49 protein-coding genes, 2 tRNA genes and 1 riboswitch (1 of these 52 running past the window's edge) are annotated in these 56,987 nt (G+C 62.6%); of the genes, 25 read left to right on the forward strand and 26 right to left on the reverse strand.

Annotated features, from left to right (window positions below; genetic code table 11):
• The first annotated feature begins 173 nt into the window (after positions 1–173).
• A complete protein-coding gene (locus tag IQ26_RS01490; protein WP_162457839.1) occupies positions 174–1,340 on the forward strand; it encodes an IS110 family RNA-guided transposase in 1,167 nt (388 codons plus the stop codon).
• A gap of 1,097 nt (positions 1,341–2,437) precedes the next feature.
• Here the strand turns inward: IQ26_RS01490 and IQ26_RS01495 are convergent.
• The gene (locus IQ26_RS01495; protein WP_145711669.1) at positions 2,438–2,662 is read right to left on the reverse strand and encodes a hypothetical protein; all 225 of its coding nucleotides are present in this window, start codon (positions 2,660–2,662) and stop codon (positions 2,438–2,440) included.
• A 513-nt stretch (positions 2,663–3,175) separates the two neighbouring features.
• On the opposite strand from IQ26_RS01495, the gene IQ26_RS01500 reads away from it, so the two are divergent.
• Positions 3,176–3,253, forward strand: a tRNA-OTHER gene (locus tag IQ26_RS01500).
• A 95-nt stretch (positions 3,254–3,348) separates the two neighbouring features.
• Here IQ26_RS01500 and IQ26_RS01505 read toward each other — a convergent pair.
• From IQ26_RS01505 to phaC, 3 genes are all read right to left on the reverse strand, one after another.
• Positions 3,349–3,423, reverse strand: a tRNA-Glu gene (locus tag IQ26_RS01505).
• A 188-nt stretch (positions 3,424–3,611) separates the two neighbouring features.
• Positions 3,612–4,751, reverse strand: coding sequence for a YcbK family protein (locus IQ26_RS01510; RefSeq protein WP_240546969.1), 1,140 nt, complete (start codon positions 4,749–4,751; stop codon positions 3,612–3,614).
• Positions 4,752–5,077: 326 nt separating this feature from the next.
• Entirely contained in the window at positions 5,078–6,913 is a 1,836-nt protein-coding gene (gene phaC / locus IQ26_RS01515) for a class I poly(R)-hydroxyalkanoic acid synthase (protein WP_145711677.1), read from the reverse strand.
• A 98-nt stretch (positions 6,914–7,011) separates the two neighbouring features.
• Here phaC and IQ26_RS01520 point away from each other — a divergent pair, with 98 nt between their 5' ends.
• The 5 genes from IQ26_RS01520 to recJ all read left to right on the forward strand — a co-directional run bounded on the left by IQ26_RS01520 (position 7,012) and on the right by recJ (position 12,993).
• Positions 7,012–7,407, forward strand: a complete 396-nt coding sequence (locus tag IQ26_RS01520; RefSeq protein ID WP_145711681.1) for a hypothetical protein — start codon at positions 7,012–7,014, stop codon at positions 7,405–7,407.
• Positions 7,408–7,443: 36 nt separating this feature from the next.
• A complete protein-coding gene (locus IQ26_RS01525; protein WP_145711686.1) occupies positions 7,444–8,661 on the forward strand; it encodes an LL-diaminopimelate aminotransferase in 1,218 nt (405 codons plus the stop codon).
• A 47-nt stretch (positions 8,662–8,708) separates the two neighbouring features.
• Positions 8,709–10,022 (forward strand): homoserine dehydrogenase, encoded by a 1,314-nt coding sequence (locus tag IQ26_RS01530; protein ID WP_145711691.1) that lies wholly within the window; start codon positions 8,709–8,711, stop codon positions 10,020–10,022.
• 141 nt (positions 10,023–10,163) lie between these two features.
• A complete protein-coding gene (gene glpX, locus IQ26_RS01535; protein WP_145711695.1) occupies positions 10,164–11,147 on the forward strand; it encodes a class II fructose-bisphosphatase in 984 nt (327 codons plus the stop codon).
• 34 nt (positions 11,148–11,181) lie between these two features.
• Positions 11,182–12,993 (forward strand): single-stranded-DNA-specific exonuclease RecJ, encoded by a 1,812-nt coding sequence (gene recJ / locus IQ26_RS01540; protein WP_145711698.1) that lies wholly within the window; start codon positions 11,182–11,184, stop codon positions 12,991–12,993.
• A 22-nt stretch (positions 12,994–13,015) separates the two neighbouring features.
• Here recJ and IQ26_RS01545 read toward each other — a convergent pair whose 3' ends face one another.
• The 3 genes from IQ26_RS01545 to folE all read right to left on the reverse strand — a co-directional run bounded on the left by IQ26_RS01545 (position 13,016) and on the right by folE (position 15,363).
• The gene (locus IQ26_RS01545) at positions 13,016–13,987 is read right to left on the reverse strand and encodes a patatin family protein (RefSeq protein ID WP_126041630.1); all 972 of its coding nucleotides are present in this window, start codon (positions 13,985–13,987) and stop codon (positions 13,016–13,018) included.
• A 113-nt stretch (positions 13,988–14,100) separates the two neighbouring features.
• Positions 14,101–14,571: a phosphoribosyl-AMP cyclohydrolase gene (gene hisI / locus IQ26_RS01550; RefSeq protein WP_145711702.1), complete on the reverse strand. Its 471-nt coding sequence runs from the start codon at positions 14,569–14,571 to the stop codon at positions 14,101–14,103.
• A 156-nt stretch (positions 14,572–14,727) separates the two neighbouring features.
• Positions 14,728–15,363 carry a GTP cyclohydrolase I FolE gene (gene folE, locus IQ26_RS01555; RefSeq protein WP_145711707.1) on the reverse strand — a complete coding sequence of 212 codons (636 nt, stop codon included), beginning with the start codon at positions 15,361–15,363 and terminating at the stop codon, positions 14,728–14,730.
• Positions 15,364–15,602: 239 nt separating this feature from the next.
• On the opposite strand from folE, the gene IQ26_RS01560 reads away from it, so the two are divergent.
• Positions 15,603–16,049 (forward strand): iron-sulfur cluster assembly scaffold protein, encoded by a 447-nt coding sequence (locus IQ26_RS01560; RefSeq protein WP_145711712.1) that lies wholly within the window; start codon positions 15,603–15,605, stop codon positions 16,047–16,049.
• On the opposite strand, the gene IQ26_RS01565 is transcribed toward IQ26_RS01560, so the two are convergent.
• Complete coding sequence (locus IQ26_RS01565) at positions 16,046–16,960, reverse strand: LysR substrate-binding domain-containing protein (RefSeq protein WP_145711715.1); 915 nt, start codon at positions 16,958–16,960, stop codon at positions 16,046–16,048. The genes IQ26_RS01560 and IQ26_RS01565 overlap by 4 nt on opposite strands.
• 340 nt (positions 16,961–17,300) lie before the next feature.
• Between IQ26_RS01565 and yidD the strand changes: the two genes are divergently transcribed.
• The 4 genes from yidD (at position 17,301) to IQ26_RS01585 (ending at position 21,784) form a co-directional block, all read left to right on the forward strand.
• Positions 17,301–17,675: a membrane protein insertion efficiency factor YidD gene (yidD, locus tag IQ26_RS01570; protein WP_145711719.1), complete on the forward strand. Its 375-nt coding sequence runs from the start codon at positions 17,301–17,303 to the stop codon at positions 17,673–17,675.
• Positions 17,676–17,815: 140 nt separating this feature from the next.
• Positions 17,816–18,637, forward strand: a complete 822-nt coding sequence (gene blaOXA, locus IQ26_RS01575; protein WP_145711722.1) for a class D beta-lactamase — start codon at positions 17,816–17,818, stop codon at positions 18,635–18,637.
• Positions 18,638–18,755: 118 nt separating this feature from the next.
• On the forward strand, positions 18,756–20,726 hold the full coding sequence (gene thrS / locus IQ26_RS01580; RefSeq protein ID WP_145711725.1) for a threonine--tRNA ligase: 1,971 nt from the start codon (positions 18,756–18,758) through the stop codon (positions 20,724–20,726).
• Between the two features lie 140 nt (positions 20,727–20,866).
• A complete protein-coding gene (locus IQ26_RS01585; protein ID WP_145711728.1) occupies positions 20,867–21,784 on the forward strand; it encodes a lysophospholipid acyltransferase family protein in 918 nt (305 codons plus the stop codon).
• Between the two features lie 72 nt (positions 21,785–21,856).
• On the opposite strand, the gene IQ26_RS01590 is transcribed toward IQ26_RS01585, so the two are convergent.
• Positions 21,857–22,822 carry a hypothetical protein gene (locus tag IQ26_RS01590; protein ID WP_145711732.1) on the reverse strand — a complete coding sequence of 322 codons (966 nt, stop codon included), beginning with the start codon at positions 22,820–22,822 and terminating at the stop codon, positions 21,857–21,859.
• A 157-nt stretch (positions 22,823–22,979) separates the two neighbouring features.
• On the opposite strand from IQ26_RS01590, the gene IQ26_RS01595 reads away from it, so the two are divergent.
• Complete coding sequence (locus IQ26_RS01595) at positions 22,980–23,564, forward strand: nitroreductase family protein (RefSeq protein WP_145711736.1); 585 nt, start codon at positions 22,980–22,982, stop codon at positions 23,562–23,564.
• Positions 23,565–24,173 (forward strand): flavin reductase family protein, encoded by a 609-nt coding sequence (locus IQ26_RS01600; protein WP_145711739.1) that lies wholly within the window; start codon positions 23,565–23,567, stop codon positions 24,171–24,173.
• Between the two features lie 12 nt (positions 24,174–24,185).
• Here the strand turns inward: IQ26_RS01600 and IQ26_RS01605 are convergent, their stop codons facing one another.
• Positions 24,186–25,067 carry an HpcH/HpaI aldolase/citrate lyase family protein gene (locus tag IQ26_RS01605; protein ID WP_145711743.1) on the reverse strand — a complete coding sequence of 294 codons (882 nt, stop codon included), beginning with the start codon at positions 25,065–25,067 and terminating at the stop codon, positions 24,186–24,188.
• A gap of 3 nt (positions 25,068–25,070) precedes the next feature.
• Entirely contained in the window at positions 25,071–25,547 is a 477-nt protein-coding gene (locus IQ26_RS01610; protein ID WP_456086301.1) for a MaoC family dehydratase, read from the reverse strand.
• 226 nt (positions 25,548–25,773) lie between these two features.
• Between IQ26_RS01610 and IQ26_RS01615 the strand changes: the two genes are divergently transcribed.
• Entirely contained in the window at positions 25,774–26,895 is a 1,122-nt protein-coding gene (locus tag IQ26_RS01615; protein ID WP_145711753.1) for a DUF2336 domain-containing protein, read from the forward strand.
• Positions 26,896–27,153: 258 nt separating this feature from the next.
• The gene (locus tag IQ26_RS01620) at positions 27,154–27,891 is read left to right on the forward strand and encodes an outer membrane protein (protein ID WP_145711757.1); all 738 of its coding nucleotides are present in this window, start codon (positions 27,154–27,156) and stop codon (positions 27,889–27,891) included.
• A 498-nt stretch (positions 27,892–28,389) separates the two neighbouring features.
• Here the strand turns inward: IQ26_RS01620 and parE are convergent, their stop codons facing one another.
• The 8 genes from parE to IQ26_RS01660 form a co-directional block, all read right to left on the reverse strand.
• On the reverse strand, positions 28,390–30,441 hold the full coding sequence (parE, locus tag IQ26_RS01625) for a DNA topoisomerase IV subunit B (protein WP_145711761.1): 2,052 nt from the start codon (positions 30,439–30,441) through the stop codon (positions 28,390–28,392).
• A gap of 233 nt (positions 30,442–30,674) precedes the next feature.
• Entirely contained in the window at positions 30,675–33,485 is a 2,811-nt protein-coding gene (gene gcvP / locus IQ26_RS01630) for an aminomethyl-transferring glycine dehydrogenase (RefSeq protein ID WP_145711772.1), read from the reverse strand.
• Between the two features lie 16 nt (positions 33,486–33,501).
• Entirely contained in the window at positions 33,502–33,870 is a 369-nt protein-coding gene (gcvH, locus tag IQ26_RS01635) for a glycine cleavage system protein GcvH (RefSeq protein ID WP_145711787.1), read from the reverse strand.
• Between the two features lie 6 nt (positions 33,871–33,876).
• A complete protein-coding gene (gene gcvT / locus IQ26_RS01640) occupies positions 33,877–34,977 on the reverse strand; it encodes a glycine cleavage system aminomethyltransferase GcvT (protein ID WP_145711804.1) in 1,101 nt (366 codons plus the stop codon).
• 148 nt (positions 34,978–35,125) lie between these two features.
• A riboswitch (glycine riboswitch) is annotated at positions 35,126–35,212 on the reverse strand.
• A 218-nt stretch (positions 35,213–35,430) separates the two neighbouring features.
• Positions 35,431–36,219, reverse strand: coding sequence for a molybdopterin-binding protein (locus IQ26_RS01645; protein WP_145711820.1), 789 nt, complete (start codon positions 36,217–36,219; stop codon positions 35,431–35,433).
• A 1-nt stretch (position 36,220) separates the two neighbouring features.
• Entirely contained in the window at positions 36,221–37,102 is an 882-nt protein-coding gene (locus IQ26_RS01650) for a cytochrome b/b6 domain-containing protein (RefSeq protein ID WP_145711833.1), read from the reverse strand.
• 115 nt (positions 37,103–37,217) lie between these two features.
• The gene (locus IQ26_RS01655; protein ID WP_145711848.1) at positions 37,218–37,901 is read right to left on the reverse strand and encodes a DUF1345 domain-containing protein; all 684 of its coding nucleotides are present in this window, start codon (positions 37,899–37,901) and stop codon (positions 37,218–37,220) included.
• A gap of 245 nt (positions 37,902–38,146) precedes the next feature.
• Positions 38,147–39,586, reverse strand: coding sequence for a caspase family protein (locus IQ26_RS01660; RefSeq protein WP_145711860.1), 1,440 nt, complete (start codon positions 39,584–39,586; stop codon positions 38,147–38,149).
• A gap of 423 nt (positions 39,587–40,009) precedes the next feature.
• Between IQ26_RS01660 and IQ26_RS01665 the strand changes: the two genes are divergently transcribed.
• Positions 40,010–41,086, forward strand: coding sequence for an autotransporter outer membrane beta-barrel domain-containing protein (locus tag IQ26_RS01665; RefSeq protein ID WP_145711874.1), 1,077 nt, complete (start codon positions 40,010–40,012; stop codon positions 41,084–41,086).
• Here the strand turns inward: IQ26_RS01665 and IQ26_RS01670 are convergent.
• The 3 genes from IQ26_RS01670 to IQ26_RS01680 all read right to left on the reverse strand — a co-directional run bounded on the left by IQ26_RS01670 (position 41,083) and on the right by IQ26_RS01680 (position 42,967).
• Positions 41,083–41,571: a YaiI/YqxD family protein gene (locus IQ26_RS01670; protein ID WP_145711877.1), complete on the reverse strand. Its 489-nt coding sequence runs from the start codon at positions 41,569–41,571 to the stop codon at positions 41,083–41,085. The genes IQ26_RS01665 and IQ26_RS01670 overlap by 4 nt on opposite strands.
• Positions 41,568–41,750: a hypothetical protein gene (locus IQ26_RS01675; protein WP_145711891.1), complete on the reverse strand. Its 183-nt coding sequence runs from the start codon at positions 41,748–41,750 to the stop codon at positions 41,568–41,570. The genes IQ26_RS01670 and IQ26_RS01675 overlap by 4 nt, the downstream gene beginning before the upstream one ends.
• Before the next feature lie 89 nt (positions 41,751–41,839).
• Positions 41,840–42,967 (reverse strand): S-(hydroxymethyl)glutathione dehydrogenase/class III alcohol dehydrogenase, encoded by a 1,128-nt coding sequence (locus tag IQ26_RS01680; RefSeq protein ID WP_145711907.1) that lies wholly within the window; start codon positions 42,965–42,967, stop codon positions 41,840–41,842.
• A 199-nt stretch (positions 42,968–43,166) separates the two neighbouring features.
• On the opposite strand from IQ26_RS01680, the gene IQ26_RS01685 reads away from it, so the two are divergent.
• The 3 genes from IQ26_RS01685 to IQ26_RS01695 all read left to right on the forward strand — a co-directional run bounded on the left by IQ26_RS01685 (position 43,167) and on the right by IQ26_RS01695 (position 49,839).
• Positions 43,167–45,179 (forward strand): acetyl-CoA carboxylase biotin carboxylase subunit, encoded by a 2,013-nt coding sequence (locus tag IQ26_RS01685; protein WP_145711922.1) that lies wholly within the window; start codon positions 43,167–43,169, stop codon positions 45,177–45,179.
• A 223-nt stretch (positions 45,180–45,402) separates the two neighbouring features.
• Positions 45,403–48,930: a DNA polymerase III subunit alpha gene (gene dnaE, locus IQ26_RS01690; protein WP_145711942.1), complete on the forward strand. Its 3,528-nt coding sequence runs from the start codon at positions 45,403–45,405 to the stop codon at positions 48,928–48,930.
• A gap of 105 nt (positions 48,931–49,035) precedes the next feature.
• The gene (locus tag IQ26_RS01695; protein WP_145711971.1) at positions 49,036–49,839 is read left to right on the forward strand and encodes a potassium channel family protein; all 804 of its coding nucleotides are present in this window, start codon (positions 49,036–49,038) and stop codon (positions 49,837–49,839) included.
• A gap of 14 nt (positions 49,840–49,853) precedes the next feature.
• On the opposite strand, the gene IQ26_RS01700 is transcribed toward IQ26_RS01695, so the two are convergent.
• Positions 49,854–50,729, reverse strand: a complete 876-nt coding sequence (locus IQ26_RS01700; protein WP_145711995.1) for a DMT family transporter — start codon at positions 50,727–50,729, stop codon at positions 49,854–49,856.
• A 186-nt stretch (positions 50,730–50,915) separates the two neighbouring features.
• On the opposite strand from IQ26_RS01700, the gene IQ26_RS01705 reads away from it, so the two are divergent.
• Complete coding sequence (locus IQ26_RS01705) at positions 50,916–51,422, forward strand: hypothetical protein (protein ID WP_145712022.1); 507 nt, start codon at positions 50,916–50,918, stop codon at positions 51,420–51,422.
• A 161-nt stretch (positions 51,423–51,583) separates the two neighbouring features.
• On the opposite strand, the gene IQ26_RS01710 is transcribed toward IQ26_RS01705, so the two are convergent.
• The gene (locus tag IQ26_RS01710; RefSeq protein WP_145712046.1) at positions 51,584–52,912 is read right to left on the reverse strand and encodes a DNA polymerase IV; all 1,329 of its coding nucleotides are present in this window, start codon (positions 52,910–52,912) and stop codon (positions 51,584–51,586) included.
• A 67-nt stretch (positions 52,913–52,979) separates the two neighbouring features.
• Between IQ26_RS01710 and IQ26_RS01715 the strand changes: the two genes are divergently transcribed.
• The 3 genes from IQ26_RS01715 to IQ26_RS39055 all read left to right on the forward strand — a co-directional run bounded on the left by IQ26_RS01715 (position 52,980) and on the right by IQ26_RS39055 (position 54,858).
• Positions 52,980–53,555: a GNAT family N-acetyltransferase gene (locus IQ26_RS01715; RefSeq protein WP_145712069.1), complete on the forward strand. Its 576-nt coding sequence runs from the start codon at positions 52,980–52,982 to the stop codon at positions 53,553–53,555.
• A gap of 71 nt (positions 53,556–53,626) precedes the next feature.
• Positions 53,627–54,337 (forward strand): DUF6065 family protein, encoded by a 711-nt coding sequence (locus IQ26_RS01720; RefSeq protein ID WP_145712094.1) that lies wholly within the window; start codon positions 53,627–53,629, stop codon positions 54,335–54,337.
• A gap of 116 nt (positions 54,338–54,453) precedes the next feature.
• Complete coding sequence (locus IQ26_RS39055) at positions 54,454–54,858, forward strand: hypothetical protein (protein WP_156090916.1); 405 nt, start codon at positions 54,454–54,456, stop codon at positions 54,856–54,858.
• A gap of 51 nt (positions 54,859–54,909) precedes the next feature.
• Here IQ26_RS39055 and IQ26_RS01730 read toward each other — a convergent pair whose 3' ends face one another.
• The gene (locus IQ26_RS01730; protein WP_145712137.1) at positions 54,910–55,701 is read right to left on the reverse strand and encodes an anti-sigma factor family protein; all 792 of its coding nucleotides are present in this window, start codon (positions 55,699–55,701) and stop codon (positions 54,910–54,912) included.
• Positions 55,698–56,240: an RNA polymerase sigma factor gene (locus IQ26_RS01735; protein ID WP_145712161.1), complete on the reverse strand. Its 543-nt coding sequence runs from the start codon at positions 56,238–56,240 to the stop codon at positions 55,698–55,700. The genes IQ26_RS01730 and IQ26_RS01735 overlap by 4 nt, the downstream gene beginning before the upstream one ends.
• Before the next feature lie 455 nt (positions 56,241–56,695).
• Between IQ26_RS01735 and IQ26_RS01740 the strand changes: the two genes are divergently transcribed.
• Positions 56,696–56,987: the beginning of a S8 family serine peptidase gene (locus IQ26_RS01740; RefSeq protein ID WP_240546964.1), read on the forward strand. 788 nt of this gene lie beyond the right edge of the window; the window shows 292 of its 1,080 coding nt (coding positions 1–292); the start codon lies at positions 56,696–56,698; the stop codon falls past the right edge of the window.

The following is a 56,987-nucleotide window of genomic DNA, read 5'->3' on the forward strand; positions in this document are numbered from 1 at the left end:
AGAATGTCTTTGACGGCGGCGCTGGCGGTCTTACTTTCAGTCTTGGTCATGGTGGCGTTCCTTCGCGGGAATCAGGTGACGTTGAACATCACCAGATCCCATGGGGACGGATGGATAGCGGCGAGTGCTCTGGCAGAGTGACGCTGCTAACAAACACCCCGTGGAGGAATACCATGCATGTAGTGGCCGACCGATCCGAAACTCTGACTGCTATCCGGACTGATCTGGGCGCAATCTTTGTGTCGCTGGAGCTCAGCCGTTCAACCTGGCTGATCACGTCGTTGTCGCCAGGTGGCGGCGAGAAGTTGTCGAAACACAGTGTCCCCAGTGGTGATTTATCCGCCTTGTTCCGTCGCTTCGATAGCGTGCGAGAGAAGGCAAGAGCACGCATGGGGCGAGACTTCCCCGTCGTCACTATCCAGGAAGCCGGGCTCGATGGCTTCTGGATCCATCGGGTTCTGAGCAGGGCGGGGATCGAGAGCTACGTCGTTGATCCCGCTTCTATCGCAGTGTCTCGTCGCAGTCGCCGAGCCAAGACCGACAAGATCGATGGTGAAACACTCGTTCGCTCTCTTCTTGCCTTCAAGCGAGGCGAACCGCGCATATGTGCAATGGTCAAAGAGCCAACACCGGAGCAGGAGGACCGCCGGCGTATCTGTCGCGAACGCAAGGTACTTACAACCGAACGGGTATGTCACGTCAACCGGATAAAGGGGCTGCTCTTCGCACAGGGGATCACGGATTACGAACCGCTCAATCGAGATCGCAGGGATCGACTTGAGGAACTCGTAACCGGAGATGGGAGATCGCTGCCGCCTCATCTTAAAGCCCAGATCAGCCGCGAGCTCGACCGCCTCGAGCTATTGCTCGCACAGGTTAAAGAGATAGAGATCGAGCGTGACAAACTTCTGCATGCGGAAGAAAAGGTAATCCACAGTCCCGCCAAGCTCCTAATAGACATCAAAGGGATTGGCCCGGAGTTTGCTGCTGTCCTCTGTCATGAAGGCCTCTTTCGACATTTTGACAATCGCAGGCAGGTGGCCGCCTACGCAGGCCTAGCGCCAACGCCGTGGCAAAGTGGCCAAGTCGACCGCGAACAAGGTGTGTCCAAAGCTGGCAATCCACGGTTGCGAACCACCATGGTCCAGCTCGCTTGGCTTTGGATACGCCACCAGCCGCGGTCGAACCTTACACTGTGGTTCCAATCCAGGCTGAGACGTAACGGAGGTCGCTTGAAGAAGACCACAATCGTCGCGCTCGCGCGAAAGCTCCTGATTGCTCTCTGGAAATACGCGACATCCGGCGTCATCATCGAGGGCGCCTTGATGAAAGCCGCATAACAAGCTGTCTCATTCCCCAGGGCCTGATCAGTCCTGACGGATGCAGGTGGACGAACCGCATGGCAGGCTGGCCTAAAACGCCGCTCACTCAGAATGGTCTCGTCGCCTGAGCCCAGCCGCCGTAAGCGGGATATTGGTGCAGCCGTGAAAGAGCGGCGACCGAATGTGAGGTTGATCTGCTCGGTTAACGAGCGAGTCATGCAAGTCGGGCTCAACCTGGATCCCATAATTTGAAAGGGCATCGATATGACAAGCTAATCCCACTTGACCGGCGCTTCCCCATGTGAGCCTGCCATGACCGCCCTCGTTCAGCGAATTTGCAGAACTCTCAGCACACTACCTCTTTCGACTCCCGCAGATCATCACCGTCCCTGTCTAGGACTCGTGAGAAGGCCAAGGGACGATTTAGCTTGCACCATACCAACCCGACGCCATGCACGGTGAGGCAGTCATCCCAAATTCTGATGCGGAGTCGCGAGCTAAGGCCGCGCCATCCGTAGAAGGAGTTCAGGCGGCCCAGCAGCTCCCCATTGGGGTGACCAACAGCCGGCCGCCGGGCCTGACCGGCTGGCGGTACGGGGTGTCCGGCTGGCGCGAACTATAGCCCCGTCATGTATCATCGCTAATTTAGTAAAATGGTCATGTTCCGTTCGACTGGCCGTCAAATCGGATGAGCCTGGAGCCGAATCCATGCCTAAACGAGTGAGTACCGGGGGGCCGGCCAGCAGATGGAGGCATTGGGGGTTTCCATGAAACGCAAGCCCAGCAAAACCGGATTCAACAAACTTCTCGCCGCCGACGCCGCGGTACCATCGGCCGATCCGCTGATCGGACTCTCAAACTGGAGGCAAACAGCGGCATGACTGGGCTGGCCATGAATGGAACCTTGATGACGCGCCAACATTTGCCGTCGAGCGTTCGCAAGAAGGGCGCGCCTACCCAGATCTGCAATCGAAGATGGCCGGCACCAACAGTTGGCGGGGGGCCTGATGGGGCACCGGCCAGGCGGTTTGGGGTCCGCTGCCGTTGGATAATACCGAGCTTGGCGATCAAAGTAATTCCGTGATCGCGGAATGTCGGGAGGCGGTCGACGACGCTCAGTCCTTTGCATCGTCACCGTCTTGCACGGAGCCATCGTTTTCATCTGCCGGGGTTTCCAACCCGGCCAGTTGCCGGTCGGCCACTTCTTTGGCGAGGCCTACCAGGGCATCGACCTCTTGCATCTGGTCCACGTGACCGCCAACGGCGACGCGTTTCCGGATCCTCTTCAGTTGGTCAGAGGTTCGTCGCAATGTTTCGGCGATAGACGGCTTCTTGGCCACGCCTGCATCTCCTGCATCCCAACCCTCGAGACAAGCAAGCGTTCCAGCTCAAGACTCTTTACGGCAAAGTCGATATTCAATCGATCCGCTTGATACAGCCCCTCTCAACTGTGAACAGGCCGCCCTTAAAGGTGCCCCGTAATGGGGTCGACACGCCTGGCATCGCAATTGCGTGGGTCAGCAAGGGGCGGATGGCCTCGCCGCATCGCAAATGGAGCGGCGGGGCTTTAGGATCTCCGCTTCCGGCTTAACCGGCCGATGGTGGTCGGAACCTCTGATGCCGGTGGCAGGGGCGGCTCGACAGCCGAATGATCGAGAGGCCGCCGAGCCTAACCGGCGGGGCGTTGAGGAGGGGCGGCGCCGGCTGGCAACACTGTAGCCAGTTCATGCATAATTGCTAATTTAGCAATGGTGATGCGACATGCGCGGCCTTACTTCCATTGCAGGTGCCGGTTACCCCCAATCTCCGAGTTGATAAAACGACACTTGCCCTTTTAGACTGCCAAAATGTTCGCGCTCGTAGCTCAACCAGGATAGAGCCACCACCCAAGTCTCGGGCAGATGCAGGTTCGATCCCTGCCGAGTGCACCAAAGCCCCCACCAAGCAATCTCGCCGGTTTCTGTGCGGAAATTGGCCAAATATTGGATAGGGAAGGGGGAGTTTTCGGCCAATTGCTTGAAAAGCCTGGTACGCCCAAGGGGAATCGAACCCCTGTTACCGCCGTGAAAGGGCGGTGTCCTGACCGCTAGACGATGGGCGCGCTCAGATTGAGCGCTTATAGTTGCGTCGCGCCAAACCGGCAACCCGTCTGCAGCTGCCTGCGACAACTTTTTTCAATGGCCGCAGAACCGCGCGTTTTTGGCGATTCAATCGGTTCGGCGCTGCATTGCATGCCGTTCTCGGACGGCACACTGCGGACGTTTTCGTAAACCAGAGGAAGACCAGCCGTTACCGCCGACGGCGGCAGCGCCAGTTCCAATCGCGCTCGGGACCGACGTCGATGTGAACGGATTCGGTGTGGCAGTAGGTGCCGACGCCGCCGCGCCCGGGCATGCTGCGGATGTACTTTGCCAGCTGCAATTTCGAGACGCCCGGAACCTGGATGTCGGCGGCGGCGCAATACATGTGCAGCGAATTCTTGGCGCCGTTTGCGCGACGGTTGCGGGCGGGATCGCGGTAGCCGGAGGTGACGATCATCTTCTTGCCGTAGTGGCCCTCGATCGTCTTCAGCACACGGACCAGCGAAGGCTTCAGGCAGGCGACGTCGACATTCTCGGTCTGCTTCAAAAGACCGTTGGGCGCCAGTCGGGCAAGGCCGGCGGCGGATGCCACCTGATAGGCGCCGCCTTCATCCTCGTTGAGATCGACGTCGCTCTCGTCGTCGAGGCCGGATTTGCGCTTGATCTCGAAGAGTGCGGTCTTGCGTACGCCAGGCAGCGCGTCGTCGGTGAAATGGCTGGTATCGCCGATCGAAGCCAGTTGCACCGGCTTTTCAGCCGATTTGGCCGAGGCCAGCGTGATCGTCGGCTTTGCCGCCGCCGCCTCGGGCTGGGCGGCCATCGGTTGCTCGCCCGACCTGTTGTTGGCCTGCGGAGCAGGTGCCGCCGAGGCGGGCGTGGCGCTGAACAAAGAGGCGAGGAACCCCTTCTTCTTTGGCGCATAGGCTTGCGGCTGCGGCTCTCCGGCGGTCACATAGACCGGATTGTTCATCGCCGGCGCGGCGGCTTCGGCCTTCTTCGGCGCGGCTGTGCCGGCATCGGCCGTTTCCGTCTTCTGCGCAGCCGCGTCGGCCTGTTCCACCGTCTGCGCGGGCTGTTCCTGTGGCTGCGGCGTCTGGCCCGCAGTCGCCTCCGCGCCCGCGGGAGCCGTGACGGGGAAGCCGGCATCGGACCGGGCTCCGCCCTGGGTCCCCGGCTTCGCCACTGGCACATAAGCGACCTGCTCGGGAAGGGCTGCGTCGCCCTCGGCGGTCATCGTCATCTGTGAAGTCGTCATCTGCGAGGACGAATCTGCGGCGACCTGTTGCGTGCCCGCGGCCGTGCTATTGTCCATGGACGAGGCATTGTAGCCAGGCATGCCGACGGACATTGTCGGGTCACTGGTCGAGGTGCAGGACGCCAGGAGCACGGAGAAAAGCGCTGCCGCAATAGCGCGGCCTTCTCCCTTCGCAAAGCGCGATCCCGCTGATTTCAAAACAAAATTCCCCCTCGATGTCCGGCCGGTACGTCATTGGCGTGGCGTTGAAACGTCTCGCCGAAATAATCCTTGTCCCCGAACCGGAAACGAGACCTGTGTCAAATCTGCAAGCCTCAAAGTAATTCGACGGCTAGAGGTGAATCGAGGCTACCTAAGGGTTGACGACACCATTTCGCCCTCTTTGGCAGGCGCGTCAACTCACCAGACATTACAGAATGTTACACACGCACCTTGACATAGGTGCCTGGCGCATCCCCCAGGGTTTTCATGTGCTTGCCCGGTTTGCGGGCCGGCACGCGCGTATTGTCCCTGGCCTCGATCCAGCGTTGCCAGTGCGGCCACCAGGAGCCGGGATGGTTCGTGGCGTTGGCGATCCATCGATCCAAGTCGCCCGTTGGTTTGCCGCCGGTCCAGTAATGATATTTCTGCGCCGCCGGCGGGTTGACGACGCCGGCGATGTGGCCGGAGCCTGCCATCACATACTCGACCTCGCCGCCGAAATATTTCGAACCGAGGAACACCGAAAGCGCCGGCGCGATATGGTCTTCCTTCGAGGCGAGGTTGTAAACCGGGATGGTGACGTCAGCGAGCGAAACCATGCGCCCGGCCAGCTCCATCATGCCTTTCGAAAGTCTGTTCTCGAGATAGCAATTGCGCAGGTAGAAAGAATGGTTGGCCGCGGCCATGCGGGTCGAATCGGCGTTCCAGTAGAGCAGGTCGAAGGGCAGGAGGTCCTTGCCGCGCATATAGTTGTTGACGACATAGGGCCAGATCAGGTCGCCAGAGCGCAGCATGTTGAAGGCGGTCGCCATCTTGGTGCCGTCGAGATAGCCTTTCTCGTTCATCGCCTTTTCGACGGCCGCGACCTGCTCCTCATCGACGAACACTTTCAGGTCGCCGGCATGGGTGAAGTCGACCTGCGTGGTGAAGAAGGTGGCCGATTTGATGCGGTGGTCGCCTTCCTGCGCCATCAGCGCAAGGGCCGCCGCCAGAAGCGTGCCGCCGACGCAATAGCCGATGGCGTTGACTTCCTTTTCGCCGGTGGCCTTTTCGATCGTGTCCAGGCCATATTGCAGGCCCTCTCTGATATAGGCCTCCCAACCCTTGGTGCCGTGCCGCTCGTCCGGGTTGATCCAGGAGATGACGAAGACAGTGTGGCCCTGCTCGACCGCCCAGCGGATGAAGGACTTTTGCGGGTTGAGATCGAGGATGTAGAATTTGTTGATCCATGGCGGGCAGATCAGCAGCGGCCGCTTGAGCACGGTCTCGGTCGCTGGATCGTACTGCAGGATCTCGGCGACATCGCTGCGGCCCACCACCTTGCCGGGTGTCATGGCCAGGTTCTTGCCGATCTCGAAGGGCGAATAATCGGCCTGCCTCAGTTTCAGGTCACCCTTGCCGGCGGCGATGTCCTCGGCCAGCATCTTCATGCCGCGCACCAGGTTTTCGCCGTTCGAGGCGATGGTCTCGCGAAACAGCTCCGGGTTGGTCAGGATGAAATTCGACGGCGAGATGGCGTTGGACACCTGCTTGACGTAGAAGCTGGCCTTGTGGCGGGTGTGCTCGTCCAGGCCGTCGGCGTGCTCGACCAGCTCGGCCGCCCAGCGCGAGGTGACGAGATAGGCCTGCTTGAGGAAGTCGAAGAAAGCGTTGCGGCCCCATTCAGGGTCCTGGAAACGCTTGTCGCCGCCCTCGGGCTTGACCGCGTCGTCGGTATCTTGGCCGCCGGCGCCGATGCGCTGGATGGAGTTGGCCCAGACGGTCATGTAGCCGGAGAACAGCCGCGTCTGCGCCTCCAGCGCGCGCTGCGGATCGGAAAGCCAATATTCGCTGAGCTTGGAGAAGGTTTTCACCATGTCGACGACCGGCTCGGCGACATGGTCGCGCACCTCGCCTTTTTCCCGCGGCTCGGCCCATGCGGAAGCCGCCTTGCCGGCCTGCTCGATCATGCGTGCCATGTTCAAGGCGAAGCGTTCCGGGTCCTTCACCAGATATTGCTCGACGGTCGAAGCCTGGTCATCTTCCGCTTTGCCCGAATCGGGTCTTTTGGACATGGTTCGCGGGGTTCCTCCCGAAGCGTTTTCTTGACATATTATCATGGGACATCCGACAGGGTCCAACGCGCTCTACCCCGGCTGCCTAAGGAAACAATATGACGATTAATATTGGCGAAACTGTTTTTTCCGGCACTGGTCGTTTTTGCCGCATGGGCGCGGCGGTCGTCTTGCTGGCGATCGCCGGCTGTTCGAGCACCAACATCGAGGGTGCAGCACCTGCCGCCAGCCTCGTCGAGGGGCCAAAGGATACCGGCGCCTATCCGAACCTGAACATCCCGCCGCAAGTGGCGGCGGAGCAATTCACCGAGGAGGAGAAGAACGCCAAGCTCGCCCAGTTGAAGGCCGACGGGCAGGTGCAGGGCTCCAGGGGCGGTGCGGTCAGGGTCGCGAACACGGCGGCGTTGAACACGCTGGCAAGGAAGCACGGCGCCGATGCGCTGAAGCAGATCGAGGCCAATTGCGATCCCGCCCTCGACCCTACCTGCAAATAGGGTTATATCGCGCCGAAAACCATCTCTGGAATTGACATGGAAGAATTTCACAAGGTCCGCAGGCTTCCGCCTTATGTCTTCGAGCAGGTCAACCGGCTGAAGGCCAGTGCCCGTTCGCGCGGCGCCGACATCATCGACCTTGGCATGGGCAACCCGGACCTGCCGACGCCCAAGGCCATCGTCGACAAATTGTGCGAGGTGGTGCGCGATCCACGCACGCATCGCTATTCGTCGTCGCGCGGCATTCCGGGCCTGCGCCGCGCCCAGGCCAGTTACTATGCCCGCCGTTTCGGCGTGAAACTCGACCCGGACACACAAGTGGTGGCGACGCTGGGCTCGAAAGAAGGCTTCGCCAACATGGCGCAGGCGATCACCGCGCCCGGCGACGTGATCCTGTGCCCCAATCCGACCTATCCGATCCACGCTTTCGGTTTCATCATGTCGGGCGGCGTTATCCGCTCATTGCAGGTGGAGCCGGACGACGGTTTCATTCCGGCGTTGGAGCGCGGCATCCGCCATTCGATCCCGAAGCCGCTGGCGTTGATCCTCAATTATCCATCGAACCCGACGGCGCTGGTCGCCTCGCTCGATTTCTACAAGGACGTGGTGGCCTTCGCCAGGAAGAACGACATCATCATCCTGTCGGACCTCGCCTATTCGGAGATCTATTTCGACGGCAATCCGCCGCCCTCGGTGCTGCAGGTGCCGGACGCCATCGACGTGGCGGTCGAGTTCACCTCGATGTCGAAGACCTTTTCCATGCCCGGCTGGCGCATGGGGTTCGCCGTCGGCAACGAGCGGCTGATATCGGCGCTGACGCGGGTCAAATCCTACCTCGACTATGGTGCCTTCACACCGATCCAGGTGGCGGCCGCGCACGCGCTCAACGGCGACGGCGCCGATATCGCCGAAGTGCGCGACATCTACCGCAAGCGTCGCGACGTCATGGTCGATGCTTTCAGCCGCGCCGGCTGGGCGATTCCTGCGCCGGCGGCATCGATGTTTGCCTGGGCGCCTATACCGGAGCCGTTCAAGCATCTCGGTTCGCTCGAATTCTCCAAGCTTCTGATCGAGCACGCCGACGTGGCGGTGGCGCCGGGCGTCGGCTTCGGCGAGCATGGCGACGATCACGTGCGCATCGCGCTGGTCGAGAACGAGCACCGGATCCGGCAGGCGGCGCGGAACATCAAGCGCTTCCTGGCGTCCAGCGCCAAGCAGCCCAACAATGTGGTGCCGCTCGCCGCGCATCGTTGAGTTGCCTGATATCACATCTACCAAATCCTTGAGGGGCGTCGCCGGACATGGCCGAAGCGTTGCGTGTTGGAATTGCCGGTCTCGGCACCGTCGGCGCGTCGGTGGCGCGCGTGCTGCGCGACAAGGCGGCTGAACTGACGCGGCAATGCGGCCGCGAGGTCGTCGTGTCAGCCGTCTCGGCCCGCGATCGCAAACGCGACCGCGGCGTCGATCTCAGCGCGGCCAAGTGGTTCGACGATCCGGTGGAAATGGCGCAGACCGCCGACATCGATGTCTTCGTCGAGTTGATCGGCGGCGACGAGGGGCCGTCGCGATCATCCGTGAAAGCAGCACTTGAAGCCGGCCGCCACGTCGTCACCGCCAACAAGGCGCTGCTCGCCAAGCATGGCGTGGCGCTGGCCGAGATCGCCGAGAAGAAGGGTGTGCTGCTCAATTACGAGGCGGCGGTGGCGGGCGGCATTCCGGTCATCAAGACGATGCGCGAGGCGATGGCCGGCAATTCGGTGACCCGCGTCTTCGGCATCCTCAACGGCACCTGCAACTATATCCTGACCCGCATGGAAGCCGAGGGCCTGTCGTTCGACGCCTGCCTGAAGGACGCGCAGCGGCTGGGCTATGCGGAGGCCGACCCGACCTTCGACATCGAGGGCCACGACACCGCGCACAAGCTGTCGATCCTGACCAGCCTTGCCTTTGGCACGAGGATCGCCGCCAACGACATCTACATGGAAGGGATTTCCAACATCAGCCAGGCCGACATCCGCGCGGCCGCCGATCTCGGCTACCGGATAAAACTGCTCGGCGTTGCCCAGCGCACGGAAAGCGGCATCGAACAGCGCGTGCATCCGACCATGGTGCCGACGGCCTCGGTCATCGCGCAGGTGCACGGCGTGACCAATGCGGTGGCCATCGAAACCGACATCCTTGGCGAGCTTTTGCTCTCTGGTCCCGGTGCCGGCGGCAGCGCCACCGCATCGGCGGTGGTCGGCGACATTGCCGACATCGCCAAGAGCCGGCCGGGTTTCCAGCACGGTCCGGTCTTCGGCCTGCCGGCGAAGGAATTGCGACCCTACAAGAAGGCGCAGATGCGCAGCCACGCCGGCGGCTATTTCATCCGGTTGACGGTGCATGACCGTATCGGCGTCTTTGCCGCCATTGCCAAGCGCATGGCCGACAGCGACATCTCGCTGGAATCGATCGTGCAGCATGCCACGGGGCCGGAAACCGCTTTGCAGAAGACGGTCATCCTCGTCACCCACGAGACGACGGAAGCGGCGGTGCGCAAGGCCGTCGAGGGCATCACCAAGGACGGCCATCTGACCGACAAGCCGCAGGTCATCCGCATAGAGCGGGCAGGGTAGAGGGTAATCTTTACCATTCAATCGATTGATATCGTTGCGTTTTCAAAAAACGCTTGCCCAGGTCTTGCTGTTGTCATGGAGCTTTGACACAAGGAGCGCGCCTCCGGCGGGAGGCGATGCGCCAACGAGGATTGTCCACCGATGAACGTTGCCCAGAACATCGTCGCCGGCCTCGACCGGATACTCACCATGGAGCTGGTGCGCGTCACCGAACGCGCCGCGGTCGCGGCCGCCAGGCTGCGCGGACGCGGTGACGAAAAAGCCGCCGACCAGGCCGCGGTCGACGCCATGCGCGAGGAGCTCAACCGCCTCGCCATCAAGGGCACGGTGGTGATCGGCGAGGGCGAGCGCGACGAGGCTCCGATGCTCTATATCGGCGAGGAGGTCGGCTCCGGCAAAGGCCCGGCGGTCGATATCGCGCTCGACCCGCTGGAAGGCACGACGATCTGCGCCAAGAACCTGCCCAATGCGCTGGCGGTCATCGCCATTGCGGAAAAGGGCAGCCTCCTGTTCGCGCCCGACGTTTATATGGACAAGATCGCCGTCGGTCCCGGCTATGCCGATGACGTCATCGACATCGATGCCTCGCCGGCCGAAAACATCGCCAGCCTGGCCAAGGCCAAGGGCGTTCCAGTGTCGGAGATCACCACCTGCATCCTCGACCGGCCGCGCCATGGCAGGCTGATCGAAGCCGTGCGCGGCACGGGCGCTGCGATCCGGCTGATCGGTGACGGCGATGTCGCCGGCGTCATCGACACCACCGACCCGGAAGAGACCGGCATCGACATCTATCTCGGCTCCGGCGGTGCGCCGGAGGGCGTGCTGGCGGCGGCTGCGTTGCGCTGCACCGGCGGCCAGATGCAGGGAAGGCTGATCCTCGACACGCCGCAAAAAGTGGAGCGCGCGGCCAAGATGGGTATTTCCGACCCGAAGCGGATCTACCGCACGCAGGACATGGCGCGGGGGGACGTGCTGTTTGCGGCAACCGGCGTGACCGACGGCAACATGCTGGCCGGCGTCAAGTTCGGCCGCAACTCCATCACCACGCACACGATCGTGCTGCGCTCGTCGTCACGCACGGTGCGCGAGATCAAGGCGCGCCACCAGGATCTGGAAAAGTTTTGATACCGTCCTGCTTAGCCGTCGCATATTGTGAGACATGACAATTTTGCAGACGGCGCGTCATACGACGGGCGAAAGACGCTTTTTCCTCGATGTCAGACAGTCGGCCACCGGTGTTTCGTGGGAACATCGGCTGACCGAGCGGCAGGACATGACCGCACTCGCCATCGCGCAGGGCCATGGCGTGCCGGACATCGTCGCGCGCGTCCTTGCCGGGCGCGGCGTGACCGCCGAGCAGACCGAGCGGTTCCTCGATCCGACCATCCGCGACCTTTTGCCGGATCCGGCGTCGCTGACAGACATGGCGAGGGCCGCCGCCCGTATCGCCGGGGCGATCATTGCCAGGGAAAAGGTGGCGATCTTCGGCGACTACGATGTCGATGGCGCGGCCTCGTCGGCGCTACTCAAGCGGTTTCTCACGCATTTCTCGGTGCCATCGGAGATTTACATACCGGACCGCATCTTCGAGGGGTACGGCCCCAATCCGGAAGCCATGCGCGAACTCGTCTCGCGCGGCGCGACGCTGATCGTCACCGTCGACTGCGGCACCAACAGCGCCGTTTCGATCGACGCGGCGAAGGCGGCGGGCGCCGATGTCGTGGTGCTCGACCATCACCAGGTCGGCGGCCCGTTGCCGTTGGCCGAAGCGGTCGTCAATCCCAATCGCGAGGACGACCTTTCGGGCCAGGGCCATCTTTGCGCCGCCGGCGTCGTCTTCCTGGCTCTGGTCCAGACGGCGAAGATCCTGCGCGGCCGGTTGCCGGATGCCGCACCGCCGGACCTGCTTGGCTTGCTCGACCTTGTGGCTCTGGCGACCGTCTGCGACGTGGTGCCGCTGACCGGCGTCAACCGCGCCTTCGTGGTCAAGGGGCTGCAGATGGCGCGCCAGCAGAGGAACGAGGGGCTGGCGGCGCTGGCGCGGGTCTCGCGCATCGGCGAGCCGGTCAGCACCTTCCATCTGGCCTATCTGATCGGCCCGCGCATCAATGCTGGCGGGCGCATCGGCGATGCGGCACTCGGCAGCCGGCTACTCGCCACCGACGATCCCGTCGAGGCCCGCACCATCGCCGAGACGCTGGACCGGCTCAATCAGGAGCGGCAGCAGATGGAACTGGAAATGCTGGCCGCGGCACGCGTGGAGGCCGATGCCGAGCTTGCCGGCGGCAATGGGCCGGCAATCGTCGTCACCGCCAGCTCCAATTGGCATCCGGGCATTGTTGGCCTGCTGGCCTCGCGGCTCAAGGACCATGCGCGCCGGCCCGCCTTCGCCATCGCCTTCAATCCTAATGGCGTCGGTACGGGTTCAGGCCGTTCTGTGTCGGGCTTCGATCTTGGCAGGCTGGTGCGCGAGGCGGCCGATGCCGGGCTGATCGTCAAGGGGGGCGGCCATGGCATGGCGGCCGGCATCACGGTGGAGCGGGCGAAACTTGGCGCGCTCAGGGCCTTCTTTGAAGAACGCGCGGCGGCCGACGTATTTCGGCTGCAGGGCGAGGAAAGCCTGGCGATCGACGGTGCGCTGGCCGCCGAGGGCGCGACGCTCGGCCTGCTCGATGCGCTGGAGAAAGCCGGCCCGTTCGGAGCCGGACACGTCGCGCCGGTCTTCGCGCTGCCGCGCCATCGGCTTACCGATGCAAGGCCGGTCGGCACCAACCATATCCGCGCCGAGTTGCAGTCAGAAAGCGGCGGCCGCATCCAGGCGATCGCCTTTCGCGCCGTCGATACGGCGCTCGGCGAATTCCTGTTCAAGAACAGGGGCAAGCCTGTGCATGTCGCCGGCTCGCTGTCGGGCAATCACTGGAACGGCAACCGCACGGTTCAGTTCCGCATCGTCGATGCCGCACGCGCCTGAGAGCAGGCTCCCGGGATCTCGTTTAGGCCAGAACCGTCTGCAGCCGCGCCAGCTCGCCGATCTGGGCCATCGTTGCCTGGTAACCGATGCGGATCGCCTCGTCGGCGCGGTGGAATTCGGTCAGGCCGATATGGCCGAGTTTTGGCTGCAGTGACATATCGGGCGGGTCGCCGGCGAGCCGCGCACGCGAAATGCGGTCCTGGATGATGTTGAAGGCTTCGACCATGACGCCGGTGATGCCGAGGCGCGCTTCGCGGGACTGGCGTTCGGGGTCGACCAGGCCGGTCCTTGGCGCGTCCTTCTCGGCGACCAGTTCGCCGGCAGTGTGCTTGATGACGGCGGCGCGGCCGAACAGATCGTAGTGAAGGTTTATCGCGACCACGAGCGGCTGCTCGTAGGCGCGGCAGACCGAGACCGGCACCGGATTGACCAGTGCGCCGTCGACCAGCACGCGCCCGTTGCAGGTGACCGGTTCGAAAACGCCGGGCAGTGCGTAGGAGGCGCGCATGGCGGTGATCAACGAGCCGCCCGACAGCCAGATTTCATGGCCGGTGCGGATCTCCGAAGTGACGCAGACAAAAGGCTTGGGCAGATCCTCGAAGCGGATGCCGGCCATATGCTCGCGCAGCCGTGCGTCAAGCTTCATGCCGCCGAACAGGCCGCTGCCGCGCAGATTGAGGTCGAGAAGACCAAAGATGCGCCGCCTGGTCAGGCTTCTGGCGAATTCTTCCAGCTCATCCAGCTTGCCGGCAAGGTAGCAGCCGCCGACCAGCGCGCCGATCGAGGTACCGGCGATCATCGACACTTCGATGCCGGCTTCGTCGAGCGCGCGCAACACCCCGATATGGGCCCAGCCACGCGCGCAGCCGCCGCCCAGTGCCAGCGAAATGCCTGTTTTCTTAGGTGGCTTCGTTTCGGATGCGCCGGCGGACGATGAGAGGCCACTGGCCTCTCGAACGTCCGGTCTGTTGCGCGATGACGCCCATTCGAGCATCACAATCTCCCTTGTCCCACGGCCAATATACAGGCTGGCCGTATCGAAATCATGAATATATGTGGCTGCAGTTCGACGAATGGTTCATTCATATGGATGGTTCATGGGTTCATTCATATGGATGGTTCATGGGGCTTTCGATACGTTTCTTCCGCATCGAACAGTGGCTTGCTGCCGTCGCTGGCAAGCGTCCCCTTGCCGTCGATCAGCCCCACCGTCCGATAAAAGCAAGAACGCCGGCCGGTGTGGCAGGTTGCGTCGTGGCCCATCACTTTGACGCGCAACCATATGGCGTCCTGGTCACAATCCGTGAGCATCTCGACGACGTTCTGGAGATTCCCGGACGTCTCGCCCTTCTTCCACAGAGCATTGCGCGAGCGCGACCAGTAGTGAGCGATGCCGGTTTCGAGCGTCAGCGCCAGCGCTTCGGCGTTCATGTGCGCGACCATCAGCAACATGCCGTCTTCGGCGTCGGTGACGACCACGGTGACGAGACCGCTGGCATCGAAACGCGGCGAAAAGACCGCGCCTTCTTCCAGTGCCTTCTTGTCTGATGGAGCTTTCGGAAATTCCAGTGCCGACATCGCCGGTCCTTGTTCAGAGCCCCACCCATTCCGATTCTATCGGAATGGGTGGGGCTCTGTTTTCTTGTTTGGCCATGATCTTATCCGAACCGAAGGTCAGCGGAGCAAAAACCGGTTCCCACTTTTCGGGATCATGGCTAGCGACCGGCGAGGGGGTCAGCCCCTGCCGCCGCGCACCATGGTGACGAAACGGACCTGTTCCTCGGGCGTGTCCTTGAAGACGCCGGTGAAGGTCGAGGTCAGCGTCGTGGAGCCTTCCTTGCGGATGCCGCGCATGGCCATGCACATATGCTCGGCTTCGAGCATGACAGCGACGCCGCGCGGATTGAGCACATCCTGGATGACGCCGGCGATCTGTGCGGTCATCGCTTCCTGGGTCTGCAGGCGCTGGGCGAAGATGTCGACGACGCGCGCGATCTTGGACAGGCCAACAACCTTGCCGTCCGGCAAATAGCCGACATGCGCCTTGCCGATGATCGGCACCATGTGGTGCTCGCAATGCGAATGGAAGCTTATATCCTTGACGAGGACAAGGTCGTCATAGCCGGCGACTTCCTCGAAGGTGCGGCCGAGTTCCTCGGCTGGGCACTTGTCATAGCCGCCGAACATTTCGCGATAGGCCTTGACCACACGCTTTGGCGTATCGACCAGGCCCTCCCGGTCCGGATTGTCGCCGGCCCAGCGCAACAGCGTGCGAACCGCGGCCTCGGCTTCGGCTTCGCTCGGCCGATTGGTGACCGGCTTTTCCAGATAGGCGGACGGGGGCATGAATTTCTTGATGACGGCATCCATAAAGGCGTCTCCCGTAGTTCCCCTCTCAGGAGGAACGAGTTGAACGGACCACGACCTTTCGGGTGTTAGAAACGTGCCCTGTTTCCAGCCCGTAAGCGGCGTGAACTGATTTGAGCAGGGACGAGGTGTTGGTTACCTTGTCCATACCCGACTACCAGCATTATATATGATCGTGCCGAGCGAAAGGAAGACCGTCAGCGGCAATCGCTGTTCGCTCGGCGGCGACGGATTGGAAAAATATGATCGACGATGTCTACAATGCGAAAATTCTGGGATTTGCCGGGAATATCGCGCGGATCGGCCGGCTCGACCATCCAGACGCAACCGCGCGCGCGCATTCCAAACTATGCGGCTCGACCGTGACCGTCGATCTGAAGATGGATGACGGCGTCGTCACCGATTTCGCGCATGACGTGAAGGCCTGTGCACTTGGCCAGGCGTCGTCGTCGATCATGGCGCAACATGTCATCGGCGCCAGCGCGGATGAATTGCGCAGCGTTCGCGAGACGATGCTGAAGATGCTGAAGGAAAATGGCGCGCCGCCCGAAGGCCGCTTCGCCGACCTCAGATATCTCGGGCCGGTGCGCGACTACAAGGCGCGCCATGCCTCGACCATGCTGACCTTCGACGCGGTGGTTGATGCGATCGGCCAGATCGAGAAGAAGCGCGCCGAACAGGCGGCCTAGGCACCTTCCAGAAAACGCCTGCTTTCGGCAAATTCGGACCGGATCCAATCGGCGAATGCCGCGGCCGGCTCGGACAGGTTGCGCAGGCTCCTGGCCACCAGCCAATAGGCGCCGCACACCACGTTGATGTCGAATGGCTTGATCAACGCACCGGTCGCCAACTCCTCCTTGACCAGCAGAAGGTCGCCCAACGCCACGCCGTGCCCCAGCACGGCAGCCTGTTTCGAGAGCGAGGCGTCGGCCAGCAGCGGGCCACGCTCCGGTATCGCATCAGCGGATACGCCCGCAGCCTCGAACCAGCGCGCCCAGCCCTGGCGATTTTCTTCGTGCAGCAAGGTGTAGCGACGCAGGTCGGCCGGGCTTTCCAGGGCAAGGCCCGATGCTGAAAGTGCTGGCGACAACACAGGCGAATCGATGACCGGCGCCAGGCGTTCCGCCTCGCTGCGTGGCCATGAGGTGCTGTGGGCGCTGAAGCGCAGAGCGAGTTCGGCCTGATCGCTGCGGAACTCGATCAGCCGCGGGTCGACATCGAGGGAAATGTCGATATCCGGCCGCAACTGGCGGAATCGATTGAGCCGCGGCACCAGCCAGGAGGCGGCAAGCGAAGGTTCGACGCTGATGCAGACCACCGACTGGGCCGGCGTCGCCACCAATTCCGAAAGCCGCCCGTCAATGTCGTCGAAACTTCTGACGAGTTGTTCCAGCAAGCGTTGGCCGGTGTCGGTAAGCTCGACGCGGCGATGGTGGCGGTAGAACAGAGGCTGGCGGAGGAACAGCTCAAGCTCGCGGACCTGGCGGCTGATTGCTGCTTGGGAGACAAAAAGCTCGTCGGCCGCCCGGCTGAAGCTCAGGTGCCTGCCGGCCGCTTCGAAACTTCTCAACGCCGTCAGGGGAAGGCGGCCACGCTTCATTCGCATAATCTCTAGTTATCCGAGGCGGAAATTATACTCGTTTGAGGGCGAAGGCCAGCAGCGGTCTAATCGGCGCCTAGAGGAGATGCGGCCATGATCCAGTTCTTGAGCATTTTTGGCGACGTCATGCGGATCGCGACGTTTCAATGGCGTGACAGGCCTCATGCCGCACGCCGTGAAGAAAGGCAGGGCGGTACCGCTCGCTGGTCGCCTTCGGTCGATCGGTATCCTGTTCGCCGTTCAAGATCATGAAGCGGATCGCAGGGCGGTGGGCAGAAGGGATTGCGTTCTCTGGTCGAAGTCCACATCTATCCCTCGGGGAACGGATGCGGAGAATTTAGTGCGCGATCAACATGAGCATGCGCATGTCGCCAGGCCGCTCCAGCGCGGGCGCAACTGGCCCGGCCCCTGGCGCAAGACGCCGGGCCGTCTTCTCGGCACGTCGCTCGTGCGCTTCTACCAGCTGACGCTGTCCGGCTTTGTCGGCAATTCCTGCCGGCATCTGCCGACCTGTTCCGAATACGCGCATGAGGCGATCGCCCGCCACGGGCTGTGGGCCGGCGGCTGGATGGGGCTTTTCCGGGTGCTGCGCTGCGGGCCATTCGGAACCCATGGCATCGACCGCGTGCCGGAGGTGCTGGCCGATCGCTATGTCTGGTTCACGCCTTGGCGGTATTGGCGGATCGGAAAAAAGCGCAGTGGCCGGGAAAGCTGATGCCGGCAGCGGCGCAAGCTCTGCAATCGGGCAGATCTTTACGGTTTGCTAGGGTTAACCGCATCTTGCGCATTTAAGACAAAATCGAGACAAGACGCCTCGCTAAGCCGCTCCTGACATGCCTCAGGAGAGATTGCCAAATGCGCCAGATAGATCGCCGTCCATTCGTTTTCGCTTTGGTTCTCTACCTTCTGGCGTGGATGCTGGGTTTTCCGATCCGCGCTCAATCCGCGCCGCTGAAGGACGTCGAATGCACGTTGATCCTGGATGCTGCAAGCGGCGAGACGCTGTACCGGGACGGGGTTTGCGACCAACGCTTCAGCCCCGCTTCGACGTTCAAGGTTCCCTTGTCGCTGATCGGCTATGACGCGGGAATCCTGAGCGACGAGCACACGCCGGCATGGGACTACGAGCCGGAGTTCAAGGCGGTGAAGCGGGACCAGAAGACCGTCGACCCGACGGTCTGGGAAAGGGATTCGGTCCTGTGGTTTTCACGGGAAATCACCCGGCGGCTTGGCAGCGAGCGGTTCGCCGGCTACGTCTCGAAGTTCGACTACGGCAACTCCGACGTCTCCGGCACTGCCGGCAAGGATGATGGGCTCACCCGGTCCTGGGTGAATTCCTCCCTCAAGATATCGCCGGTCGAACAGGTGAATTTCCTGCGCCGCTTGCTTGACCGCAAGCTGCCGGTTTCGGACAAGGCCCACGCGATGATCATCCTGCCGACCTTCCAGGCAGGAGACTGGACGGTGCAGGGCAAGACCGGGACCACAAGGCTTGGCAATGACGCCGACAAGGTCAGGGATAACCGCTCGCTTGGCTGGTTTGTCGGCTGGGCGCAAAGGGATGGCCGCACGATCGTCTTTGCCCGCCTCGTGGTCGACACGAAACGATCGGACACGCCCAAAGGCCCCAAGGCGCGGGCGATGTTCCTGAAAGATCTGCCTGGTCTGATCAAATAGACTGAGCGACCAATGATCCCGCTTTACGGCGCGGGAATCTGCCCATAAAAGACTGCCGCCGGATGCATCCGGCATTTCACCACCCGCGCTCGTTTGCGGGACTGGATAGGAGAACTCTATGCTGAATTCCGTTTCCCTGACATTTCCCGATGGCTCCGTCCGCGACCATGAAGCGGCGATGACCGGCGCCGGCCTGGCGGAATCGATCTCGAAATCGCTGGCCAAGAAGGCCGTTGCCTACAGCATCGACGGCGTCGTGCGCGATCTTTCCGACCCGCTCGGCAAGTCCGGCAAGGTCGAGATCATCACCCGCGACGACCCGCGCGCGCTGGAACTCATCCGCCATGATGCAGCACATGTGCTGGCCGAAGCCGTGCAGGAATTGTGGCCGGGTACGCAGGTGACCATCGGGCCGGTGATCGAGAACGGGTTCTACTATGACTTCGCTCGCAACGAGCCGTTCACGCCCGACGATTTCCCGGTGATCGAGAAGAAGATGCGCGAGATCATCGCGCGCAACAAGCCGTTCACCAAAGAGGTCTGGTCGCGCGAGAAGGCGAAAAAAATCTTCGCCGACAAGGGCGAGCGCTACAAGCTGGAGCTGATCGACGCGATTCCCGACGATCAGGACCTCAAGATCTACGCGCAGGGCGATTGGTTCGACCTCTGCCGCGGCCCGCATATGGCTTCGACCGGGCAGATCGGCAGCGCTTTCAAGCTGATGAAGGTGGCCGGCGCCTATTGGCGCGGCGACAGCAACAATCCGATGCTGACTCGCATCTACGGCACGGCCTGGGCCGACCAGGCGCAGCTCGACGCTTACCAGACCATGCTGGAGGAAGCCGAAAAGCGCGACCACAGGAAGCTCGGCCGCGAGATGGACCTGTTCCATTTCCAGGAAGAGGGGCCGGGCGTCGTCTTCTGGCATGCCAAGGGCTGGAAGATGTTCCAGAACCTGGTCAGCTACATGCGCCGCCGGCTGGATGACCTCGGCTATCAGGAGGTCAACGCTCCGCAAGTGCTCGACAAGAGCCTGTGGGAGACCTCAGGCCACTGGGGCTGGTACCGGGACAATATGTTCAAGGTGACGGTTGCCGGCGACGACACTGATGACGACCGCGTCTTCGCGCTGAAGCCGATGAACTGTCCCGGCCATGTCCAAATCTTCAAGCATGGATTGAAGTCATACCGAGATCTGCCTGTAAGATTGGCTGAATTCGGCGCCGTTCATCGCTATGAGCCGTCCGGCGCGCTGCACGGGCTGATGCGCGTGCGCGGCTTTACCCAGGACGATGCCCACATCTTCTGCACCGAGGAACAGCTCGCCGACGAGTGCATCAAGATCAACGACCTGATCCTGTCGACCTACGCCGACTTCGGCTTCGACGAAATCACCGTCAAGCTGGCGACCCGCCCCGAAAAACGCGTCGGCACCGACGCGATGTGGGATCATGCCGAGGGCGTGCTGCAGGACGTGCTCGACAAGATCGCGGCGCGGTCGGGCAACCGGATCAAGACGGGCGTCAATCCGGGCGAGGGCACGTTCTACGGGCCGAAGTTCGAATATGTGCTGCGCGACGCCATCGGCCGCGACTGGCAATGCGGGACCACGCAGGTCGATTTCAACCTGCCGGAACGGTTCGGCGCCTTCTACATCGGCTCGGATTCGGAAAAGAAGCAGCCGGTGATGGTGCATCGCGCCATCTGCGGTTCGATGGAGCGCTTCCTCGGCATCCTGATCGAGAACTATTCCGGCCATTTTCCGCTGTGGTTCGCACCACTGCAGGTGGTGGTGGCGACGATCACCTCCGAAGCCGACGATTACGCGCATAAGGTCGTCGCGCAGTTGAAGGCCGCCGGACTGTTGGCGGAAGCCGATCTTCGCAACGAGAAGATCAACTACAAGGTCCGCGAGCACAGCCTGGCCAAGGTTCCAGTCATCCTCGTCTGCGGCAAGCGCGAGGCGGAGGAAGAGACGGTCAACATCCGCCGCCTCGGTTCGCGCGACCAGGAATCGCTTGGCCTTGGCCAGGCGGTGGCGATGCTTGCCGAAGAGGCGGTGACGCCCGACCGCAAACGAGCGGCCTGAATTCAGCCAGATCATCAACGAATGGCGGTGGAGCGATCCACCGCCATTTTTCACATGCCCCGCCGTTTTCACATGCCCCGCGGTTTTCACATGCCCGCCATTTTCACATGCTTGTCACGCCAGCCTTGTAACGAGCCCTCATGCTCAAGCTTAAGATGCGCGAAAGACCGTTTCCCGAGCTTTCCTATGCCAGCCCGCATCAGCCGGCATTGACGCGCTGGTTCATCCATTCCATCGAAGGCCTGTCCGGCCGCGATCGTTTCGCGGCGCTCTATGATTTCTGGCGCCGCCATGTGGCGCCGACCGGCGAGCGCGTGTTCAGCCGCATGCTCGAGTTGATCGATGTCCAGGTGCGGGTCGCCGGCCAATGGCCGCCGGCAAAGTTGCCCGACACGCCGCTGGTGATCGTCGCCAATCATCCGTTCGGCATCGGCGACGGCATCGCGGTTCTCTCGCTGGCCGAGCAGCTTCAGCGCCCGTTCCGCGTGATGATCCACAAGGATCTGCTCAAGATCCGCGAGATGGAGCCTTATTCGCTGCCGATCGATTTTTCAGAGACCAAGGACGCGTTGAAGAACAACATGGCGGTGCGCCACGAGGCGGTGCGGCTGCTGAAAGAGGGTGTCACCATCGTCGTCTTTCCCGCGGGCGGCGTCGCCACTGCGCCGAAAGGTTTTGGCCGGGCGCGCGATCTACCGTGGAAGATGTTTCCGGCCCGTCTCGTCCAGGATGCCAAGGCATCGGTTGTCCCAATGCATTTTTTCGGTCAGAACGGCCGGCTGTTCCACCTGGTCAGCGGGCCGATGAACATGGCTGAGCGTGACGGGCGTGTGGCGAAGTTCGTCGGCAGGGCTTCGCTAACGCTGCGCATTTCCCTGCTCATCCACGAATTCGCGCGGCTGTCGGGCAAATCGATCGACGTGCGCGTCGGCGACGTGCTGGGCTGGGACGAACTGGAGCCGCTGCGCGACCGCAAGGCTCTGCTCGACCGCCTCTACCGCGGCGTTTTCGATCTGGCGCCGGCCGAACCGCGCGGCCGCGGCCAACTCCTGCCGTGACGTATGCGCAAGGCCGCCTGATCGGCAAGTCATGCGCTGGACCCGAACCCTGTACGGCATTGTCCGGATGGTTTAGTCCGCGCCTTCCTCGGGATTTATCGCCGAGGCCTCGGTGGCGAGAACCTCGATTTCCTTGTTCTGCCCGGCCGAGACCGTAAAATCCTTCTGGTAGATGCGGTCGCGGTTTTTGGCGATAATGGTGTAGTCGCCCTCGGCAAGCACCATCGAAGCAAAGGCGCCGACGGTTTCCTGGATGGGATCGCCGGATTCGTTGAGCAACGACCAGGAGGTGTCGGCGATCGCTTCTCCGCCCGATTCGCGTACCAGCTTCATGGTCATCTCCGCGGCACGATGCTCGACGGCCGCTTCGGTCAGCTTGCCCGCCTCGACACGGATGTCGGAGCGGATGACCGCATTCACCGAGCCGTAGGTCGAGACGACGTGGTAGACGCCTGCGTTCAGCCGCACCACGCTGTTCGGCTCGACGTCGGGTATGATGAGGGCGCGATCGTGGTTGGCTTCGGCTTGGCCCTCATAGATCGAAAAGCGCAGTTTCTTCGGCGGTATGCGCACCCCGCCCGACAGCACGGCATCGAGCTTCAAACCACCGGCATCGAGGACGAGGCTTTCGCGCTTGGCGTCCTTGCCGACGGTGATGCGCTTGGTGGCGCCGGCTCGGCCGTAGGAAGCATGGACCAGATAGCTGCCGGGCTCGAGCTGAAACACCGCGCTGCCGCCGTGGGCGGAAGCGACCATCGGCAGCTTGCCGTCGCTGGTGGGTTCGGGCTTGAAGATGCGCCAGACGATGCCGCGCGTGATGTCGGCGCCCTTGTCCGTCAATTGCGCCGACAGCGTGATCGCCCCGCTGCTCCCCAATGCCAGCGATGTCTCGCTGTTCGGAGACGCATAGCGCGAAATCCCGGGAAGTTTCAGATCACTGAGGCCGTCCACATCCTGCGCGACGGCGGACGAAACCGGCACCACGACCAGTGCGGCGCCAAGCCAGATCGGGAAAAGACGCAGGAGCCCCTCAAACATGCCTTGCGTTGAAGCCCAAGGCGGTGGCAATTTCAAGGCTTAAGAGTCCGATCAGCTTCTGCTAGAGGGCTCTTTGTCTGGCGCGCCGCGCCAATGCCCGAGCCGCCCGATGTCCCGATGGTGCGCTTCAGCTTAAATACCAAGGAGACTTGCGTCCATGGCGTCGCCGATCATCGACTTTCTGCTGACCCGAAATTCCGCGCCAATCCCGGAGTTGAAGGAACCGGCGCCCAGCGATGCCGACATCGCGACGATGATTGCCGCCGCCTCGCGTGTACCGGACCACGGCCGGCTCGAGCCCTGGCGCTTCATCCTCTACCGGGGCGAGGCACGCGTCGAGATCGGCAAGAAGCTGGCGGCCCTCGCCGAACAGCGCGAAGGGCCGTTGCCGGAGGGCCGCCGCAACCAGGAACTGGCGCGCTTTTCACGGGCGCCGGTGGTGATCGGCGTGGTGTCGAGCCCGAAGGAAAACCCAAAGATCCCGCAATGGGAAATGTTCCTATCCGGCGGCATGGCGGCGATGAACCTGATGATATCAGCCAATGCGCTGGGCTATGGCACGAACATGATCAGCAACTGGTATTCCGATGTGCCGGAGGGCAGGGCGATCCTGGGGCTGGCGCCGCATGAGCGCGTCGTCGGCTTCGTCCATATCGGCTCCTATCAAGGACCGGCGCCGGAACGGCCGCGGCCTGACCCGGCAAAGCTCTATGCCGACTATGCCGGGCCGTGGGTGGGCTGAATGTTCTACGAGCCGTCAAAAGGTCACGGGCTGCCGCACGACCCGTCCAAGGCGATCGTGGCGCCACGGCCGATCGGCTGGATCTCGACAGTGAACAAGGCCGGCAAGATCAACCTCGCCCCCTATTCCTTCTTCAACGCCTTTTCGACACGGCCCTTCATCGTCTGGTTTTCGTCCGAAGGCGAGAAGGACAGCGCGACCTTCGCCGAAGAGACAGGCGAGTTCGTCGCCAATCTCGTCAGCCGCGATCTTGCGGAAAAGATGAACCGCACGGCGGTCGACGCGCCGCGCGGCGTCAGCGAATTTGGCTATGCCGATCTCATCATGGCGCCGTCGCGTCTTGTTGCGCCGCCCCGCGTGGCGGCGGCGCCCGCGGCGCTTGAATGCCGGGTGACGGAAATCCTGCGGCCAAAGGCGCTGGACGGGACACCGACCAGCGCCGTCGTCGTCGCCGGCGAAGTCGTCGGTGTGCATATCGACGATGCGTTCCTTAAGGACGGCATGTTCGATATCGTCAAGGCGGGCAATGTCGGCCGTCTCGGCTATATGGATTATGCCAGTGTCAGCGAGATATTCTCGATGCGGCGGCCTCGTTGGGAAAAAGACTAGGGCCGGGAAAGATCAGGTGGAAATCCCCGCGGCCTTGGCGCGTGCCAGAAGCCGCTCGGCCAGCCGCAGGTGCGGCCGGTCGTACATCTTGCCGTCGATGCCGACCACGCCGGGATTTCCAGCTGCCTCGAATGCCGCAACCAACGAGGCGGAGTGTTTCACCGCCTCGGCCGACGGTGTGAAGGCGGTGTTGATGACCGGCACTTGCGCCGGATGGATCGCCATCTTGCCGGTGAACCCGTCGCGCTCGGCCTCGGTGCATTCGGCCTCGAAGGCGGGCATGTCGCGAAAATGCGGGAAAATTGTATCGATCGCAGCGACTTCCGCAGCACCCGCGGCAAGGATGGTCATGGTGCGGGCGAAGCGGAACACATCGGTGTAGCGGCCGTTCTCGTCGCGCGCAGCACGCGCGCCGATCGCCGCCGACAGATCTTCCGCGCCCCAGGTCACGCCGACAAGCCGCGCGCTGACGTTGGCATAGGTCGCAGCCGCCAGCACGCCGGCGGCTGTTTCGGTGATGATCGGCAGGATTTTTATCGCACCATCCGGCAGGCCGTTTTCGGCCTCGTGCACTCTGAGCTTGGCCGAGAGATTCTGGACGTCCTGGCCGCTGTTCGACTTCGGCAGCATGATGCCGACGGGCCCGGCCGGAACGAGTGCGGCCAGATCGTCATCCGTCAGGCCGGTCGAGAGATCGTTGACCCGCACATAGATCGCGGATTTGGTTTGATGCCTGTGTTCGGTGATGAAGCGTGCTGCAGTGCCGCGCGCCAAGGCCTTGTTTTGTGGCGCGATCGAATCCTCGAGGTCGACGATGACCACGTCGGCGCCGGCGCCAAACGCCTTTTCCAGCTTTTTCTGGGAATCGCCGGGAACGAACAGCAGCGAGCGCATGAACTAGATTGCCTTCTTCATCATCATCGCCTGCCTTGTGCATTTGGCGACGAGCACGTCATTCTGGTTGTAGGCGCGGTGCTCGAACTCGACGATGCCGCGGTCCGGCTTCGATTTGGACTCGCGCACCGACACCACCGTCGTCTCGACGCGGATGGTGTCGCCGTGGAAGACCGGATGCGGAAACACCGTCTCCTTCATGCCGAGATTGGCGATGGTGGTGCCGACGGTGATGTCGTTCACCGAAATGCCGATCATCAGGCCCAGCGTGAACAGCGAATTGACCAGCGGCTTGCCCCATTCGCTCTTGGCGGCGAAGTCGAAATCGATGTGCAGCGGCTGCGGGTTCAGCGTCATCACCGAAAACAGCATGTTGTCGCTTTCGGTGACGGTTTTCCGCAGCGTGTGCCGGAAGACGTGGCCGACGACGAACTCTTCCAGATAAAGCCCGGCCATGGTCGATTTCCTCCGCTGCCGCATCGGCCCGAAAATCGAACCGATTTTCGGAGAGCACGATGCGACGATTCAAAGTGTTAGAGCCTACTTTGTGCGTCCGAAAAGGACGCACGTCGCTCCAAGGGTTGATAAGCGCTGCATACGGTGCTCGCAAGCCAGTTAACAAACATGGTGAACCGTTCGTAAACCATTTCTGCCTACGGTCTTCTCAGGGTGGGAACGGACTCGGGTTAGGGGCGCAGCGGGCAGCATGGTTGTTTCGCATTTCCTGAAATGGATCTACACGGCCAAGGTTTCGGAGCGCGCCGCGGCGGCAAGCGCGCTGGCCCGCGCCTACATCAATGCCGATCTGCTTTTCGAGGACCGCTGCGCGGCGGAGGCGGCGCTGACGCTGCTGCTCGACGACGCATCGTCGAAGGTAAGGCTGGCGATGGCAGAGGCGCTGTCGATGAGCCATCATGCGCCGCTGCAGATTATCAGCGCGCTGGCGTCCGACCAGCCGGAAGTCGCAAGCCTGGTGCTGGCACGTTCGCCGCTGCTCACCGATGCCGATCTGATCGACCGCGTTGCCGGCGGCCAGAAGGCGACACAGAAACTGATCGCCGATCGTCCGCGCGTCTCCATGGCGGTCGCCGCGGCGATCGCCGAAGTCGGTGAGCCGGAAGCCTGCGCTACGCTGCTCGCCAACAGCGGTGCCGTCATCGCTTCGCTCAGCTTCCGCCGTATCGCCGAACGCCATGGCCATCTGCCTCCGGTGCGCGAAGCGCTGATCGCCGACGCGCGCCTGCCCGCCGACTGCCGGCACATGCTGCTGATAAAACTTGGTGAAACGCTCAAAGGTTCGCCGCTGGTGCTGGCGCTGATGGGCCGCGCCAGGGCCGACCGCGTCATGCGGGATGCCTGCGTCAAGGGTTCCGTGATGTTGATCGAAGGCACGCGCCAGGAAGAACATGCCGCACTGATCGAGCATCTGCGCCTGCGCGGCGACCTGACCGCAAGCTTCATCATCCGCACCGTCGCGCATGGCAAGGTCGACTTCTTCGGCTCGGCGCTGGTTGTCCTCAGCCAGCAATCCGAGCAACGGGTGAGGGCGCTGCTAGCCGGCGGACATGACGTGGCGCTGCAGGCGCTGTTCCGCAGGGCCGGCCTTGCCGCGGCCACGCACGGGATCATCCTGCGCGCGCTGAAAATCTGGCGCGAGGTCGCCAATGGCAAGCGGCTCGCCGGCGTCCAGGAAGTCAGCTGGCTGATGCTGAAGGAGCTCGGCGGGCAGTCGGCGGAAGGCGATCTTGCCGGACTGGTCAAATCGATCCATCTCGATGCGCTGCGCGAAAACGCGCGCAGCCATGCGCTGGCGATCGCAGCGGCCTGACACTCAAACGAACCGTCTAGTTTGCCGACAAGCAAAAGCTCGGGCATTTTACAACACCCGAGCAAGAAATCAGGACCGGGCCGATAATCAGAATCGGTAGTTAACGCCGAACTTCACGGTTGAGAACTTTGCCGTGACGCTGAAGTCGGAGTCGTTGCTGTCGTAGCGCCATTAGCATCGCAGTCACAAACGACCGCCGAGAGCCAAGTCGTTCCGTCCAGGGGTGTTGCATAATCGCAACGAAATTGCAACCTTGTGATGAAAGCGCGAAAACAACTGTATTTCTTCATGACTTTTGCGCATAGTCATCATCAAGTAGGCTTGGAGGACATTTTCATGAAAACTTTCCTGGTAACTGCATCAATCTTGGCCGCGTCCGTGAGTTTGGCTTCTGCCGCTGATGTTATGGCGGTGGCTGAACCGCCAGCCGGATTTGTGTGGTCTGGCGGATATGTGGGCCTTCAGGCAGGCTATGGTTGGGGCGACTCCGACAATGATTTTCCATCGTCGCCCATCGCAGAAATCGACGGTGATATTGATGGCGGTCTTGTCGGTATCTATGGAGGTTGGAATTGGCAATTCAATCAAGTCGTAGCTGGCATAGAAGCGGATGTGAACTATAGCGGCATTGAGGGCACATCGACTAACGTTTTTGACGAAAGCGCGACCACTGAACTCAGGTGGAACGGTGCGGTTCGCGGCCGTCTCGGATACGCGTTCGACCAGTTTTTGATCTACGGTGCCGGCGGCGTGGCGTTCGGGGATATCGATGTCGACCTGTTTGACGCCGGAGGAACGTTTGCAGCCGCCAGTGAGACTAAAGCCGGCTGGACGGTTGGCGTCGGCACCGATATTGCGTTCAGTGCCAATCTCATTGGACGTGCAGAGTACAGGTATACGGACTATGGCGAGGTCGAATACACTGCGCCGGGCGGTGATGGCTCAATAGATGTCGACACTCACACCGTTGCTATAGGGCTTGCGTACAAGTTCTAGTATTGGATTCCCAATCCCTAACAGCCCCGCTCCGGCGGGGTTTTTGTTTGCTTTCTACAGAAACCGCTCCCTTTGGGACGGTGTTCGAAATAGAACCAATGGGAAGGCTGTCTGGGGCGTGGCGAACCCATCCTGCATTCTTGCCACAGCCGGAATGCTCGCACTTGTGGTGCTGAATGCCGGGGCGCGTGACGGGCACCAATTGCACCGGGAAGGCGGATCAGCTCGTCGCTCACAACTGCAATCGGGCAACCACCGCCATGTCTTCGCGTTAGACTAAGCGGCACCGGCTTGCCGCAAACGCGTCTCCAGTGCTTGTCAAATTGATGGGTTACTCCGTCGCGAAAAAATCCGGAAAATCCTCGATTGCCGCGGCGATGATGTGCAACGCGGCCACGACCTGCAACATGTCGCTCGCTTCGCTGATACCAGCCGCATACTGTATTGCAATAGGGATGGTCGCCGTTTGCGGCTCGCCGGCTCGTCGAGCAGAGACGTTCAGATATCCAGCACTTCCGTCTCGGCAAATTCCGCGCGTTCCTGGATGAAGCGGAAGCGGGCTTCCGGCTTGGTGCCCATCAGCGCGTCGACCGCATCCTTGGTCGCGGCCTCGGCGTCGATCACGTCGACCCTGAGCAGTGTGCGCTTCCTCTGATCCATGGTCGTTTCCTTGAGCTGGGCGGCCATCATTTCGCCCAGCCCCTTGAAGCGGCCAATCTCGACCTTGCCGCGCCCGGTGAATTCGGTGCGCAGAAGTTCGTCCTTGTGCGCATCGTCGCGGGCATAGGCGACCTTGCCGCCTTGCCGGATCGAGTAGAGCGGCGGCACCGCCAGATAGAGATGGCCGCCGCGGATCAGGCTCGGCATTTCCTGATAGAAGAAGGTGATTAGCAGCGAAGCGATGTGGGCGCCGTCGACATCGGCATCGGTCATGATGATGACCCGGTCGTAGCGCAGGTCCTCGTCGCGGTACTTTGACCGCGTGCCGCAGCCGAGCGCCTGGATCAGGTCCGAGATCTGCTGGTTGGCGGCAAGCTTGTCGTTGCCGGCGCTGGCGACGTTGAGGATTTTTCCACGCAGCGGCAGCACCGCCTGGCTGGCGCGATCGCGCGCCTGTTTCGCGGAGCCGCCGGCCGAATCGCCCTCGACGATGAAGAGCTCGGCGCCGGCCGCGGCATTCTGCGTGCAGTCGGCGAGCTTGCCGGGCAGCCGCAGCTTGCGCACCGCGCTCTTGCGCGACACTTCCTTTTCCTGACGCCGCCGCACCCGCTCGTCGGCGCGCGCGATCACCCATTCGAGCAGCTTCGAGGCTTCCTGCGGATTGTCGGCCAGCCAGTGATCGAAGGGATCGCGGATGGCGGCTTCGACAATCCTGACCGCCTCGATCGTCGCCAGCCTGTCCTTGGTCTGGCCGACGAATTCCGGCTCGCGGATGAACACCGACAGCATGCCCGCCGCCGAGATCATGACATCCTCAGACGTGACGATCGAAGCGCGCTTGTTGCCGACCAGGTCGGCGTAGGCGCGCAGGCCGCGCGTCAAGACGTTGCGGAAGCCGGCCTCGTGCGTGCCGCCTTCGCCGGTCGGAATGGTGTTGCAGTAGGAATTGAGAAATCCGTCGCCGCCGAACCAGGTCACCGCCCATTCGAGCGAACCGTGGCCACCTTGCCTGTCGCTCTTGCCGGCGAAGATTTCGCGGGTGACCTGGAATTCGTCGCCGAGCGAAGCCTTCAGATAGTCCTTGAGGCCGCCCGGGAAATGGAACTCGGCCTTGGCCGGCGTCGTGTCCTTCTCCTTGATCAGCGACGGATCGCAGGTCCAGCGGATCTCGACGCCGCCGAACAGATAGGCCTTCGATCGCGTCATGCGATAGAGTCGCGCCGGCTCGAAAGCCGCACCCTTGCCGAAGATCTGCTCGTCGGGATGGAAGCGGATCCTGGTGCCGCGCCGGTTATGCACCTCGCCGAGCGGCTCCAGGCCAGTCATCGGAACGCCGCGCGAGAATTTTTGCCGGTAAAGTTGCCGTCCCCGCGCGACTTCGACCTCGAGATGGTCCGACAGCGCGTTGACCACGGAGACGCCGACGCCGTGCAGGCCGCCCGAGGTCTCGTAGACCTTCGAGTCGAACTTGCCGCCGGAATGCAGCGTCGTCATGATGACTTCGAGCGCCGGCTTCTTGAACTTCGGATGCGGATCGACCGGAATGCCGCGGCCATTGTCGGTGACGGCCAGATATCCGTCGGCGGAAAGCTCGACATCGATGAAAGTCGCGTGACCGGCGACCGCCTCGTCCATCGAATTGTCGATGACCTCGGCGAACAAATGGTGCATCGCCTTGTCGTCGGTGCCGCCGATATACATGCCGGGCCGGCGCCGCACCGGCTCCAGCCCTTCCAGAACCTCGATGTCGGCGGCACTGTAGCTCTCGCTGCCGTCGCGGGATGCCGGGCGCTTCGCCGCCTGCACCAGCGGGTCGGCCGGGCGCGCGGTGGCGCGGACCGGTTGCGGCTGCTTGTCCATACTGCCGAAAAGATCGTTGTTATCGTCCATGCCGGTCCTGCATTCCGATGCTGCGAATCACCACCCGATACTGCCACGCTTTTTGCGGGCAGGCGACGGAGGTTCCTGTTACGTTCGAGGATAGAGCCTCTTACCGCAAAACCATTCGACAACCAAGCGGCGGAAATGGGTCGAAAAGCTGGCCTTCGCGAGAGTCGCAATTAGCCACCCTCATTGCGCGTGCGCGACAATGAGGGTGCAGTCTGCGGCGCGGTCGGCTGTTTTTATTCCGCGGCGCCCAGATATTCCGACAGCGGCGGGCAGGAGCAGACGAGATTGCGGTCGCCGGCGACATTGTCGATGCGCGACACAGGCGGCCAGTATTTGGCTGCGGTGTCGGCATCGCCTGCGGGATAGGCCGCCTCCAGGCGGGAATAGGGATGGGTCCACTGACCGGCCAGCGCCTCGGCGGCGGTATGCGGCGCATTGACCAGCGGATTGTCTGCCAGCGGCCATTCGCCTTTCGCCACCTTGGCTGCCTCGCCCGATATCGCGATCATCGCATCGCAGAAGCGATCGAGCTCGCTCTTGGGCTCGGACTCGGTCGGCTCGACCATCAGCGTGCCGGCCACCGGAAACGACATGGTCGGCGCATGGAAACCATAGTCGATCAGCCGCTTGGCGACGTCGTCGACGCTAATGCCGGCACTGTCCTTGAGCACGCGGGTGTCGAGGATGCATTCATGCGCGACGCGTCCGTGCCTGCCCTTGTAGAGCACCGGGAAATGCGCTTCGAGCCGCGTCGCCACGTAGTTGGCGGAAATGATCGCCGTCTCGGTCGCCTGCTTCAGGCCCGAAGCGCCCATCATGCGGATATACATCCAGGTGATCGGCAGGATCGAAGCGCTGCCGAACGGTGCCGCCGACACGGCATGGCCCGAGCCTTCGTTGACGTGGCCGGGCAGATAGGGCTTCAGATGCGCCTTGACGCCGATCGGGCCGACGCCGGGACCGCCGCCGCCATGCGGGATGCAGAACGTCTTGTGCAGGTTCATGTGGCAGACATCGGCGCCGATGTCGCCCGGGCGGGCGAGACCGACCAGCGCGTTGAGGTTGGCGCCATCGAAATAGACCTGGCCGCCATGCTCATGGATGAGGGCGCAGAGGTCGCGCGCGCCTTCCTCGAACACGCCGTGCGTCGAGGGATAGGTGAACATCAATGCCGCGAGGTCTTGCGCGTGCTCGGCCGCCTTGGCCTTCAGATCGTCGATGTCGATGTTGCCGTCTTCGGTGCAGCGCACGACGACGACGCTCATGCCGGCCATCGCCGCGCTCGCCGGATTGGTGCCATGCGCGGAAGACGGGATCAGGCAGACGGTGCGGTGGCCTTCGCCGCGCGAGCGGTGGTAGCCGCGAATGGCGAGCAGGCCGGCATATTCGCCCTGGCTGCCGGCATTGGGCTGCAGGGTCACCGCGTCGAAGCCGGTGATCTCCGCCAGCCAGCCTTCCAGTTCGTCGGTCATCGCGCGATAACCGGCCGAATGGCTGGCCGGCGCGAAGGGATGCAGGTTGGCGACATCAGGCCAGCTTACCGGCATCATCTCGGCGGCGGCGTTGAGCTTCATGGTGCAGGAGCCGAGTGGGATCATGGCACGGTCGAGCGCTAGGTCCTTGTCAGCCAGCCGGCGCAGGAAGCGCATCATGTCGGTTTCCGAGCGGTTTTCGTGGAAGACGGGCTGCGTGAGAAATGCCTTGCCGCGCGGCTGTCCGGGCATGGTGCCTCCGGCAGCGGCGCCCGCCTTGGCGCCGAACAGCGCGGCGATTGCGTCCAGATCGGCATCGGTCGAGGTTTCGTCGAAGCTGATGCCGATGTGGTCGGCGTCGATCAGGCGCGCCAGCCGGCCGGTCTTTTCGGCGGCGGCGGCGATCGCGTCGGCCTTGCCTTTTGCTTCCACCGTCACCGTGTCGAAGCGGCTTGCGCCAAGCACCGAAACACCTGATGCCGCGAGGCCGGCAGCCAGGCGGTTGGCCAGCGTGTGGATGCGCTCCGCAATCGCCTGCAGCCCGGCAGGGCCATGCCAGATCGCATAGGCCGTCGCCATGTTGGCGAGCAGCGCCTGCGCGGTGCAGATGTTGGAGGTCGCCTTGTCGCGGCGGATATGCTGTTCGCGCGTCTGCAGCGCGAGACGATAGCCGGGGCGGCCCTTGCTGTCGGTGGACTGACCAACGAGGCGGCCAGGCATCAGCCGCGTCAGCCTGTCGGAAACGGCGCAATAGGCGGCGTGCGGCCCACCAAAACCCATTGGCACGCCGAAGCGCTGCATCGAACCGACGGCGATATCGGCGCCAAGCCTTGCCGGCGCGTCGGTCAGCGTCAGGCCGAGCGGATCGGCAATGAAGACGACCAGCGCACCGGTGGCGCGGGCTTTCTCGATTGCCGGCCTGTGGTCGCCGTAGACACCAAATGTGTCGGGCCAGGAGACGAGCAAGGCGGCGGTGTTGTCGTCGATCGTCTCGCCGTCGACCTCGGTGCCGAGCGGCTCGGCGCGGGTGCGCACGACGTCGAGCGTCTGCGGATGCGGCGTGCCGGCCAGCGCCACCTTGGTCCGCTTGTCGCGATGGTGCCGCAACGCAATGCCGACCGCCTCAGCCACCGCCGTCGCTTCGTCGAGCAGCGAGGCCGACGCCACCGGCAGGCCGGTCAGCTCAGTAACCAGGGTCTGGAAATTGAACAGCATTTCGAGCCGGCCCTGGCTGATCTCGGCCTGGTAGGGGGTGTAGGCCGTATACCAGGCCGGATTCTCGAACAGATTGCGCTGGATGACCGAAGGCACGTGGACGCCGTGGTAGCCGGCGCCGATAAAGCTCTTCAGCACCGTATTTTTCGCCATTGTGGTTGAAAGCTCGGCCAGCGCCTCCGCTTCGCTTGCCGGGATCGGCAAAGCCAGCGGCCGGTCGAGCCGGATCGATTTCGGCACCGCCTGGCTGATCAGCGTCTCGACCGAGGGAACACCGATCGTTGCCAGCATGGCCCGGGTTTCGTCGAGGCCGGGGCCGATATGGCGGGCCGAGAAGGAGTAGGGTGCTGCGGTCATCTTCCTGGTCCTGCTATCAACCGATATGGGCATTGTAGGCGGCCTCATCCAGAAGGCCTTCGAGCTGGCTTTCATCGGCCAGCTTCATCTTCCACAGCCAGCCGTCGCCGGTCGCCGCCGAATTGACCAAAGACGGGTCCGACGAGAGCGAGGTGTTGGCCTCGGTGATCTCGCCGTCGACCGGCGCATAGACGTCCGATGCGGCCTTGACGGATTCGACCACGACGGCCGTATCGCCCTTGGCCAGCTTTCTCCCAAGCTCCGGCAATTCGACGAAAACGAGATCGCCGAGCTGCTCTTGCGCATAATTTGTGATGCCGACGGTGGCGATGCCGCCTTCGACGCGGAGCCATTCGTGGTCTTCGGTGAAATAGGTTTTTGCCATCGGGACTTATCCTTTGCGGTAGCGATGAGGCGTGAAGGGCAGGGGATTGATATCGATCGGGATTTTCGTCCCGCGCACATCGGCGAAGAGTTTTGTGCCAGGCGTGGCCAGCGACGTCTGGACATAGCCGATGGCGACCGGATGGGCGGCCGAGGGGCCGAAGCCGCCGGAGGTGACGTGGCCGGCGGGATTGCCGTCGGCGTCGAAAAGGGCAGCACCGGCGCGCACCGGCTGGCGGCCCTCCGGCTTCAGGCCGACGCGTTTCTGCGCCGGGCCGCGCTCCAGGATTGCACGCAACGCATCGGCGCCGATGAAAGCGCCAGAGGCGCGAACCTCCTTCGGGACAGCCCACATCAGCCCGGCGCTGGCCGGGTCGATCTCCGGCGTGATGTCCAGTCCGTGCAGGCACAGCCCTGCTTCGAGCCGCAGGCTGTCGCGAGCGGCCAGCCCCACCCACATCACGCGCTCGTCCTCGAGCAGTCTGGCGACGAGATCTCGCGCGTCCACTTCCGGCAGGCCGATCTCGAAACCGTCTTCACCCGTATAGCCCGACCGGCTCATGAACCAGTTCTCGCGGGGCTCAAAGCCGTGCATGAACAGTAGCGATCCGGTTTCGATGCCGGCGCGGGACAAAGCGGCCCAGGCTTCGGGTCCCTGGATCGCCAGGAAGACGCGGTCGAGTGCGTCGACCTTTGCGTCGAAATCCCCAGCCAGCGCGCGCAGGTGCTTTTCGTCGGCTTCGGCATTGCCGGCATTGGCGACGACCATGAAGCGCTCGCGGCCGAGCCTGGTGACGATCAGATCGTCGATGATGCCGGCGGCTTCATTGAGAAAGAACGTGTATTTGGACTGGGAAATCTCGAGCGCGCCGGCGTCGAACGGGCAGGCGCGATTGAGCAGCGCTTCAGCGTCCGGCCCGCTGATCTCGAACAGCTTCATGTGCGAGATGTCGAACAGGCCGGCATGTTCGCGGGTATGAAGGTGTTCCTTCATCACACCGGCCGGATAGGTCAGCGGCATCGACCAGCCGGCGAACGCGCCAAAGCGCGCACCGGCGGCCACGTGCAGATCTTCGAGGGGAAGGTGTTTGGTGTCGTCGCCCGTCATGTCATCTCCAGAGTCGCACGCAATCGGCCGCGAATGGCGACCAGTCCGTGCCCCTCTGTCTGAAGCCTGAGAGACTTGCGCCCCGGAACTCTGTCGGCAGCGCTTACACCTTCGGCGCGGGGGCAAGCCCCGACTTTCCAGAGTGTCTTTCCCGTCTACGGTTCTTTTGCCTGAGAGATTTCGGGCGATTTCCCCTTCGGCGGCAGCTCTCGCTGCTCTCTCCCGCAAACAGGTAGGGCTCGCAAAAGCCCTCGACTCGCCATCCATAGCCTGTGGGCGACACGTTGTCACCTGCCTGCGACGCGTTACCGACAAGTCTTCGCCGACGATCTCGCCGTTTTCGGGTTCCTCAAGACACTGCTGACATACGGGACTGATATTCCAGATTTGAACCCGGCCCTGTGCAGCGATGGCGAAGATTACAGCGACGACAGCGACAGTTGAGCGTTTCGATCAGATGCCGCCGTACCAGTCGTAGCCATTGTCCTCCCAATATCCGCCCTTGCCGCCGCCGATGGTGGCGAAACCGTCGACCAGTTCGATCCTGTGGAGATATTTCGGCATCTTGTAGCCGATCTGGCGCTCGACGCGGACACGCAACGGCGCGCCGTTCTCGACGGGCAGCGGCTTGCCGTTCACGCCATAGGCAAGGATCGTTTGCGGGTGACGGGCATCGATCAGGTCGATAGAGCCGTAATATTTGATGTCGCCGGCCAGGCTGCGGTCGATCGTGTCGAGGCAATGGAATATCACGTAGCGCGCCTGCGGCTTGACCACCGCCTGATCAAGCACCAGCGACAGCGGCGTCCCGGTCCATTTGGCGATGCAGCTCCAGCCTTCGACGCAGTCGTGGCGGGTGATCTGGGTGCGGCTTGGCATGTTCATCAGCTGCTCGCGGGTCAGCGACAGCGGCTTTTCGACAAGGCCGGAAACCTCGAGCCGCCAGTCAGCGAAATTGTTGGCGAGCAGGCCCTTGTAGACATCGTCGTCCGGCGCGGTGACGCCGTTCGGCCGCTGCGGCTGGCGGATGTCGGCCTCGGTGAATTCCGGCGCCAGCGAATCGCCGGCGAGCAGGCGTTGCGCTCGCCAGGTCAGGCCGTTGGCGCCTTCGAGGAAACTGCGCAGGCCGTCGCCGACGCCAAGCTGGCTGTCGAAGGCATCGCAACCCGACAGCATGATGCCGGAGACGCCGAGGCTGGCCGAGGTCAGGAATTTTCTGCGGCTGATCATAAACCTCGCCATCTCACGCACTCCCCTCGGGCGTCTTGCCGCCGTGCGCCGGCGGATCGGTCCGGTACCAGCCGGTGATGATGGAGCGCAGCTCGTTGATCGGGCCGGCGGCGAAGATCATCAGCATATGGATTATGAAGAAGACGATAAGCAGCAGCATCACGATGAAATGGATCGTCCGCGCAGTCTGCCGGCCACCGAGCAGGTCGTTGAGGAACGGCAGCGCCGCATTCATGCTCGGCGACATGGCAAGGCCGGTGATGATCATCAGCGGCAGCAGCACGAACATCACGCCGCCATAGGCCATCTTCTGCAACGTGTTGTACTCGCGCGTGTGATGGAACTTGAGCCTGGCGTGATCGACGATATCTCGCGGCAAGTGCCTGAGATCATCGATGCGCGGGGTAAGATCGCGTCGTAGATGACCGTTGACTAGGCTGGCGACCAGCCAGACGACCAGTGTCGTGGTCAGTATCCAGGCGAAGAAGAAATGGACGACGCGGGCGGTGCCGAGGTCGTAATAGGAGGGGATCGTCGCCCAGGACGGGAAGGCGCGGGACCTCTCCTGGCCCGCCGGTCCAGACCAACCCAGCACACCGGTCGTGTCGAAGCGCTTGCCGAAGATCTCGGTATAGCCGCGCGGACCGTTTGCGGTGTTCTCGGCGCCGATGGCGAAGACGGTGTTGTTATATGCGAATCCCGACTCCTTGCCGATATAGAGCTGGGGACGGGCGTTGAAGATCTGCAGGCCGGAAAGCAGCATGAAGAACAGCGAGATGGCCCAAAGCCAATGCGTCAGCCGCGTCCAGCGCGACTGCCGGTAGATCAGCGTCGCATCTTTCAGGGGGGCAGCGTCCACCCCGGCGGTGGATTGGCTCCTGGCAACCGATTCCATTTTTTTGCGTCCTTCCGGCCGCTCAGCCGGCCTTTACGATCGTTCTCCTCCCAATACGTTGCCAGCCAAAGCGATGTTTCATCCGATCACGGAATTATTACAGGGCTGCCCGATACTACTGGCTTCCAAGACTGACGGCGAGGTTGACCGCGGCGGCGACGATCACTGTATTGAAAAAGAACGACACGATCGAATGCAAAAACACGATGCGACGCATTTGCGTCGTCGAAACGTCGGTATCTGAGGTCTGCGAGGTCATGCCGACGGTGGTCGAGAAATAGAGGAAATCCCAGCCGTCCGGCCGCTCCTTACCGGCAAATTCGAGACCGCCGACGGGCTTTTTCTGCTTCGACGTGCTGCCGGGGTTGGTCTCTTCGTCGTCCATCCAGTAGACATGCGCGTAGTGCAACGCCGTCATGGCGTGGATGGTGAACCAGCCGAGCGGGATCGACAGCAGCGCGAAGATGAGTTCGACGGGATGCGGGCTGCCCCCTCGATTGATCAACTGGAACAACGAGACGATGGCAACGGCGACAACAATCAGGGTCACGGCAAAGATGACCAGCACCGGTTGGTCGGTGGCGCGGGCATTCTTGCTCAGATAGCGGCCGGTGAGCAGCGGCATCTGGGCGACGACGAGGACGGTATAGGCGGCGAAGAACGCATTGGCGCCGATCGAATAGGCGAGCGGAGCGCACAAGACCAGCGCGATCGCCAGTGCCACTACGCCGACGCAGGCCGACACCGCGAATTGCATGTGGCGATGCAATGGTGTCTTCAGGGGCGTATCGGTCGTCATGGCCCGGCCTCTGATGGCGGTCCGTCTTCTACGGTGCCGAGCGCCCTTTCGGACGCGAAAGGATACTGCAGCTTTTGAAATCTGCGCATGATCCATTCCAAACCGAAGGTGGTGAAGCAAAAATCGATTCCGATTTGCGGCGTGCGTGAAGCGCGTCGCGTCTGAAGGGATTCATGCGGCGCGCTTTAGGTTTTTGTTTTTATGCATGTCGCCCAAAACCGCTGCGCACTTTTGGGCGACATGCATTAGAAAACGCCGCCGATCCCAATGCCGCCGCTGATGTCGGGCGGAGGTGCAGCCGGGCGCGAGGGTTGCTGCTGCGACCTTGCGGCTTTTCGGTTGGCCGCCTTCTTGCGCGCCGGAGCCGCCTCTGATGCCACCTTCGCCGGCTTGATCTTCCGCACGACCACCGGATCCTTGCAAACCCGCCCGGAGCGCAGGAACAGGTCACTCAGAAGTTCAACCGTAGGCTCGGTCGCGGATGCGGTTCTCGCGGTGTTTTTGTAGTAATTGGTGAGCGCGCGCACGGAGCCCTTGCCCCAACTTCCGTCCACTGTCATCCGATAGCAGCCCAAACGTCGCAATTCGGTCTGGATACTGCGCGCGAGATCGGTCGCTTTTTGGGAATCCGTTTCGGTCGCCGAAGTACCGACGATCAGCGTTTCAAGTCCGGAGACGACGCTCTGCCTGGCCCCCTCGAGGCTGGCGACCTGCGTGCCGGCGGGCTTGGCCGCAGCGTCGGGTAAGGGCGAAACCTCGACCGAACGCAATGTCTGGCCAACGATCAGCACGGCTGTCTGCAGATCGTTGGAAGCGAGCTCGACCTTCAACTTCTCCTTGGCGGCAGGATCGGCCAGGATGCGCGACAGACTGGCGCTGAGCTGGGCCGGGTCGAGCACTTGCTGCTCGGTGAAGTAAAACTGCTCGCGAAGGTTCGACTGATCCCACGGAACCTGACGCCCGATGGTGATTGCCTCGGTCTCGTTGCGCACGCGGATCATCATGTCCGAAATGCTGAGCCCGGGAATCTCGGCGTTCTTCAACAATGCCGTGGTGAAGGGGCTGTTGTCTCCCGAGCCGTCGACAGCAACGTTGCCGGGCTGCGTGGCAAAGGCAATGAATGTGTTTTCACCCACTTCGATCTGCGCGAGGCCGTCCATGGCGCTGGGGCCTTTGCCCATCGGGTTGTTACGACAGGCATCAAGAAACACGAAGGTCTGCCTTTCACGGCTGGCAAATCTCGAAATCACATCGTTGAGCTTGACCGCGCCCGCGATCAACTCCTGCAGGTTCTCGGCATTGGGCGTATCGACCGGCAGAAGGTAGTTCTCTCCCCCGAGTTGCACGCCGTGGCCAGCGTAGAAGATGAGGACAGCGCTGGCGTCCGCCAACTTGCCCTCGGCTTGTTTGAAAAGCTCGGTGAACCCGTCGGACGACAGGTTGGTTGCCGTTAGCACATCGAATTTCAGCCTCTTCAGGCTTTCAGAAAATCTAATGGCGTCGTTTGCAGCATTGGCCAGATGCGGGAGGCGGGCGCTCCGGTAGTCGGAGTTGCCGATGACGATCGCGAGCCGCTTGCCTGGCAGTGGCGACTGGCCTTCCCCGACCGCGGCTTGAACGCCGAGGGATCCGAAAAGTGAAACCAGCAGGACCGCAGCAATGCGCAGGAGGAGACGGTAGCTCATGGCAAGGGCTCGTTTTCAGCGCGTGAAATCTCCAAGTCGCCGAAGTGTCCGCCCGACTGACGCCGTTCCGCTCATGCGCCGGAACTCGTTTCTCCGAAGACCACCGCAATTTTTACACCAGAACCCATATCAAAGGAAGCACAAGGGGGCGACCCCGCCTTCGATCTGGCCGAGCTCGGTTTCCCTCGATATGCCGTGGGGTGCCGGCCGGACGGTAACCGCCGCAGCCATTTCGGTCCGCCGGACGCAAGCGGTCCACACGAAATCATTTCCGCGCCAGAGATAATTTGTTATGCTCCTGCCAACGTTGGCGTAGTGTTGCGCCCGCATCTACCGCAGTCAGTGATGTTTTTCATAGTTCAACTGCGCATTGCATGTCCTGATATTTAAGCCTGATGACACAAGTAGCAGGGGAAGGGGACAATGAAAGACAGGAGTTGGCGTTTGCGCCTGTGCGCGAGCTCAATTTCGATTGGCGCTGCATTGGTTTTCCTGCCTTCGAAGGCAAACGCCTGTATCGACGAGAGTGAGGGCACCTTTCTGCGGACGGACTGCTATGCCGGCGTGGCCGTCAATAGCGCGATTGTCGACACGTCCCTGGATGCGCTTCTCAAATTGTCTGACGACATCATCCAGGCGAGTGTCGGCCCCGCAAGCGCGGCTCCGCCGGCCCAGTCTTCACCGTTCGGCGTATTCGCTTCCGGCCAATTGGCCCACACGGCGCATGACGGCTTCACCGTTTCGAACGATTTGGACGTCTTTGACGGACCGAGTTTCGACGTCGACGAATTCTCCGCTGCCGCCAGTGTCGACTTCAATGCGGCAAAGCATTTCGGATTCGACAGCGAGCACGGATTGAACCTGGGGCTGTTCGGCGGTTATGCCTCGGCTGACGTCAATGTCGACGTTTTCGGTGTCGGTGACGCGACCAACAAAAGCGGCATGTTCGGCGGCTATGGCCTTTATCGTAAAGGCACCAGCTATGCTCTTGTGGCCGCCTCGGCGTTCCTGGGCAACACGGACGTCAAGGCAAATGACGGCAGCTACGACACGCAAGGCTACGCGATAACAGGGTCGATCGGCCGCATCTTCAAATTGACCGATCGCGTGCGTTTCGATCTTCGTGGCGGGCTGTTGGGCGTTACCTTTACCGGCGACGCATACACGGACGACTCAGGCACTGAATTTGGAAAGAGCCGTTTATCGTTTGGTGCGATCAAGTTCGACCCTGGGGTTTATGCGGATTACCAGCTCGGAAACGGCATGGTCATCAGCCCCTATGCGCGCGCGGATCTGCAGCAGCGTTTCGGCTATTCGAACACGGCAAGCGTTTCTGGTCTGAAGAGCAATTTCGAGGATGCGGACTTCTCGGTGGCGCTGTCCTCCGGCTTCAATCTGAAGATGTCTTCATCGACAACCGTCAGCACTGAAATTCGCGGCAAATGGTCCGAGGACAGTTCAACCGTCAGCGGCAAGCTGGGCCTCAAGGTCGCATTTTAAGGTGTGATGGATTTCAATGCACGCCGCAAGATGCGGTCGAGTTCGCCCAGAAACCGTGAGCGGTCCTGCGGCGCGAAACTGGCATTGTAGCCCTTACTTTCGCCGGTCTCGCGCAGATGCTGCTTGAGATCGCGCATCGCCACCGCCATGCCGATGGTTTCCGGCGTGAACGGGCGTCCGGTCGGCCCAAGCACATGAGCGCCGAGCGCCACCGTGCGGGCGGCAAGCGGGATGTCTGATGTCACCACGATGTCGTTGGATTTGGCATTGTCGACGATCCAGTCGTCAGCCGCATCCGCGCCCTTGGACACGACGACGTTGCGGATCATCGGATTGCGCGACGGGCGCAGGCCGCCATTGGAGACGAAGGTGACGACGACGCCATGACGCTCGGCGACCTTTTCGACCTCGGCCTTCACCGGACAGGCGTCGGCATCGACGAGAATCTGCGGGCGGCTTCGTTCTTGGCTGATGCTGGTCGTCATGCCGACTCGATGTCGATGACCGTTTCATTTTCCATAAGGTGCACTTTTAGCAAGCGATGCACCTCGATCAGGCTCTTCTGCAAAAACGTATCGCGTACCAGAAAGTTGATCTCATCTGTCGCATGATCGATCTCTCCCAAATCAATCTGAACGCGATTGTTTGCCCTATAGTGCGCCATAAATCCTCGCCAAAATTCTGTATTCGATGGATCGTCGACTTTTCGTGGTCGATGAAGCGAATACGAACGCGAATTTGAACCTCCTTCACTTAGTAAACCACCACGCTCCTGATGCTCTTGCCCTCATGCATCAGGTCAAAACCCTTGTTGATGTCCTCCAGCTTCAGCGTGTGGGTGATCATCGGGTCGATCTCGATCTTGCCGTCCATGTACCAGTCGACGATCTTCGGCACGTCGGTGCGGCCGCGCGCGCCGCCGAAGGCGGTGCCCATCCAGCTGCGGCCGGTGACCAGCTGGAACGGCCGCGTCGAGATCTCCTGGCCGGCGCCGGCGACGCCGATGACCACCGACTTGCCCCAGCCGCGGTGCGACGCTTCCAGCGCCTGCCGCATCACCTTGGTGTTGCCGGTGCAGTCGAACGTATAGTCGGCGCCGCCGATCTGGTCGGCGCCGCGCTTGGTCATGTTGACGAGATAGGGCACGATATCGCCGTCGATCTCCTTCGGGTTGACGAAATGCGTCATGCCGAACCGCTCGCCCCATTCCTTCTTGTCGTTGTTGAGGTCGACGCCGATGATCATGTCGGCGCCGGCAAGGCGCAGCCCCTGGATAACGTTGAGGCCGATGCCGCCGAGACCGAAGACGGCGGCCGTGGCGCCGATCTCGACCTTGGCCGTGTGGATCACCGCACCGATGCCGGTGGTGACGCCGCAGCCGATGTAGCAGATCTTGTCGAAGGGGGCGTCGGAATTGACCTTGGCCAGCGCGATCTCGGGCAGCACGGTGAAGTTGGAGAAGGTCGAGCAGCCCATATAGTGGAAGACCTTGTCCTTGCCGATCGAGAAGCGCGACGAGCCGTCCGGCATCAGCCCTTGCCCCTGCGTGGCGCGGATGGCGGTGCACAGATTGGTCTTTCTGGACAGGCAGGACGGGCACTGCCGGCATTCCGGCGTGTAGAGCGGGATGACGTGGTCGCCCTTCTTGACCGAGGTGACGCCCTTGCCGACGTCAACGACGACACCCGCACCCTCATGGCCGAGAATCGCCGGAAAGATGCCTTCGGGATCGGCGCCCGACAGCGTAAATTCGTCGGTGTGGCAAATGCCGGTCGCCTTGATCTCGACCAGCACCTCGCCCTCGCGCGGACCATCGAGGTCGACCTCCATGATCTCCAGCGGCTTTCCGGCGGCAACAGCGACAGCGGCGCGGGTTTTCATCGGGCATCTCCTCTCAAGTCAAATCTGCAATCGGGCCGAGCCTTAGCGTATCTGCAGGTTCTGGACTATGGGACGAATTGACAGTTCTTGGCCGGGTTTTGGCCGGTGCCGCCGATTTGCGCCCGGGATATGCGCCAACTTGCCTTGACCGGCCGGGCGAAGCCCATAAAAGAAAGGCAGCCGAGGGAACAAAACCCGCATGTTCACAAAAATCCTGATCGCCAACCGTGGCGAGATCGCCTGCCGCGTCATCAAGACGGCGCGCAAGATGGGCATCGCCACCGTGGCGGTCTATTCGGACGCCGATCGCGACGCCGTGCATGTCGAGATGGCCGACGAGGCTGTGCATATCGGGCCTTCGCCGGCCGCGCAGAGCTATCTGGTGCCGGAGAAGATCATCGCCGCCTGCAAGGCAACCGGCGCGCAGGCCGTGCATCCCGGCTACGGTTTTTTGTCGGAGCGCGCATCCTTTTGTGAGGCGTTGGAGAAGGAAGGCATCGTCTTCATCGGCCCAAAACCCAGAGCGATCGAGGCGATGGGCGACAAGATCGAATCGAAGAAATTTGCCAACGCGGCAAAGGTATCGACCGTGCCCGGCTGGCTCGGCGTCATCGAGAATGCCGATCATGCCGAGAAAATCGCCGGCGAGATCGGCTATCCCGTGATGATCAAGGCCTCGGCCGGCGGCGGCGGCAAGGGCATGCGCATCGCCTGGAGCAAGGCCGAGGTGCGCGACGGGTTCGACCGGGCGCGGTCGGAGGCCAAGAGCTCGTTCGGCGACGACCGCGTCTTCATCGAGAAGTTCGTGGTCGATCCGCGCCATATCGAGATCCAGGTGCTGGCCGACGCCCATGGCAACGCGCTTTATCTCGGCGAGCGCGAATGCTCGATCCAGCGCCGCAACCAGAAGGTCGTCGAAGAGGCGCCTTCGCCCTTCCTCGACGCCAGGACCCGCAAAGCCATGGGCGAGCAGTCGGTGGCGCTGGCCAGGGCGGTCGACTACCAGAGCGCCGGCACCGTCGAGTTCATCGTCGACAGCGAAAAGAACTTCTATTTCCTTGAAATGAATACGCGATTGCAGGTCGAGCACCCGGTGACCGAGCTCGTCACCGGTATCGATCTGGTCGAGCAGATGATCCGCATAGCTGCCGGCGAAAAACTCGCTATCAAGCAAAGCGACGTCAAGCTGAACGGCTGGGCGGTGGAAAGCCGCCTCTACGCCGAGGACCCGTATCGCAATTTCCTGCCGTCGATCGGCCGGCTGACGAGATACCGGCCGCCGGAGGAGGGACAGTTCGGCGACGTCGTCATCCGCAACGATACCGGCGTCACCGAGGGTTCGGAAATCTCGATGTTCTATGATCCGATGGTCGCCAAGTTGTGCACCTGGGCGCCGGCGCGGCTTGCGGCAATAGACGCCATGTCGGAAGCGCTCGACAGCTTCGTCGTCGACGGCATCGAGCACAACATACCCTTCCTGGCGGCACTGATGCAGCATCCGCGCTGGCGGGAAGGGCGGATATCGACCGCTTTCATCGCTGAGGAATATCCGGACGGGTTCGCGCCGATCGTGCCCAACGAGGAGGAAAAGGCGGTGCTGTCATCGATCGCCACCGCTGTCGAACTGCTGCGCCGCGACCGGCTCGACCGGCTGGGTGGGCGGTTGGCGCCGCATTCGGGCGTGCTGAAGCGGGACTGGGTGGTCAAGATCGGCGAGGATTACCTTTCGGCCTCGATTTTCGAAGGCATGATCTCCATTCCGATCGAGCTCGATCTGTCGATCGACGGTGGCAAGGCGCTGACGGTAGCGTCCAACTGGCGGCCGGGCGATCTCATGTGGCGCGGTACGGTCGGCGACCGCAGGGTCGCGGCGCAGATCAGGCCGGTACCGAACGGGCTTCGCATCGCCTGGAAGGGCATGTCGGTGACGGCGCGCGCCATGCTGCCGCGCACCGCCGAGCTCGAAAGGCTGATGCCGGAAAAAGTACCGCCGGACACGTCGAAGATGCTGCTCTGCCCGATGCCCGGCCTCGTCGTGTCGATCGCCGTTGCCGAGGGACAGGAGGTCAAGGCCGGCGAGACGCTGGCGGTCGTCGAGGCGATGAAGATGGAAAACGTGCTGCGCGCCGAGCGCGATCTCATCGTGTCGAAACTCAACGCGAAGCCGGGCGACAGCCTCGCCGTCGATGCGGTGATCATGGAGTTTGCGTGAGGCTGAAAACAAAAAACCCGCCTCTGCGGCGGGTCGTTGGCGTAAATCAGCACCATGAATAAATTCCTAGCATAACTGCCGTCACCTGTCAAGTTGAAACCACCGCTTCAGCTTTGGGCGGCGCCGGCATCGACAATTGGCCGGTCGACTGCTGGACTCGCATCGTCCGGTGCCGGACAATACATTTTCATCGACTGAGTCCTTTCAAGCGGCGCAAAAAAACATGGCGAATGAGGCACTTCCACGCGACCCCTTGCGGCGCGAGGCGTTTGTGAAGGCATCGCGGCCGGAAGCGCCGGCGCGGCCGTTCATCCATCTGCGCGTGCATTCGGCCTATTCGCTGCTCGAAGGCGCCTTGCAGCTCGGCACGATCGTCGGCCATGCGGTCAAGGATGAGTCTCCGGCTATCGCCGTCACCGACACCAACAATCTGTTCGGCGCGCTCGAATTCGCGCAGAAGGCGGTGAAGGAGGGCATCCAGCCGATCATCGGCTGCCAGACCTCTCTCGCCTTTTCCGGCGAAGCCAGCGACAGCCAGCGCGACCGCCGGCGGCAAGGTCCGGAAATGCGACCGGTGGTTTTGATCGCAGCGACCGAGTCCGGCTACAGCAATCTGGTCAGGCTGGTCAGCCGGGTCTATCTCGAAACGCCGCCCGGCGAGGCCGTGCATCTGACGACAGAGATGCTGCAAGGCCATTGCGACGGCCTGATCTGCCTCAGCGGCGGGCCGCGCGGCCCGATCGGCAACGCCTTGAAGGAGGACCGCCGCGATCTCGCCGAGACGCGGCTTTTGGCGCTCAAGGCACTGTTCGGCGACCGGCTCTATGTCGAGCTGGAACGGGTCGCCGGTTATGACCAGGCCATCGAGCAATCGTCCGTCGACCTCGCCTATAGCCATGACCTGCCGCTGATCGCCACCAACGAGGCGTTTTTCTCCTCGCGCGATGATTATGAGGCGCATGACGCGCTGATCGCCATCGCCGAGGGTTCGGTCGTCGCCGCCGACAATCGCCGCCGCCTGTCGCCCGATAATTTCCTGAGAAGCCAGGCCGATATGGCTCAGCTGTTCGCCGACCTGCCGGAAGCGATCGACAATACCGTCGAGGTTGCGCTGCGCTGCTCCTACTATCCCAAGACGCGCAACCCGATCCTGCCGCGCTTCGCCGGCGGCGATGTCGACGACGCCGATGCGGCGGTGAGGGCGGAAGCGCAGGAGCTTGCCAGACAGGCGCATGAGGGGCTGGAGGCGCGGCTCGCCGCGCACGGCCCGACTCCCGGCTACACGGTCGAACAATATCGCGAGAGGCTCGATTTCGAGCTCGGCATCATCGAGAAGATGAAATTCCCTGGCTATTTCCTGATCGTCGCCGACTTCATCAAATGGGCGAAGGCGCAAGGCATTCCGGTCGGGCCGGGCCGCGGCTCGGGCGCCGGCTCGCTGGTCGCGTATTCGACGACCATCACCGACATCGATCCGCTGCGCTTCTCGCTGCTGTTCGAGCGCTTCCTCAATCCCGACCGCGTGTCGATGCCCGATTTCGACATCGACTTCTGCCAGGACCGTCGCGAGGAGGTCATCCGCTACGTCCAGCAGAAATACGGCCGCGACCAGGTCGGCCAGATCATCACCTTCGGTACGCTACAGGCCCGCGCGGTGCTGCGCGATGTCGGCCGCGTGCTGCAGATGCCCTATGGCCAGGTCGACAAGCTGTCGAAGATGGTGCCGTCGAACCCGGCCAATCCGGTCAAGCTCGCCGACGCCATCGCCAACGAGCCGCGCTTTGCCGAAGAGGCCGAGCGCGAGCCGATCGTCCAGACGCTGCTCGACATGGCGCAGAAGCTGGAAGGGCTCTACCGCCACGCCTCGACGCACGCCGCCGGCATCGTCATCGGCGACCGACCGCTGTGGGAGCTGGTGCCGATGTACCGCGACCCGCGCTCGGACATGCCCGTCACCCAGTTCAACATGAAGTATGTCGAGCAGGCGGGGCTGGTGAAGTTCGACTTCCTCGGCCTGAAGACACTGACGGTGCTGGAGACCGCGGTCAAGCTGATCCGCCGCCGCGGCATCGAGATCGATCTCGCCCACATTCCGCTCGACGACCCCGACACCTACGCCATGCTGTCGCGCGGCGAGGTGGTCGGCGTGTTCCAGGTGGAAAGTGCGGGCATGCGCAAGGCGCTGATCGGCATGCGCCCCGACTGCATCGAGGACATCATCGCGCTGGTGGCGCTTTACCGGCCGGGGCCGATGGAGAACATCCCGACCTACAACGCCAGAAAGCATGGCGAGGAGGAGATGGCGTCGATCCACCCGAAGATCGACCATCTGGTGAAGGAGACGCAAGGCGTCATCGTCTACCAGGAACAGGTGATGCAGATCGCGCAGGAGCTCTCCGGCTATTCGCTCGGCGAAGCCGACCTGCTGCGCCGCGCCATGGGCAAGAAGATCCGCGCCGAGATGGACAAGCAGCGCGAGCGCTTCGTCTCGGGCGCGGTCGAGCGCGGCGTCGGCAAGCCGCAGGCCGACTTCATCTTCGATCTGCTGGCGAAATTCGCCGACTACGGTTTCAACAAGTCGCATGCCGCCGCCTATGCGGTCGTCTCCTACCAGACGGCCTATCTGAAGGCGCATTACCCGGTCGAATTCCTGGCCGCGTCGATGACGCTCGACATGGGCAACACCGACAAGCTCGCCGATTTCCGCCAGGACGCGCTGCGCCTCGGCATCGACGTGGTGGCGCCGTCGGTGATGACGAGTTTCCGCGCCTTCGAGGTCGGCGAGAACCGGATCTTCTATTCGCTGGCCGCGCTCAAGGGTGTCGGCGATGCGGCGGTCGAGCACATCGTCGCCATGCGCGGCGAAAAACCGTTCAAGAACCTCGCCGATTTCTGCGAAAGGGTCGACCCGAAGATCGTCGGCAAGCGCGTCTTCGAAAGCCTGATCATGGCCGGCGCGCTCGACTTTTTCGGCCACGACCGCGCCGCGATGATGGCGGGCGTCGAGCGGATGATGGGGCTGGCGTCGCTGGCGCAGCAGAATGCAATGTCGGGCCAGCACGACATTTTCGGCGCCTCGCTCGGCGCGCAGTCGCAGGCGCTCAACCTGCCGGCGACCGACCCGTGGCTCGCCGCCGACCGCCTGCACCGCGAATTCCAGGTGGTCGGCTTCTATCTCTCGGCCCATCCGCTCGACGAATACAAGGCGGCATTGCAGAAGATGCGGGTTCAGACCTGGGGTGAGTTTTCGGCCGCCGTCAAGCGCGGTGCCGCCGCCGGGCGGCTTGCCGGCACCGTCACCACCAAGCAGGAGCGCAAGACGCGCACCGGCAACAAGATGGGCGTCGTGCAGTTCTCCGACACGTCAGGCCAGTATGAGGCGGTGCTGTTTTCGGAGGGGCTGGCGCAGTATCGCGACCTGCTCGAGCCCGGCCGTTCGGTGGTGATCACCGTTTCGGCCGAGGACAGGCCCGAAGGCGTCAATTTGCGCATTCAGACCGTGCAGTCGCTGGAGGACGAGGCAAGCCGCATCCAGAAGGCCCTGCGCATCTTTGTCAGAAACGACCAACCGGCGACTGCGATTCAATTGCAGCTTACCCAGCGTGGCGACAGTCAGGTGAGCATTATCGTCATCAAGGAAGAGGCGCAGGGCGAGGTCGAGATCGAACTGCCCAACCGTTACCGCGTCTCGCCACAGATCGCATCGGCCATGCGCGCGGTGCCGGGCGTGGTGGAAGTGGAGCTTGTCTAGGGTCAGGATCCACCGTAGTCGCGATGCCCAACCATCGCTCTGCAAGGCCGTCGCTTGCGGTGGCAGCACTGGACGGCCGCCGCCACGAGCGTTATCGCAGTCGTCATGAAGGCGCCAGACAGGGACGGAGTGCGGGATTCTTCAGCCTTGGCACGGCTGCGCGATACGTTGCGCAAGCTTTATCACGGGCGCACGCCGGCGGCTTTCCGGTTTCAGTTGGCCGCGATTGTCGTCGACCTTGCCATCATCGCCTTCTTCATCGCCACACCGGTGCTCCAGGAATCGCCCTCGTTCCTCTGGCTCGATTATTCGGTGGCAGCCCTTGTTGCCGCCGACATGATTGCCCGGCTGCTTGCCTCCAACGACATGCTGCGCCTGATGAAACAGCCGACGTCGTGGGTCGATGCCTTCATCCTGCTGACGCTGCTGATGCCCACGGCGCTGGCCAATCTGGGTTTTCTGCGCATATTGCGGCTGTGGTCGCTGTCGCGCAGCGGCGCGCTGTGGCGGTTTTTCGAGATGCGTGGCCTCAAAAAATGGCGCGAGGCGAGCCACGCGGTCATCAATCTCCTGACATTCCTCCTTGTCGTCACCGGCTTCGTCTACACCTTCTTCTTCCGCACCGGGGCCGGTGTCGAGGGCTATGTCGACGCGCTTTATTTCACCGTTGCCACGGTGACCACGACCGGTTTCGGCGACATCGTCCTGCCGGGGATATCAGGCAAGCTGACCTCGATCGTCACCATGATCATCGGCATATCGCTGTTCGTCAGGCTTGCGCGGGCGCTCTTCCGTCCTGCCAAGGTCTTTTTTCCTTGCCCGCAATGCGGGCTTCAGCGGCACGAGCCCGACGCCGTCCACTGCAAGGCCTGCGGGCACGCACTCAAGATACCCGACGACGGCGACTGAAATGCGGGGCTAAATCAGGACGCTGCCACTTCCGCCGGTTTGCTCGCTTTCTTCTGCAGATTGAGCAGATTGCCCATCAGGATCAGCAACGCGCCGCCGGCTGTGAAAGCGTCGATCTGCTCCTGGTAGAGCAGCCAGCCGATCAGCGCCGACAACGGCACGCGCAGAAAATCCATCGGCGAGATGACGGTGGCGTCGGCATAGGCAAGCGCCCGGGCCATGCAGAAATGCGACGACATGCCGGTGAAGGCGATCAGCAGGATCCACGGCCACAGTTCGAGCGGCGGGTTGCGCCATTCGTAGAGCGCCGGGGCAAGGCCGAGCACCGACTGGATGACCAGCATCCAGAAGATGATGCGGACGACGCTGTCCGTCCGCGTCAGCGATTTGACCAGGACCACGGATATGCCGAAGCAGACCGCGGCTCCCAGCACGACAACATGTCCCGGGTCGACGGAGCCGATGCCCGGCCGGACGATGATCACCACGCCGATCAGCCCGAGCACGATCGCCGCAAGTCTCGGCCGGCTTAGTCTTTCACCAAGAAAGCCGACCGCCAGGATGGCCGTCCAGATCGGCGTCGTGAATTCGATGGAGATCAGCACGGCCAGCGGGATCAGCGCCAAGGCGTAGAGCCACGCCGCCTGGCCGACATAGTGGACGACATTGCGGGCGATATGGGCCAGGGGGCGCTCAGTGCGCATCGCTGCAAAGCCGCCCGACATCATCACCAGCGGCAGGAGGATGAAAAAGCCGATCACCGAGCGCAGCTCCAACACCTGGAAGACGTTGAGCTCGGCTGTCGTGGCGCGGCCGGCGACCGACATTGTCAGAAACGATGCGACCGACAGCGCCATCCAGAACGCGGCTTTGGGGATCGAGGGTGTCATGCGCGCTATGTCGCAAGCCGGGACTGTGATCGCAACCGCTAGTCGGCGCATTCGGCTGGGCCAGAAGCGGCGCGTTGCAAAACGGTCATGTCGAAGGCGGAACCTGCCGCAGCGGGAGGCGTTGATTCCCAGTGTTTAACCCTAGCAGGAAGTCCCTTGTTTTCGATCTCAACGAGGAGAGATTCGATGAAATCATTCGCGCGATTTGTACTTGCCGGCTGCCTGGCGGCTGCGGCTGGCGCGGCTCATGCCGACGAAGCCGATTTTCTCCGCTCGTTCGAGGGGAATTTCGCCGGCAAGGGGACCGTCAAGGTCACCACCGAGGCGCCGACGGTGAACGTCTCCTGCCGCTTCAATTCCGACGCGACATCGAGTTCATTGTCGCTGGACGGCACCTGCCGCGGCCTTGTCGTGGTGACGCGCGCCATCAGTGCCGATCTGAAGTCGAGCGGAACGAAGTACACCGGCACCTATCTCGGATCCCGCACCGGGCCGGCGCAGCTCAGCGGCAGCCGCTCGGGCAATGCCATCAATCTCGGCATCCGTTGGGCGAAGGAGGTCAACGGCGATCGCAAGGCGCAAATGACGGTTGAGAAGAACGGTGAGGACGGCATGCGGCTGACTGTTATCGACGTCGACCCGAAGACCGGCGAAAGCGTGACGACCAGCCGGATCGATCTGCGACGCATCTGACTAGGGCATGTTGATATTCAGGTGATGCCGGCCTGCGAACGTCGGTTTCCTGCGCTTCCGGTGCTCACGTACCCAAAAGTACGCTCCGCTCCGGTTCTCGGAACCCACATTCTCGGCGCGGCCTGACCTGAATCTCAACACACCCTATGCAATATGTAGTCTCAGTCCTCGATCGGCTCGGGCGGGTGGGCATTGCGGCCCTTGCCGAAGGTGTAGCCGGTCTCCACCGCCTTGCGGCCGAACTTGTCGCGCAGCGTGTCGATGGCGCCTTCGGCCATGGCGCGCTTGCGTGACTGGACGTCGACGAGATCGGGCGGATCGGCCTTTTCGTCATCCGAGAGGTCGCTGACGCCGATGCCGAGCAGCCGGTATTTCGTGCCGTCCGCCTCCTTGCGCAGCAGCTCGAGCCCGGTCGAAAAAATCCGGTCGGCCAACCGTGTCGGGTCGCCGAGCTGGCGGTTGCGCGTGCGGGTCTTGAAATCCCGGGTCTTCAGCTTCAGCACGACGGTGCGCCCGGCAATGCCGGCTTTCTTCAGCCGCCCCGAGACTTTTTCAGACAGCGCCCTCAGCACGGAAACCAATTCATCCAGGGACGCGATGTCGGTGTCGAAGGTGGTCTCCGCCGACACGCTTTTGGCATCCTGGTCGGGATGGACCCGGCGGTCGTCCTGGCCGCGCGAAAGATGGTAGAGACGGTCGCCCATCACGCCGTAGCGGCGCATCAGGTCGCCGCGTTCCATACGCTGCAACTGGCCGATCATGCGGATGCCGTCCCGTTCGAGCGTGGCGGCAAAGGCTTTTCCTACACCCCAGATCAGCGTCACCGGCTGCTCGGCCAGGAAGCCGGCCGCCTCGGCCTCGCCGATCACCGAAAAGCCGCGCGGCTTGCGAAAGTCCGACGCCACCTTGGCCAGGAACTTGCAGTAGGAAAGGCCTGATGAGACGGTGATGCCGATCTCCTTCTCCACGCCGAGCGCGAAGCGCGCCAGCACCACCGCGGGCGGCAAGCCATGCAGGCGTTCGGTGCCGGCAAGGTCCAGAAACGCTTCGTCGATCGAGATCGGCTCGACCAGCGGCGTCAACGCCTGCATCATGGCGCGCACCTCGCGGCCGACTCGCGCATACTTCTCCATGTCCGGCGGGAGGACGACCGCTTCCGGGCAGGCTTCGAGCGCCTTGAACATCGGCATCGCCGAGCGCACGCCGTGGATGCGGGCGATGTAACAAGCGGTGGAGACGACGCCGCGCTTGCCGCCGCCGATGATCAGAGGCCGGTCCTTCAGCGCCGGATTGTCGCGCTTTTCGACCGCCGCGTAAAACGCATCGCAATCGATATGGGCAAGATGCAGCCGGTAGAGCTCCGGATGGCGGGCAAGCCGTGGACTGCCGCAGCGTTCGCAGCGCCGTGTCTCGCTGCGCTGGAAGGTCAGGCAGTCGCGGCAAAAACCGTGATCGGGATTGTTGACAGGGGCCGCCATCGCTGCGAACATAAAGAGAACAAATGCAATGGTACGTCAGGACGGACGCCGCGACAAGCGGCGGGCCGCGAGAGAGCTCATGAATACGACCATAGCGCCGCTGGTGCCCGAGCTTTGGGCGGATTTCGAGGATCTTTTTGGCAAGCAGGGCGCCTGCTACGGCTGCTGGTGCACACATTTCCGGCTGGCGCCGGCAGTGCGCCGCGCCAGCAACCGGGAGCGCAACAAGGACCATATCAAGGCGCGGATCGAGGACGGGCCACCACCTGGGCTGCTGGCGTTCGAGGGCGGCAAGGCGGTCGGCTGGATGCAGATCGGCCCGCGCGCCGATGTGCCCGAATGGAACAACAAGGGCAGGGGGTCGGCGCCGGTCGATCCCGCCGACGCTTTCGATCCGGGGGTCTGGGCGATCTCCTGCTTCTTCATCCGCACCAAGGCGCGCGGCAGGGGCGTGACGCACCGGCTGGTCGCGGGCGGCATCGAGTTTGCCCGCCAGAACGGTGCGCGGCTGATCGAGGCATGTCCGATCGACCTGTCGAAGGATTCGCGCTCGATTGGGCTGTTCGTCGGTTCGTCGCGGGTCTTCGAGAAAGCCGGCTTCGAGAGGCTGGTCGAGCGCAAGGCAGGCCGGCCGCTGATGCGGCTGGTGCTATAGCTACAATGCGGTCTGCAGGAATAAATCCGTCTGCGGTCCGTTCCTCCCCGGATTTTCCATGGAGGCCATCGATGTTTCATTTTTCCCAGACCTCTCGCTCGATCCGGTTTCTCCGCCGGCCGGAAGACCATGGCGTGATCGCGCCGCCAGTTGCGGCCAAGACGGTCCTGCCGGATTGGTTCCGCAAATTGCCGGCGGTCGATTCGCAGCATGCGTCGGCCACCAACAATGGCCTGACCGTCAAGCGCTGCATGCCGTTTCTCGATGCGATGACAACCGGCTGGATCCTGCCGCTCGCGGCGACCGTCCGCCTTGAGATCAAGAATGGCGGCCGCGCCGTCGATGCCGGCTGGGAGTTCGACAGGGTGATGGTGAGCAATCATGGCGCCCATCAGGTCGCCGGCAACCCGAAGGAACCAGGGCCCCCGTGCAAATTTCACAATTACTGGTCGATCCGTACCCCGCCGGGCTGGAGTTCCTTGTTTCTGCCGCCGCTCAACAGGCCGGCTCAGCCTTTCGAATGCGTCGCCGGCATCGTCGATACCGACACCTATGCAGCCCACATCCATTTTCCGTTCTTCGCGACCGCGCCAGACGGCCTCTACGTCGTCGAGAAGGGAACGCCGCTCGTCCAGGTCATACCGTTTCGCCGCGAAGGTGCGGCACTCAAGGCAGAAATCCGGGCGGAGACCCGAGCCGAGGCGACGGAGCGCGAAACGGTCTACCGCAACACGATTGCGGGCGAAGGCTGGTATCGCAAATGGGCCCGCGCGGCCCGCTAGACTTTTTCCCGGAGAAGAATGCGAAACGGGGGCCGCTAAGCCCCCGTTTTTTTGTGAATTGCTAGAGCGGCGGATTTCTAAGTCGAAGCGTGCCGCCGCTCTATCTCTGGAGTTCGATGCTCTACCGGAACCGCCAGCTGCGTGGACCGCGATCCGAACCGTTCGAGCTCGAATTCGAGGAGCTGTTCGACGATGAATTCGAATTCGAGTTGCTCGACGAATTGGAGCTGGAATTCGATGAACTGTTGGACGACGAGTTCGAACTCGAATTGCTCGACGAATTGGAGCTCGAATTTGACGAACTGTTGCCCGCGACGATGAAGGAACCGTCGCTTTGGCTGGTCATCGCTGCCGGCGGACGCTTGGTTTCCAGGGACGCCGCGGGATACTCCTTGGCCTGCGCCGCGGTGCTTGCGAGCGCTGCCATTCCTGCGACCAGGGCCGACTTGAGTTTCCAGTGTCTTGTCATGGTGGTTACTCCTTTTTCAGACTGGACCGGCAGTTGCGGTCCGGCGGAGTAACGGGCGATCGCCGGCTTTATTCCATTCAGAGAAAGCCGGCCCGTCGCAGCTTCACTTCGCGCCCTTCTGACGGACCTCGGCCAGCGCTTTAATTTCCTCCTCGGCTGACATCGGAGCGCCTGCTTCGATCGCCGAGAGGTAAGCGTCGAGGGCCTCGGTCGACGAGGCCGGGGCATAGCCTCCGGCGTCGCCGGGCGCCACGACGGCGAAGCTGACGCGCCATTCGTCGCCGGAACGGCAGGCGACCGACACCACCGTGGAGCGGTCCTGGGAGTCGACCTCGAATTCGCGGCACAAATCCCGCGAATCGTTGCGGAACGTGGCGATGGCCCGGAACCGGTCGCTGATCCCGGCGAGCCTGATTTCCTTCCCGGATTCGACCGTTGCAAGGGCTTGGGCGAGGGCCGGCCTGATGACGCCGGCAACCCACAACCCGCCCCGCGTGCGTTCATTGGTACCTGCTGCCCAATACCCGGCGAGCGCGCCGACGACGGCCGCCGCGAGAGAGGCGGCAATCGGCAGCATCCATTGAGACCTCGATGGAGGTCTCGCTATGCGCCCCCTGCCAAAGGGCAATACCGATACCGTCGCCACCCTCTCGCCGGCGCGCTTGGCCTCGATCATTTGCTCGACAGCGGCGACGAGTTTTTCGGGAACCGGCTCGTCGAGCAGCGGCTTCAGCGCGGCCTGCGCCTGCGTCCTGGTTTCGATGAACATAGCAACCCTGGTAACCAGGCGGTCGTCGATCTCCATCACTCGCTCGATCCTGGCGACCATGTCCGGATCAAGCTCACCATCGGCGAACCGCATCAGGATCTCGTCCGAAAAAGTCTCTTCGGTCATTTCCTAACCCCTTTTATGACCGCAGAACGGGTGGGCGCGGTGGATATTCCAGTCGCCTCCGCCAGATTCTTCCTCGCCCGGGCCAGCCTGCTCATCACTGTCCCGATCGGCACGGCAAGGACTTCCGCGGCTTCTTTGTAGGAAAGCTCTTCGACGCAGACTAGAAGCAGCACATCACGCTGATCATCGGCGAGCTCGCCGATAGCTTGCGCCACGCTGTTCAGCGCCAGCCGCGCCTCCATCTCGCGTTCACCGGAAACGCCGGCGATGTCATGGCGCTCGTCGATGTTTTCCTGCGGGCCGGCGACCTTGCGCTTGCGGATATCATCGATCCACAGATTTCGGAGGATCTTGAACATCCACGCGTCGAAGCGCGTCCCTTGCTCGAAACGCTGCTCGTTGGCGAGCGCCCGTTCGCAGGCTCGCTGAACGAGATCGTCCGCCATGTCGCGGGACCGGCATAGCGCAATCGCGAACCGGCGCAGATTCGGGAGAAAAGCGACAAGCTGATCTTGGACGCGGTCGGTTTTTTCCGGCATGTTGCTCCAAGTTCTGGAATAAAGCGGCCCCGCGCCCGTTCCCCGCAAAGCTAGCTTATTGCCGGATAAGTCCGCTAGCCTCGCGATTGTTGAAAATCGGCAACGGCCGGAAATGTGAGGAGACTATGGGCGCTACCTCATGGCTGAGACCAAAAGCCCTGCTGCCTTTGTGGATAGCCGTCGCGTTAATGGTCGATCCTCAGGTGCCGAGCGACCAGCTGACGCTCGCAGAGTTCGGACCAAAACCGGCGTTCGCCGATGACGATGGCGGTGGTGACGATGGTGGCGGTCAATCCCGCTCGTCTGATGGGTCGGGAACGATTCCCCGCAGGTCGACCGGACCAAACCTGTTTCGCACGCTGACGGATCGGTTTCTTCCGCGTCCGCCAAGACGCGGCGGCAGGCGCGTGCGCCGTCCCGCCGTCCCTTTGCCGTCTCGGGCGCCGGACCAGATCGTGGCGACCGGGCTGAGTTCGGCTGAAATCGGTCGGCTTCAGGCAACCGGCTTCACCGTCCTGGACCGCGCCGATATCCAGCTTCTGGGGTCGGAGCTGATCCGGCTGCGCATACCACCCAATATGCCGCTGGAGGCTGCGCGCGATCGTGTCATCGACGCCGCTCCGCAGTCGGCAGCAGATTTCGTGCATTACTACCGGCCCGGACAGGAAGTCGAATGTGCCGGCCCCCACTGCGCCGCCGCAGGCCTGATCGGATGGCCGGCCGTTACTGGCCTTCCCGCCGGCTGCG

Source organism: Mesorhizobium tianshanense (assembly GCF_007830515.1).
In the GTDB taxonomy this organism is placed as follows: domain Bacteria; phylum Pseudomonadota; class Alphaproteobacteria; order Rhizobiales; family Rhizobiaceae; genus Mesorhizobium; species Mesorhizobium tianshanense.

Bases quoted from the DNA above. Each gene is read 5' to 3' on its own strand.
- IQ26_RS01615 (WP_145711753.1), top strand. From the start codon at position 25,774: ATGGTTGTTTCGCATTTCCTGAAATGGATCTACACGGCCAAGGTTTCG.
- blaOXA (WP_145711722.1), top strand. From the start codon at position 17,816: ATGCGCCAGATAGATCGCCGTCCATTCGTTTTCGCTTTGGTTCTCTAC.
- IQ26_RS01695 (WP_145711971.1), top strand. From the start codon at position 49,036: ATGAAGGCGCCAGACAGGGACGGAGTGCGGGATTCTTCAGCCTTGGCA.
- IQ26_RS01525 (WP_145711686.1), top strand. From the start codon at position 7,444: ATGGAAGAATTTCACAAGGTCCGCAGGCTTCCGCCTTATGTCTTCGAG.
- IQ26_RS01595 (WP_145711736.1), top strand. From the start codon at position 22,980: ATGGCGTCGCCGATCATCGACTTTCTGCTGACCCGAAATTCCGCGCCA.
- IQ26_RS01720 (WP_145712094.1), top strand. From the start codon at position 53,627: ATGTTTCATTTTTCCCAGACCTCTCGCTCGATCCGGTTTCTCCGCCGG.
- IQ26_RS01520 (WP_145711681.1), top strand. From the start codon at position 7,012: ATGACGATTAATATTGGCGAAACTGTTTTTTCCGGCACTGGTCGTTTT.
- IQ26_RS01685 (WP_145711922.1), top strand. From the start codon at position 43,167: ATGTTCACAAAAATCCTGATCGCCAACCGTGGCGAGATCGCCTGCCGC.
- IQ26_RS01585 (WP_145711728.1), top strand. From the start codon at position 20,867: ATGCTCAAGCTTAAGATGCGCGAAAGACCGTTTCCCGAGCTTTCCTAT.
- IQ26_RS01650 (WP_145711833.1), bottom strand. From the start codon at position 37,102: ATGGAATCGGTTGCCAGGAGCCAATCCACCGCCGGGGTGGACGCTGCC.
- IQ26_RS01730 (WP_145712137.1), bottom strand. From the start codon at position 55,701: ATGACCGAAGAGACTTTTTCGGACGAGATCCTGATGCGGTTCGCCGAT.
- glpX (WP_145711695.1), top strand. From the start codon at position 10,164: ATGAACGTTGCCCAGAACATCGTCGCCGGCCTCGACCGGATACTCACC.
- IQ26_RS01675 (WP_145711891.1), bottom strand. From the start codon at position 41,750: ATGGCGCACTATAGGGCAAACAATCGCGTTCAGATTGATTTGGGAGAG.
- IQ26_RS01610 (WP_456086301.1), bottom strand. From the start codon at position 25,547: ATGCGGCAGCGGAGGAAATCGACCATGGCCGGGCTTTATCTGGAAGAG.
- IQ26_RS01590 (WP_145711732.1), bottom strand. From the start codon at position 22,822: ATGTTTGAGGGGCTCCTGCGTCTTTTCCCGATCTGGCTTGGCGCCGCA.
- IQ26_RS01700 (WP_145711995.1), bottom strand. From the start codon at position 50,729: ATGACACCCTCGATCCCCAAAGCCGCGTTCTGGATGGCGCTGTCGGTC.
- IQ26_RS01605 (WP_145711743.1), bottom strand. From the start codon at position 25,067: ATGCGCTCGCTGCTGTTCGTTCCCGGCGATTCCCAGAAAAAGCTGGAA.
- gcvP (WP_145711772.1), bottom strand. From the start codon at position 33,485: ATGACCGCAGCACCCTACTCCTTCTCGGCCCGCCATATCGGCCCCGGC.
- IQ26_RS01665 (WP_145711874.1), top strand. From the start codon at position 40,010: ATGAAAGACAGGAGTTGGCGTTTGCGCCTGTGCGCGAGCTCAATTTCG.
- IQ26_RS01530 (WP_145711691.1), top strand. From the start codon at position 8,709: ATGGCCGAAGCGTTGCGTGTTGGAATTGCCGGTCTCGGCACCGTCGGC.
- IQ26_RS01600 (WP_145711739.1), top strand. From the start codon at position 23,565: ATGTTCTACGAGCCGTCAAAAGGTCACGGGCTGCCGCACGACCCGTCC.
- IQ26_RS01560 (WP_145711712.1), top strand. From the start codon at position 15,603: ATGATCGACGATGTCTACAATGCGAAAATTCTGGGATTTGCCGGGAAT.
- gcvT (WP_145711804.1), bottom strand. From the start codon at position 34,977: ATGACGGGCGACGACACCAAACACCTTCCCCTCGAAGATCTGCACGTG.
- IQ26_RS01565 (WP_145711715.1), bottom strand. From the start codon at position 16,960: ATGAAGCGTGGCCGCCTTCCCCTGACGGCGTTGAGAAGTTTCGAAGCG.
- IQ26_RS01660 (WP_145711860.1), bottom strand. From the start codon at position 39,586: ATGAGCTACCGTCTCCTCCTGCGCATTGCTGCGGTCCTGCTGGTTTCA.
- IQ26_RS01715 (WP_145712069.1), top strand. From the start codon at position 52,980: ATGAATACGACCATAGCGCCGCTGGTGCCCGAGCTTTGGGCGGATTTC.
- IQ26_RS01645 (WP_145711820.1), bottom strand. From the start codon at position 36,219: ATGGCGAGGTTTATGATCAGCCGCAGAAAATTCCTGACCTCGGCCAGC.
- IQ26_RS01545 (WP_126041630.1), bottom strand. From the start codon at position 13,987: ATGCTCGAATGGGCGTCATCGCGCAACAGACCGGACGTTCGAGAGGCC.
- IQ26_RS01705 (WP_145712022.1), top strand. From the start codon at position 50,916: ATGAAATCATTCGCGCGATTTGTACTTGCCGGCTGCCTGGCGGCTGCG.
- IQ26_RS01735 (WP_145712161.1), bottom strand. From the start codon at position 56,240: ATGCCGGAAAAAACCGACCGCGTCCAAGATCAGCTTGTCGCTTTTCTC.
- folE (WP_145711707.1), bottom strand. From the start codon at position 15,363: ATGGATGCCGTCATCAAGAAATTCATGCCCCCGTCCGCCTATCTGGAA.
- IQ26_RS39055 (WP_156090916.1), top strand. From the start codon at position 54,454: ATGCTCTACCGGAACCGCCAGCTGCGTGGACCGCGATCCGAACCGTTC.
- recJ (WP_145711698.1), top strand. From the start codon at position 11,182: ATGACAATTTTGCAGACGGCGCGTCATACGACGGGCGAAAGACGCTTT.
- IQ26_RS01655 (WP_145711848.1), bottom strand. From the start codon at position 37,901: ATGACGACCGATACGCCCCTGAAGACACCATTGCATCGCCACATGCAA.
- IQ26_RS01490 (WP_162457839.1), top strand. From the start codon at position 174: ATGCATGTAGTGGCCGACCGATCCGAAACTCTGACTGCTATCCGGACT.
- parE (WP_145711761.1), bottom strand. From the start codon at position 30,441: ATGGACGATAACAACGATCTTTTCGGCAGTATGGACAAGCAGCCGCAA.
- IQ26_RS01510 (WP_240546969.1), bottom strand. From the start codon at position 4,751: ATGTCCGTCGGCATGCCTGGCTACAATGCCTCGTCCATGGACAATAGC.
- hisI (WP_145711702.1), bottom strand. From the start codon at position 14,571: ATGTCGGCACTGGAATTTCCGAAAGCTCCATCAGACAAGAAGGCACTG.
- IQ26_RS01620 (WP_145711757.1), top strand. From the start codon at position 27,154: ATGAAAGCGCGAAAACAACTGTATTTCTTCATGACTTTTGCGCATAGT.
- dnaE (WP_145711942.1), top strand. From the start codon at position 45,403: ATGGCGAATGAGGCACTTCCACGCGACCCCTTGCGGCGCGAGGCGTTT.
- IQ26_RS01670 (WP_145711877.1), bottom strand. From the start codon at position 41,571: ATGACGACCAGCATCAGCCAAGAACGAAGCCGCCCGCAGATTCTCGTC.
- gcvH (WP_145711787.1), bottom strand. From the start codon at position 33,870: ATGGCAAAAACCTATTTCACCGAAGACCACGAATGGCTCCGCGTCGAA.
- thrS (WP_145711725.1), top strand. From the start codon at position 18,756: ATGCTGAATTCCGTTTCCCTGACATTTCCCGATGGCTCCGTCCGCGAC.
- phaC (WP_145711677.1), bottom strand. From the start codon at position 6,913: ATGTCCAAAAGACCCGATTCGGGCAAAGCGGAAGATGACCAGGCTTCG.
- IQ26_RS01680 (WP_145711907.1), bottom strand. From the start codon at position 42,967: ATGAAAACCCGCGCCGCTGTCGCTGTTGCCGCCGGAAAGCCGCTGGAG.
- IQ26_RS01710 (WP_145712046.1), bottom strand. From the start codon at position 52,912: ATGTTCGCAGCGATGGCGGCCCCTGTCAACAATCCCGATCACGGTTTT.